The 49,968-nt window shown below is 69.3% G+C and carries 46 protein-coding genes and 1 tRNA gene (1 of these 47 only partly in view); 11 read left to right on the top strand and 36 right to left on the bottom strand.

Annotation, left to right across the window (positions count from 1 at the left end):
* Positions 1-421 precede the first annotated feature (421 nt).
* Positions 422-1,684, bottom strand: a complete 1,263-nt coding sequence (gene murA, locus RR3_RS02780) for a UDP-N-acetylglucosamine 1-carboxyvinyltransferase (RefSeq protein ID WP_010595889.1) — start codon at positions 1,682-1,684, stop codon at positions 422-424.
* A gap of 56 nt (positions 1,685-1,740) precedes the next feature.
* Between murA and RR3_RS02775 the strand changes: the two genes are divergently transcribed.
* On the top strand, positions 1,741-2,313 hold the full coding sequence (locus RR3_RS02775) for a cob(I)yrinic acid a,c-diamide adenosyltransferase (RefSeq protein ID WP_010595888.1): 573 nt from the start codon (positions 1,741-1,743) through the stop codon (positions 2,311-2,313).
* 18 nt (positions 2,314-2,331) lie between these two features.
* Here RR3_RS02775 and RR3_RS02770 read toward each other — a convergent pair whose 3' ends face one another.
* The 13 genes from RR3_RS02770 to prmC all read right to left on the bottom strand — a co-directional run bounded on the left by RR3_RS02770 (position 2,332) and on the right by prmC (position 13,556).
* Positions 2,332-2,754, bottom strand: a complete 423-nt coding sequence (locus RR3_RS02770) for a DUF2550 domain-containing protein (RefSeq protein WP_010595887.1) — start codon at positions 2,752-2,754, stop codon at positions 2,332-2,334.
* 46 nt (positions 2,755-2,800) lie between these two features.
* Positions 2,801-3,166, bottom strand: a complete 366-nt coding sequence (locus RR3_RS02765) for a F0F1 ATP synthase subunit epsilon (RefSeq protein WP_026138061.1) — start codon at positions 3,164-3,166, stop codon at positions 2,801-2,803.
* Between the two features lie 6 nt (positions 3,167-3,172).
* Positions 3,173-4,624, bottom strand: coding sequence for a F0F1 ATP synthase subunit beta (gene atpD / locus RR3_RS02760; RefSeq protein ID WP_010595885.1), 1,452 nt, complete (start codon positions 4,622-4,624; stop codon positions 3,173-3,175).
* 4 nt (positions 4,625-4,628) lie between these two features.
* The gene (locus tag RR3_RS02755; protein ID WP_010595884.1) at positions 4,629-5,612 is read right to left on the bottom strand and encodes a F0F1 ATP synthase subunit gamma; all 984 of its coding nucleotides are present in this window, start codon (positions 5,610-5,612) and stop codon (positions 4,629-4,631) included.
* 48 nt (positions 5,613-5,660) lie between these two features.
* A complete protein-coding gene (gene atpA / locus RR3_RS02750; RefSeq protein WP_017682014.1) occupies positions 5,661-7,304 on the bottom strand; it encodes a F0F1 ATP synthase subunit alpha in 1,644 nt (547 codons plus the stop codon).
* Between the two features lie 64 nt (positions 7,305-7,368).
* Positions 7,369-8,208, bottom strand: coding sequence for a F0F1 ATP synthase subunit delta (locus tag RR3_RS02745; RefSeq protein WP_010595882.1), 840 nt, complete (start codon positions 8,206-8,208; stop codon positions 7,369-7,371).
* 5 nt (positions 8,209-8,213) lie between these two features.
* On the bottom strand, positions 8,214-8,774 hold the full coding sequence (locus tag RR3_RS02740; RefSeq protein ID WP_006944352.1) for a F0F1 ATP synthase subunit B: 561 nt from the start codon (positions 8,772-8,774) through the stop codon (positions 8,214-8,216).
* A gap of 10 nt (positions 8,775-8,784) precedes the next feature.
* A complete protein-coding gene (locus RR3_RS02735) occupies positions 8,785-9,036 on the bottom strand; it encodes an ATP synthase F0 subunit C (RefSeq protein ID WP_003935756.1) in 252 nt (83 codons plus the stop codon).
* An 89-nt stretch (positions 9,037-9,125) separates the two neighbouring features.
* Positions 9,126-9,974, bottom strand: a complete 849-nt coding sequence (atpB, locus tag RR3_RS02730; RefSeq protein WP_172603547.1) for a F0F1 ATP synthase subunit A — start codon at positions 9,972-9,974, stop codon at positions 9,126-9,128.
* Positions 9,975-10,233: 259 nt separating this feature from the next.
* Positions 10,234-10,650, bottom strand: a complete 417-nt coding sequence (locus RR3_RS02725) for a Cg1360 family ATP-synthase-associated protein (RefSeq protein ID WP_010595881.1) — start codon at positions 10,648-10,650, stop codon at positions 10,234-10,236.
* Between the two features lie 62 nt (positions 10,651-10,712).
* Positions 10,713-11,918, bottom strand: a complete 1,206-nt coding sequence (locus tag RR3_RS02720) for an MraY family glycosyltransferase (protein WP_010595880.1) — start codon at positions 11,916-11,918, stop codon at positions 10,713-10,715.
* Positions 11,919-11,936: 18 nt separating this feature from the next.
* Complete coding sequence (locus RR3_RS02715; protein WP_010595879.1) at positions 11,937-12,599, bottom strand: L-threonylcarbamoyladenylate synthase; 663 nt, start codon at positions 12,597-12,599, stop codon at positions 11,937-11,939.
* Between the two features lie 36 nt (positions 12,600-12,635).
* A complete protein-coding gene (gene prmC, locus RR3_RS02710; protein ID WP_026138059.1) occupies positions 12,636-13,556 on the bottom strand; it encodes a peptide chain release factor N(5)-glutamine methyltransferase in 921 nt (306 codons plus the stop codon).
* Positions 13,557-13,681: 125 nt separating this feature from the next.
* Here prmC and RR3_RS02705 point away from each other — a divergent pair, with 125 nt between their 5' ends.
* Positions 13,682-14,152, top strand: coding sequence for a hypothetical protein (locus tag RR3_RS02705; protein ID WP_010595877.1), 471 nt, complete (start codon positions 13,682-13,684; stop codon positions 14,150-14,152).
* Between the two features lie 23 nt (positions 14,153-14,175).
* On the opposite strand, the gene prfA is transcribed toward RR3_RS02705, so the two are convergent.
* The 8 genes from prfA to argS form a co-directional block, all read right to left on the bottom strand.
* Positions 14,176-15,255 carry a peptide chain release factor 1 gene (prfA, locus tag RR3_RS02700; RefSeq protein WP_010595876.1) on the bottom strand — a complete coding sequence of 360 codons (1,080 nt, stop codon included), beginning with the start codon at positions 15,253-15,255 and terminating at the stop codon, positions 14,176-14,178.
* Positions 15,256-15,365: 110 nt separating this feature from the next.
* Complete coding sequence (gene rpmE / locus RR3_RS02695) at positions 15,366-15,599, bottom strand: 50S ribosomal protein L31 (protein WP_010595875.1); 234 nt, start codon at positions 15,597-15,599, stop codon at positions 15,366-15,368.
* 140 nt (positions 15,600-15,739) lie between these two features.
* Positions 15,740-17,758, bottom strand: coding sequence for a transcription termination factor Rho (gene rho, locus RR3_RS02690; protein ID WP_072786324.1), 2,019 nt, complete (start codon positions 17,756-17,758; stop codon positions 15,740-15,742).
* Positions 17,759-18,113: 355 nt separating this feature from the next.
* Complete coding sequence (gene thrB, locus RR3_RS02685; protein WP_064066609.1) at positions 18,114-19,043, bottom strand: homoserine kinase; 930 nt, start codon at positions 19,041-19,043, stop codon at positions 18,114-18,116.
* 35 nt (positions 19,044-19,078) lie between these two features.
* Positions 19,079-20,173, bottom strand: coding sequence for a threonine synthase (gene thrC, locus RR3_RS02680; protein WP_010595872.1), 1,095 nt, complete (start codon positions 20,171-20,173; stop codon positions 19,079-19,081).
* Entirely contained in the window at positions 20,170-21,480 is a 1,311-nt protein-coding gene (locus tag RR3_RS02675; RefSeq protein WP_026138058.1) for a homoserine dehydrogenase, read from the bottom strand. The genes thrC and RR3_RS02675 overlap by 4 nt, the downstream gene beginning before the upstream one ends.
* A gap of 11 nt (positions 21,481-21,491) precedes the next feature.
* Positions 21,492-22,913, bottom strand: coding sequence for a diaminopimelate decarboxylase (gene lysA, locus RR3_RS02670; protein ID WP_017682010.1), 1,422 nt, complete (start codon positions 22,911-22,913; stop codon positions 21,492-21,494).
* The gene (argS, locus tag RR3_RS02665) at positions 22,910-24,562 is read right to left on the bottom strand and encodes an arginine--tRNA ligase (RefSeq protein WP_026138057.1); all 1,653 of its coding nucleotides are present in this window, start codon (positions 24,560-24,562) and stop codon (positions 22,910-22,912) included. Before argS ends, lysA begins: the two co-directional genes overlap by 4 nt.
* A 180-nt stretch (positions 24,563-24,742) precedes the next feature.
* Here argS and RR3_RS02660 point away from each other — a divergent pair, with 180 nt between their 5' ends.
* Positions 24,743-25,576 (top strand): thioredoxin-like domain-containing protein, encoded by an 834-nt coding sequence (locus RR3_RS02660; protein WP_017682008.1) that lies wholly within the window; start codon positions 24,743-24,745, stop codon positions 25,574-25,576.
* A gap of 1 nt (position 25,577) precedes the next feature.
* Positions 25,578-26,282 (top strand): DUF305 domain-containing protein, encoded by a 705-nt coding sequence (locus RR3_RS02655; protein ID WP_010595867.1) that lies wholly within the window; start codon positions 25,578-25,580, stop codon positions 26,280-26,282.
* 53 nt (positions 26,283-26,335) lie between these two features.
* On the opposite strand, the gene RR3_RS02650 is transcribed toward RR3_RS02655, so the two are convergent.
* Positions 26,336-28,726: a phosphoketolase family protein gene (locus RR3_RS02650; protein WP_017682007.1), complete on the bottom strand. Its 2,391-nt coding sequence runs from the start codon at positions 28,724-28,726 to the stop codon at positions 26,336-26,338.
* Positions 28,727-28,967: 241 nt separating this feature from the next.
* On the opposite strand from RR3_RS02650, the gene RR3_RS02645 reads away from it, so the two are divergent.
* Positions 28,968-29,043 (top strand) — tRNA-Arg (locus tag RR3_RS02645).
* A gap of 149 nt (positions 29,044-29,192) precedes the next feature.
* On the opposite strand, the gene RR3_RS02640 is transcribed toward RR3_RS02645, so the two are convergent.
* The 7 genes from RR3_RS02640 to RR3_RS02610 all read right to left on the bottom strand — a co-directional run bounded on the left by RR3_RS02640 (position 29,193) and on the right by RR3_RS02610 (position 36,910).
* Positions 29,193-30,362: an MFS transporter gene (locus RR3_RS02640; RefSeq protein WP_017681714.1), complete on the bottom strand. Its 1,170-nt coding sequence runs from the start codon at positions 30,360-30,362 to the stop codon at positions 29,193-29,195.
* Positions 30,363-30,510: 148 nt separating this feature from the next.
* A complete protein-coding gene (locus RR3_RS02635; protein WP_010595864.1) occupies positions 30,511-30,891 on the bottom strand; it encodes a limonene-1,2-epoxide hydrolase family protein in 381 nt (126 codons plus the stop codon).
* Between the two features lie 13 nt (positions 30,892-30,904).
* Positions 30,905-31,900 carry an MBL fold metallo-hydrolase gene (locus RR3_RS02630; protein ID WP_010595863.1) on the bottom strand — a complete coding sequence of 332 codons (996 nt, stop codon included), beginning with the start codon at positions 31,898-31,900 and terminating at the stop codon, positions 30,905-30,907.
* A gap of 51 nt (positions 31,901-31,951) precedes the next feature.
* The gene (locus RR3_RS02625) at positions 31,952-33,067 is read right to left on the bottom strand and encodes a 3'(2'),5'-bisphosphate nucleotidase CysQ (RefSeq protein ID WP_017681715.1); all 1,116 of its coding nucleotides are present in this window, start codon (positions 33,065-33,067) and stop codon (positions 31,952-31,954) included.
* On the bottom strand, positions 33,064-34,899 hold the full coding sequence (cysC, locus tag RR3_RS02620) for an adenylyl-sulfate kinase (protein ID WP_010595861.1): 1,836 nt from the start codon (positions 34,897-34,899) through the stop codon (positions 33,064-33,066). The genes RR3_RS02625 and cysC overlap by 4 nt, the downstream gene beginning before the upstream one ends.
* The gene (cysD, locus tag RR3_RS02615; RefSeq protein WP_064066608.1) at positions 34,899-35,816 is read right to left on the bottom strand and encodes a sulfate adenylyltransferase subunit CysD; all 918 of its coding nucleotides are present in this window, start codon (positions 35,814-35,816) and stop codon (positions 34,899-34,901) included. Before cysD ends, cysC begins: the two co-directional genes overlap by 1 nt.
* A 179-nt stretch (positions 35,817-35,995) precedes the next feature.
* The gene (locus RR3_RS02610; protein WP_010595859.1) at positions 35,996-36,910 is read right to left on the bottom strand and encodes an IclR family transcriptional regulator; all 915 of its coding nucleotides are present in this window, start codon (positions 36,908-36,910) and stop codon (positions 35,996-35,998) included.
* Positions 36,911-36,993: 83 nt separating this feature from the next.
* Here RR3_RS02610 and RR3_RS02605 point away from each other — a divergent pair, with 83 nt between their 5' ends.
* Genes RR3_RS02605 through RR3_RS02595 form a run of 3 tightly spaced genes read left to right on the top strand, consistent with a single transcriptional unit; the run spans position 36,994 to position 40,165 of the window.
* The gene (locus RR3_RS02605) at positions 36,994-38,160 is read left to right on the top strand and encodes a hypothetical protein (RefSeq protein ID WP_064066607.1); all 1,167 of its coding nucleotides are present in this window, start codon (positions 36,994-36,996) and stop codon (positions 38,158-38,160) included.
* On the top strand, positions 38,157-38,957 hold the full coding sequence (locus RR3_RS02600) for an SDR family oxidoreductase (RefSeq protein ID WP_010595857.1): 801 nt from the start codon (positions 38,157-38,159) through the stop codon (positions 38,955-38,957). The genes RR3_RS02605 and RR3_RS02600 overlap by 4 nt, the downstream gene beginning before the upstream one ends.
* Positions 38,958-39,016: 59 nt before the next feature.
* Positions 39,017-40,165, top strand: a complete 1,149-nt coding sequence (locus tag RR3_RS02595; protein WP_017681719.1) for a sulfotransferase family protein — start codon at positions 39,017-39,019, stop codon at positions 40,163-40,165.
* Here RR3_RS02595 and RR3_RS02590 read toward each other — a convergent pair.
* Entirely contained in the window at positions 40,150-40,695 is a 546-nt protein-coding gene (locus RR3_RS02590) for an arsenate reductase/protein-tyrosine-phosphatase family protein (protein ID WP_010595855.1), read from the bottom strand. The two genes, RR3_RS02595 and RR3_RS02590, sit on opposite strands and share 16 nt — an antisense overlap.
* Before the next feature lie 177 nt (positions 40,696-40,872).
* On the opposite strand from RR3_RS02590, the gene RR3_RS02585 reads away from it, so the two are divergent.
* Positions 40,873-41,400, top strand: coding sequence for a MarR family winged helix-turn-helix transcriptional regulator (locus RR3_RS02585; RefSeq protein WP_010595854.1), 528 nt, complete (start codon positions 40,873-40,875; stop codon positions 41,398-41,400).
* 56 nt (positions 41,401-41,456) lie between these two features.
* Here the strand turns inward: RR3_RS02585 and RR3_RS02580 are convergent, their stop codons facing one another.
* The 5 genes from RR3_RS02580 to RR3_RS02560 are packed head-to-tail and all read right to left on the bottom strand — an operon-like array spanning position 41,457 to position 46,871.
* Positions 41,457-42,233 (bottom strand): enoyl-CoA hydratase, encoded by a 777-nt coding sequence (locus tag RR3_RS02580; RefSeq protein ID WP_017681720.1) that lies wholly within the window; start codon positions 42,231-42,233, stop codon positions 41,457-41,459.
* Entirely contained in the window at positions 42,230-43,138 is a 909-nt protein-coding gene (gene mmsB, locus RR3_RS02575; RefSeq protein WP_017681721.1) for a 3-hydroxyisobutyrate dehydrogenase, read from the bottom strand. The genes RR3_RS02580 and mmsB overlap by 4 nt, the downstream gene beginning before the upstream one ends.
* A 1-nt stretch (position 43,139) precedes the next feature.
* Positions 43,140-44,201: an enoyl-CoA hydratase/isomerase family protein gene (locus RR3_RS02570; RefSeq protein ID WP_017681722.1), complete on the bottom strand. Its 1,062-nt coding sequence runs from the start codon at positions 44,199-44,201 to the stop codon at positions 43,140-43,142.
* A complete protein-coding gene (locus RR3_RS02565; protein WP_010595850.1) occupies positions 44,198-45,352 on the bottom strand; it encodes an isobutyryl-CoA dehydrogenase in 1,155 nt (384 codons plus the stop codon). The genes RR3_RS02570 and RR3_RS02565 overlap by 4 nt, the downstream gene beginning before the upstream one ends.
* Before the next feature lie 13 nt (positions 45,353-45,365).
* Positions 45,366-46,871 (bottom strand): CoA-acylating methylmalonate-semialdehyde dehydrogenase, encoded by a 1,506-nt coding sequence (locus RR3_RS02560; RefSeq protein ID WP_010595849.1) that lies wholly within the window; start codon positions 46,869-46,871, stop codon positions 45,366-45,368.
* 445 nt (positions 46,872-47,316) lie between these two features.
* Here RR3_RS02560 and RR3_RS24805 point away from each other — a divergent pair, with 445 nt between their 5' ends.
* Together RR3_RS24805 and RR3_RS24485 are read left to right on the top strand one after the other, a co-directional pair.
* Positions 47,317-47,538, top strand: coding sequence for a hypothetical protein (locus RR3_RS24805; protein WP_017681723.1), 222 nt, complete (start codon positions 47,317-47,319; stop codon positions 47,536-47,538).
* 767 nt (positions 47,539-48,305) lie between these two features.
* Positions 48,306-49,968, top strand: the 5' portion of a protein-coding gene (locus tag RR3_RS24485; RefSeq protein ID WP_082752460.1) for an NACHT domain-containing protein. Its footprint extends 1,433 nt past the window's final position; the window shows 1,663 of its 3,096 coding nt (coding positions 1-1,663); it begins with the start codon at positions 48,306-48,308; its stop codon lies off the right edge, out of view.

Here is a 49,968-nt window from a genome sequence, read left to right as displayed (position 1 = left end):
ATCACCCCGCGAACCAACGTCCGCGGCGCTCCGGGGCAACCGTTCCAGCCTACCCACACCACCCGCCGGGAACAAACCCGACGCACTCGGTGGGATCGGCAACGGCCCAGAATCCTACCAGAAGATTCCGAACCGAACAATCAGGCGCCTGCGTCCAACCTCGTTGTCCCGAGTCCCTGCGGGCCGGGTCGGTGTCCGTGTCGCTCTGACCTGCAATAAGTTACGGGACGAATAACTGGACACCAAATCCGCTGGTCAAGCTCGTAGGCGGTGCCGTTTCCCCAGGTGGCAGACCGCCTCCGGCACCCTCGCCGCGTTGCCCGTTCCCAGTGATGCGCGGCACACTCGACTCCGGAGGCGGAGCTCGCTCGTTGCGATGCATGAAATGCCTTGGCGCACAACCACTTTCGAGGCATCGAGATCAGGATTCGGAGTTCACCCGTTCGATGACGCCCCCGAGTTCCTCGATGATCTCCACGAACCTCGGGTAGCCGCGATCGATGTGGTACACGTCGTGCACCTCGGTCACGCCGTCGGCGCACAGTCCGGCCAGGACCAATCCGGCGCCGGCCCGGATGTCCGACGACCACACCGGCGCGCTCGACAGTTCCTCGACTCCGCGGACCACGGCGTGATGTCCGTCGGTGCGAGCGTCGGCCCCGAGGCGGATCATCTCCTCGACGAACCGGAACCGCGCCTCGAAGACATTCTCCGTGATCATCGACGTTCCGTCGGCGACTGCCGCGAGACCGATCGCCATGGGCTGGAGGTCGGTGGGGAATCCCGGATACGGCAGGGTCGCGAAGTTGATCGCTCGGGGACGGTCGTGCTGGACGACCCGGAAGCCGTCGACTTCGGGGGTCACCTCCGCACCGGCGGCACGGAGCTTGTCGAGCACGAGGCTCAGGTGCTTCGGGTTGACGCCACGCACGCGCACGTCGCCGCGCGTCATCGCCGCCGCGATCCCCCATGTCGCCGCGACGATGCGATCTCCGATGACACGGTGGGTGGTGGGTTCGAGACGCGGAACGCCCGTGATCGTCAGTGTCGAGGTGCCGGCACCGGAGATGCGGGCCCCCATCTGAACGAGCATGTTGCACAGGTCCACGATCTCCGGCTCGCGGGCCGCGTTGTCGATCGTGGTCTCGCCGTTCGCCAGGACGGCGGCCATCAGGATGTTCTCGGTGGCCCCGACCGACGGAAAGGCCAGCCGGATCGCGTTGCCGTGCAGGGCGTCGGCCTCGGCCACCACGCAGCCGTGCTCGATGGTGCTGTGCGCCCCCAGCAGTCGGAGCCCCGTCTGGTGCATGTCGAGGGGGCGTGAACCGATGGCGTCACCGCCCGGCAGCGCGACGACGGCTTTCCGGCACCGGGCCACCAACGGCCCGAGGACACACACCGACGCCCGGAACTGCCGGACGGCGGCGAAATCGGCCTGATACTTCGGCTGCGCGGGAGTCGTGATGCGCGCCTCGTCGCCCTCGAGCTCGACGTCGCATCCGAGCCCGCGCAGGACCTCGGCCATCAGCGGGACGTCGAGAATGTCGGGGCAGTTGGTGATGACGCTCGTCCCCTCCGCCAACAGAGCGGCCGCCATCAGCTTGAGCACGCTGTTCTTGGCGCCCCCGACGACAACCTCACCGACAAGCCGGTTACCACCGGAGACAAGAAAGCGATCACTCACAACGCCACAGCCTATCGACCACACTGCGGGAATACGGGAGCGGTACCGTGACCTGCATGGCTGTCCATCTCACACGGATCTACACCCGCACCGGCGACGACGGTACGACGGGCCTCAGCGACTTCTCCCGGGTGTCGAAGAACGACCCGAGACTGGTCGCGTACGCGGACTGCGACGAGACGAACGCGGCACTCGGGGTGGCGCTCGCGTCGGCCGAGGTACCGGAGCGGATGGCGCCTGTCCTGCGCCAGATCCAGAACGACCTGTTCGACGCCGGAGCGGACCTGTCGACGCCGGTGGTACCGGAGCCGAAGTACCCGCCGCTGCGGATCACCCAGGCGTACATCGATCGGCTCGAACGCTGGTGCGACGAGTTCAACGAGGGTCTGGCGCCGCTCGATTCCTTCATTCTTCCCGGCGGTACCGTCCTGGCGGCCCAGCTGCACACGGCGCGGACGGTGGCACGGCGGGCGGAGCGCTCGGCGTGGGCGGCGGTGGCCGCTCACCCGGACGATACGAATGTGCTGCCGGCGAAGTACCTCAACCGGCTGTCGGATCTGCTCTTCATCCTCGGCCGGGTCGCGAACCCGGGCGGGGATGTGCTCTGGAAGCCGGGCGCGGGCGCGTGAAGAACGGTCGGCCGGGCGTCAGTTCGGCCGACCGCGCACGGACCGGTCCGACGGACGGGATTCGATCCAGGACAGGAAGGCGGTCAGCGCGCCGCTGTCGAGTGCAATCTCGAAACTGCTTGCGCCATCCTGGACTTCGAGGATCACGATGTCCTCGGTCATGATGTCGTACTCGCTGCCCTCGGGCGCTCGACGATTGCGTACCTCGACGCCCTGCCGGGCCAGCCGCGAGTCCGGACCCGGACGCAGGCTCGAGAGCTTGTAGAAGACGAGCGTGCGCTCGCCGTAACGGATGACGCCGTGCCGCCACCCGGCGCCGGCGCCGTTGGGCAGCCGGCGCAGTATCGCTGCGGTACCCCCGCCCCGCAGGGTGAGGAGGCGATACAGAAAAGCCGCGACGGCAACCGCGAGCAGTATCACCAGAACGATGAGAACAATCATTCCAACTGACACTGCTCGTCGGCTCCGTCGCGGCTTGTCGTATCCGTCAGGCCCGCTCGACGGCCCGGAGTCGGCCCCGGGCTGCCGCGATCTCGGCCTCGTCCTGGCTGTCGCTCAGCACGGCGCGCGCGGACTCGACGTCGATGTTCTCCGTCAGCTCCGCAGCCTCCGCGAGGATCGTCACCGTCGTGGCGGTCACCGAGAGGAAACCGCCGTGCACGGCCGCGACGACCCGATCGCCGTCGGCGGTGGTGATGGAGACGACACCGCCTTCCACGAGCTGGCCGAGGACCGGCTCGTGGCCCGGCATGACACCGATCTCGCCCTCGGTCGTCTGGGCGCTGACCAGCCGGGCGGTGCCCGACCAGAGGCGCTCCTCGACGGCAACGAGGTCCACGGTCATTTCAGCCATCGCGGACTACTTCCCGGCGATCTTCTTGGCAGCGGCCTCGACGTCGTCGAGTCCACCGCAGCTGTTGAACGCCTGCTCGGGCAGGTGGTCGAACTCACCCTTGGTGACGCGGTCGAACGCCTCGATGGTGTCACGCAGCGGCACCACGGAGCCGGGCTCGCCGGTGAACTTCTCGGCGACGATGAAGTTCTGGCCGAGGAACTTCTGGATACGACGGGCGCGGCCGACGAGGACCTTGTCCTCCTCGGAGAGCTCGTCCATGCCGAGGATGGCGATGATGTCCTGCAGCTCCTTGTACTTCTGCAGGATCCGCTTGACCTCGTTGGCGACCCGGAAGTGCTCGGCACCGACGATGCCGGGCTCGAGGATGCGCGAGGTCGACGTCAGCGGGTCCACAGCGGGGTAGATACCCATCTGCGAGATCGGACGCGAGAGCTCGGTGGTCGCATCGAGGTGCGCGAACGTCGTGGCCGGCGCCGGGTCGGTGTAGTCGTCGGCGGGCACGTAGATCGCCTGCAGCGAGGTGATCGAACGACCACGGGTCGAGGTGATGCGCTCCTGGAGCTCACCCATCTCGTCCGCGAGGGTCGGCTGGTAACCCACGGCCGACGGCATGCGGCCGAGCAGCGTCGAGACCTCGGAGCCGGCCTGGGTGAAGCGGAAGATGTTGTCGATGAACAGCAGCACGTCCTGGCCCTGGACATCGCGGAAGTACTCCGCCATGGTCAGCGCGGACAGGGCGACGCGCATACGCGTTCCCGGCGGCTCGTCCATCTGGCCGAAGACGAGGGCGGTGTCCTGGAGGACGCCCATCTCCTCCATCTCGAGGTGGAGGTCGGTGCCCTCACGGGTGCGCTCGCCGACGCCGGCGAACACCGACGTGCCGGAGAACTCACGCGCGATACGGGTGATCATCTCCTGGATCAGAACGGTCTTGCCGACGCCGGCACCACCGAACAGACCGATCTTGCCGCCCTTGACGTACGGGGTCAGCAGGTCGATGACCTTGATGCCGGTCTCGAGGATCTCGGTCTTGCCCTCGAGCTGGTCGAAGGCCGGCGGCTTGCGGTGGATGCCCCACTGCTCGCCGTCGCGTCCGGTGCCCGGGGCGTCCAGGCAGTCACCGAGGGCGTTGAACACGTGGCCCTTGACGACGTCGCCGACCGGCACCGAGATCGGGCGGCCCGTGTCGACGACCGTGGTGCCGCGCACCAGGCCGTCGGTGGGCTGCATGGAGATCGTGCGCACCAGGTTGTCACCCAGGTGCTGCGCGACCTCGAAGGTCAGGGTCTTCGCCACGGACGGCAGAGTGACCTCTGCGTGCAGGGCGTTGAACAGATCGGGAACGGCACCACGCGGGAACTCGACGTCCACGACGGGCCCGATGACCCGAACGACGCGGCCGGCAGTGGCCGAGGCCGCCCCCGCCCCGTAGTTATCGGTTGCTGCTGCGGTCATGTGCTTAGTCACTTCCTGCACTCGAGGCGAGCGCGTTGGCACCGCCGACGATCTCGCTGATTTCCTGGGTGATCTGGGCCTGGCGGGCCTGGTTGGCCTGACGGCTGAGGGTGTTCACCAGTTCCGTGGCGTTGTCGGTGGCCGCCTTCATGGCGGTACGCCGTGCGGCCGACTCCGACGCCGCGGCATCGAGCAGCGACGCGAAGATGCGGGTGCTGATGTACTTCGGCAGCAGGGCCGCGAGCAGCGTCGAGGCCTCCGGCTCGAAGTTGTAGCCGGGCCGCGGACCGCCGTTGCTGCCGACGTGCCGGCCGTCGGTGAGCATGTCCTCACCGAGGTCGATCTCGTCCTCGGTGACGGTCACCTCGAGCGGCGCCATGCGGCGCACCTCGGGGCTCTGGGTCAGCATCGAGACGAAGCGGGTGTAGACGATGTGCAGTTCGTCGACGCCCTCGATCGTGCCCTCACCGTTCGGCGCGGGAACCTCGTTGCCGGAGCCCGCCATGAACAGCTCCACCAGGTGACGGCTCGCCTTGGCCGCATCGGTGTAGCGCGGCTCCTGGGAGAACCCGGTCCACGCCCCCGCGACCGGCCGGCCGCGGAAGGTGTAGTAGCTCAGGCCCTTGGCACCGAGCACGTAGAGCACCGGCTCCTTGCCCTCGCTGACCAGCAGCTGACGCAGTTCCTCGGCCTCCTTGAGGACGTTGGCGTTGTAGCCACCGGCCATACCGCGGTCGCTGGTGACGACCAGGACCGCAGCACGCCTCGGGTTGGGCCGCTCGTTGAGCAGGGGGTGATCCAGCGACGCGGACGCACTCGCCAGCTCGGAGAGCACCTTGGTGATCTCCTCGGCGTACGGCTTGGACGCTGCCACTCGGGCCTGAGCCTTCGTGATCCGCGACGTCGCGATCAGCTCCTGCGCCTTGGTGATCTTCTTGGTCGAGTTGACCGACTTGATCCGCGAGCGGAGCTCGCGCAGGCTTGCCATTCGTCGATCACACTCCCTTCACAGGACGCTGGGTCATGGTCTCCACGCTCACTTGCGAACAGTGGTGCGCTTGACGGAAACCTGCTCCTGCTCGACCTCGTCGGCGCCCAGGGCCTCGGCCTCGGCCTCGTTCACGACGCGGGTTCCGTCGGAGGCGATGAAGCCCTCCTTGAACTTGTTGGTCGCGGCGAGCAGCGCGGAGGCGGACTCGTCGGTCAGCGCCTTGCCGCCGGCGATCTGCTCGTAGACACCCGACGCGCTGTGGTGCAGGTCCTCGAGCAGCTCGGTCTCGAAGCGGCGCACGTCACCGACGGGCACCGAGTCGTAGACACCCTGACCGGCGAGGTAGATCGACACGATCTGGTCCTCGACGGCGACCGGGGCGTACTGGTCCTGCTTGAGGAGCTCGACCAGACGCTGGCCGCGCTCGAGCTGCGCCTTCGACGCCGCGTCGAGGTCGGAGGCGAAGGCGGCGAACGCTTCGAGCTCGCGGAACTGCGCAAGCTCGAGACGCAGCGAGCCGGAGACCTTCTTCATGCCCTTGGTCTGCGCGGCGCCACCGACTCGGGAAACCGAGATACCGACGTTGATGGCGGGACGGATGCCCTTGTTGAACAGGTCGGACTCGAGGAAGACCTGGCCGTCGGTGATGGAGATGACGTTGGTCGGAATGTAGGCCGAGACGTCGTTGGCCTTGGTCTCGATGATCGGCAGGGCGGTCAGAGAACCGCCGCCGAGCTCGTCGGACAGCTTGGCCGAGCGCTCCAGCAGACGCGAGTGCAGGTAGAACACGTCGCCCGGGTAGGCCTCACGTCCCGGCGGGCGGCGCAGCAGCAGGGAGATGGCGCGGTACGCCTCGGCCTGCTTGGTGAGGTCGTCGAACACGATGAGCACGTGCTTGCCCTGGTACATCCAGTGCTGGCCGATGGCCGAACCGGTGTAGGGGGCGAGCCACTTGAAGCCGGCGGAGTCGGACGCGGGGGCCGCGACGATGGTGGTGTACTCCATCGCGCCGTGCTCCTCGAGGGCAGCCTTGACGCCCGCGATGGTGGAGCCCTTCTGGCCGATCGCGACGTAGATGCAGCGGACCTGCTGCTTCGGGTCGCCGGTGGCCCAGTTGGCCTTCTGGTTCAGGATCGCGTCGACGCAGACGGCGGTCTTGCCCGTCTTGCGGTCACCGATGACCAGCTGGCGCTGGCCGCGGCCGATCGGGGTCATCGCGTCGATGGCCTTGATGCCGGTCTGCAGCGGCTCCTCGACCGGCTGGCGCTGCAGCACGGTCGCGGCCTGCAGCTCCAGGGCCCGGTTCTCGGTCGCCTCGATGTCGCCGAGGCCGTCGATCGGCTGACCCAGGGGGTTCACGACGCGGCCGAGGTAGCCGTCGCCGACCGGCACCGACAGAACGTCGCCGGTCCGCTTGACTTCCTGGCCCTCTTCGAGGTCCTGGTAGTCGCCGAGGATGACAGCACCGATCTCGGTGGCGTCGAGGTTCAGGGCCACGCCCAGCACACCGCCGGGGAACTCCAGCAGCTCGTTGGCCATCGCCGACGGCAGACCGCTGATGTGCGCGATGCCGTCACTGGTGTCGGCGACCACGCCGACCTCCTCGCGGGAGGCCTCCGGGGAGTAGCTCGCGGTGTAGTTGTCGATCGCGCTACGGATCTCGTCGGAGGAGATCGTCAGCTCCGCCATGTTCTTCCTGCTCTCGGTATCTGGTCTTCGAAAAGATCGCAATGTGTGTGTGTTCGGTAGTGGACTACGTGAGGCTCTTGCGCACTGCGGCGAGTCGACCCGCGGCGGTGCCGTCGATGACCTCGTCGCCCACCCGGACGACCAATCCACTGAGAAGCTCGGGAACCACCTCGACGTGCACCGTGACCGGCTTGCCGTACGTTCTGGTCAGGATACCGGTGAGCCGTTCGGTCTGCGCCGCGCTGAGGGGTGCCGCACTGCGCACATGGGCGACGGCGCGGTCCCGCTGGGTGGCGGCGAGGTTCGACAGTTCGTCGAACGCATCGGCCGGGGCCTTGCTCTTCAGCCGTCCGACGGCCTGCACGGCCAGGGCCTCGGTGATCGCGGTGGACTTGCCGTAGAGCAACCGCGAGAGGAACTCGCGCTTGGCCGCCAGCGGCTTGGTGCGATCGGAGAGGGCCTGCTCGAGCTCGGCGTTGCCGGCCACGATGCGACCGAGCCGGAACAGCTCGTCCTCGACGGTGTCGAGCTGGTTCTGGTCGGCCGCTGCCGTCAGGAGGGCTTCGCGACCCAGCTGAACGAGGGAGTTGGTCAGGTCGGACTGGGTCGACCAGTCCTGCCCTGCCGCCGCCTTCAGGGTCGCGAGGGTGACGGGCGAGACCTTGCTCCCGAAGACCCGCTCGGCCAGCGCCTGCCGGCCGGCTGCCGGGGCCGAGGCGTCGGCCAGCGCACTCCGCAGGGTGCGCTGATCGTCGAGCACCTCGACCACCGAGAACAGCTCGGAGCCGGCCTGCGCCGCAGCTGCAGTTGCGGCACCCGCGGCAGCGGATGCGGTGCTCGACGCCAACGCGCCCTGCAGCGCGGAACGCGTCTGAGCGAGTGCCTCACGGCTTGCTGCGTACATGGTGCTCACTTTCGGGATGCAGAGTCAGCGCTGAGGGAGTCGAGCTCGCTGAGGAAGCGGTCGATCGAGCCGGCACGCTTGACGTCGTCGGAGAGGGACTCCCCGATGACCTTCTCGGCCAGATCCACGGCGGTGCGGCCGAGATCACCGCGCAGCTCGGTCACGATCTGCTGGCGCTGGGCCTGCAGCTGGTTGTGACCGGCGGCGACGATGCGGTCGCTCTCCTCCTGGGCCTGAGCCTTCATGTCCGCGATGATCTGCTGGCCCTGGGCGCGGGCCTCCTCACGGATCTGCGCCGCCTCGGTGCGGGCCTCGGCGAGCTGCGCGCGGTACTGCTCGAGCGCGGCCTTTGCCTCGGCCTGAGCTTCCTCGGCCTTCTTGATGCCGCCTTCGATCAGCTCCGAACGCTCGTCGAGCACCTTCTGGAACAGCGGAAGCACGTACTTCCAGAAGACGAGCCCGACGATGATCAGGGCGACCAGCGACCAGACGATGTCGTACGTCGCGGGAAGCAGAGGGTTCTGGTCCTCTGCCTCCGCCGCGAGCAACAGGATGCTGTCAGCCATGGTCGTCAGATCAGAAGATGAAGCCGGCGACGATACCGATCAGCGCCAGGGCCTCGGTGAACGCGATACCGAGGAACATGGTGGTGCGCAGCTGGCCGGCCATCTCGGGCTGGCGGGCCATGCCCTCGATCGCCTTGCCGACGACGATGCCGATGCCGATGCCGGGGCCGATGGCCGCGAGGCCGTAGCCGACCGCACCGAGACCGCTGATGGTGCTCTCCGTCTGGGCGAGGACGTCAACTGCCTGAAGCGCAACGCTCATTGGTGTTCCATTCCCTTTCTTGTGGCTCGGCCCCGGGGATCGGCAACCGAGTCAGTCTGTGTGTTGTGTGGGTAGTGCCGGTCGGCGTGCTAGTGCTCTTCGGCGTGCAGCGCGAGGTCGATGTACACCGCAGTCAACAGCGCGAAGATGTACGCCTGCAGGACGATCACCAGCAGCTCGAAGAAGGTGAACGCGATGCCACCGATCAGCGAGCCGATACCGAAGATCTTCATCGCGCCGTCGGCGCTGAAGAAGAAGAACTGGGTTGCGCTGAAGAACAGCACCAGCATGATGTGGCCGGCCAGCATGTTCGCCATGAGACGGATGGTGAGCGTGAACGGGCGCAGCAGGAACGTCGAGATGAACTCGATCGGGATGACCAGCACGTGCAGCGCGGGCGGCAGGTTCGGCACGACGATGCTGCTCTTGACGTAGCGGAAGAACCCGTACTTCTTGATGCCCACGTAGTTGAAGACGACGTAGGCGAGCGCGGCCAGGACGATCGGCATGCCGATACGCGCGTTCGACGAGATGTTCAGGAACGGGATGACCGACGTCAGGTTGAGACCGACCACGAGGAAGAAGATGGTCACGAGAACCGGAAGGAATCGGCGGCCCTGCTGCTTGCCGAGGATGTCCTCGGCGATGTTGATCCGCACGAAGTCGATCATGATCTCGGCGACGTTCTGCACACCGCGGGGCACGATCTTCGGGCTGCGCATCGCGAGCGCGAAGAACAGCGCCACGAGCACGGCCACGACGACGCGGATGAGCATCAGGCGGTCCATTTCGAAGGGGGTGCCTTCGAACAGAACTGCTGGGGGGAAGAAATCGGCTAGTGACGGCGCGTGGAATTCTCCGGCAGCCAAGGTGGTGACGCTCAGCGCTCTCTCCCGTAGTCGGCCGCAGGCATTGCCGTCTGCGGTTCGATCGGACATTGACGATCCAACAAGTCGACCAGGTCGGCTCGCGTATTCGCCAGCTGCTGTCGGCTCCCGATCGGGGCCAGCGTCTGTCGGTGTCGGCGACTCTCGTCGACTCGGCGGCCATTCGAACACGACCGCCTGCGAGGACACAACCGCACTCGACTCCTCGGGAATCGCAGGCAGTCGCACTCGCTTGGGACGACCTTATCAACACTTCTACGACGTTGTGTAGGCGGGTGCCCGTACCGCGAGGTCATTGACAACGACGGTACTACCGTTCGTCGTTGTTCCCCTGCTCAGCGCTACCGGCAGGCTCCACGTAGAGCGCGCGCTGCGACAGCACGCCGTAGGTCTCGGCGCCCAGGACGACGAGCAGCGCGAAGACGATCGTGAGCACGAGCACGCCCTTGTCGTAGAAGTCGAGCGGCCTGAGCAGCATCATCACCACGATCGCGAGGATCAGCTTGAGCAGCCAGGTGCCCAGCAGCACCGCACCCGCCGTCGTCGCCGGAAGACGGGCGGTGAGCAGCACGCCGAGCGCGGTGAAGAGGATGAAGCCGCCGCCCACGGCAGCGCCGATCAGCGCACCCCACACGCCCGGCAGACCGGCGACGAGGCCACCGATCACGGTGGCGACGACCGTCAGCACGATGAGCCCGAGCACGCCGTACCGGACGGCGGCGCGCATCGGCGCGGAGGAATCGGGCAGGGCGGGCAAGGGCTGATCCGGGGAGGTCACGGGAGTCAAGCCTAACGGACCCGTCCCCGGCGCCGGCGTCGCCGGGGACGGCCGGCGTCGTCGTGACGCAGCGACGGCACCGCCGTGACGACCAGCGCGAACACCAGTCCACCCGCCATGAGCAGTACGACGGCCCGCCGGTCGAGCAGCGAGGAACCGACGGCCCCGAACGCGAGCACCCCGACCCACAGGTAGATCAACAGCACCACCCGGCGGTGCGAGTGCCCGATCTGCAGCAGTCGATGGTGCAGGTGCATCTTGTCCGGGCTGAACGGGCTGACCCCGGCCCGGGTGCGCCGGACGACCGCCAGCAGCAGGTCGAGGATGGGGATGAACATGACCGCCCCCACGAGGATCAGCGGGGAGAGCAGGCCGAGCAGGTCGCGGGTGCCGTAGGCCGCCAAGGGGATGCGTCCCGACGCGCTCGTCGAGATCGCCGCCAGCATCAGGCCGATCAGCATCGATCCGGAGTCGCCCATGAAGATCCGGGCCGGCTGGAAGTTGTGCGGCAGGAAGCCGAGGCAGGCTCCCGCGAGGGCCGCGGCGATCAGGGCGGGCGGATACGCCCCCACATCCCCGCCCTGATCGTGCAGCAGCCCGACGGAGAACACACAGATCGCGACGGCCGCGATCAGCCCGAGACCGGCCGCGAGACCGTCGAGACCGTCGACGAAGTTCATCGCGTTGATCATCACCACCGCAACCAGGACGGTGAACAGTCCCGCCTGCAGCTGGTCGAGGATGAGGGTGCTGCCACCGAAGGGCTCGTAGATGACGATCCAGCTCACGCCCATGACGACGAGCACGCCCGCCGCCGTGACCTGCCCGACGAACTTGGTCAGCGCGTCGAGTCCCCAACGGTCGTCGATGATCCCGACGATCACGATGATGGTGCCCGAGACCAGCGCCGCTCCCATGTCGGGGGTGTACTCGAACCCTCGGGTCAGGGCGGGCAGTTGCTGGGCGAACAGCAGGCCCGCCACCAAGCCGAAGTACATTCCGACGCCGCCCAGCCGCGGTGTCGGCTGCACATGCACGTCCCGGTCCCGGGGCACCGCGACGGCGCCGAACCGGATCGCGGCGATCCGCACGGCCCCCGTCGAGAGGAAGGTGACGACCGCGGCGGTGAGGAGCACGAGCAGCAGCTCGCGGATGGGCACGCCGGCGCCGCGGCCCGATTGGGCCAGCACCAGGGATGCCGTGTCGGCGACAGTCACTTCGTCCGGTCCCCGCCGTCACTCCCCGCCGGTACGCAGCTGCGCCGGATCCTCGCCCAGCACCTCCGCGATGTCCTCGACCGCCACGGCCCCCTCGCGCAGCACGCGCGGACGATCGGCGGTCAGGTCGACGATGGTGGAGGCGACGGCGTGTTCGGCCGGGCCGCCGTCGAGGTACACGCTGGCCGATCCGCCGAGCTGGGCGCGCGCCTCGTCCACCGTGGTGGCCGGCGGCCGGCCGGAGACGTTCGCGCTCGACACCGCCAGGGGGCCCACCTCGCGCAGCAGCTCGAGCACCACGGGGTGCAGTGGCATGCGCAGCATCACGGTGCCGCGCGTATCCCCCAGGTCCCACGCGAGCGAGGGAGCTTGGTGCACAACAAGACTCAGACCGCCGGGCCAGAACGCGCGGATCAGTTCCCGCGCCTGCGGGCGGACGGTGTTCACCAGGCCGTCGATCGTGTTCCACGACCCGACGAGCACCGGCACCGGCATGTCCCGGCCCCGGCCCTTGGCACGCAGCAGGCCGGTCACCGCATCGCTGTCGAAGGCATCCGCCGCGAGCCCGTACACCGTGTCGGTGGGGACGACGACGAGCCTGCCGGCCTTCAGCGCGCCCTTGGCGGCCGTCAGGCCGGCGGCCCGGGAATCGGGGCTGTTGCAGTCGTAGACGGTGCTCACGGGTTCATCCTTCCACTGCGGCGAACGAGTCCGGCATCACACACCGGACTCCCCCTGCGCTCGGGCACGTCGCGCCTCCACGTCGGTCGGGACCCGGCGGGCGACGACGAACCGCGGCCGCCCCGCCAGATCCGGGTGCTCGGTCACCTCACCGAACACGCGGCGCTGCGCGAACAGCTCCGCGACCAGGGGCCCGTTGGTGTCGTCGTGCTCGATGCCGACCGCACCGCCGATGCGCAGCCACCGGGCGATGTTCGCGACCATCGGTTTGATCACCGACAGCCCGTCCGGGCCGCCGAACAGCGCCGAGTGCGGATCGTGCTCGATCACCTCGGGCGGGAGGTCGGTGCCCTCGGGGATGTAGGGCGGGTTCGACACCACGACGTCGACCCGGCCCTCGAGGGCGGTGAGCAGGTTGCGGTCCGTCACGTCTCCCTGATGCAGGAGGATCGGCGTGTCTCCTGCCGCCGCGCAGCGTTCCGCGTTCCGCCGCGCCCAGGCGAGGGCATGGGGCTCGAGTTCGACCGCGTGCACGATCGCGTCGGGCCGGGCGTGCGCGATCGCCAGCGCGAGGGCGCCCGAGCCGGTGCACAGGTCGAGCACGACCGGCGGATTTTCCTGCAGGCCCTCGAGGTGCGCCAGGGCCCAGGCCAGCAGTAGTTCGGTTTCGGGTCGCGGGACGAAGACGCCGGGACCCACCTCGATGTCGATCTCCCCCATTCCCGTGCTGCCGGTGATGTACTGCAACGGGATCCGCTTGGCGCGCTGCGCGATCATCGCCCGGTACGCGTCGACCATGGCCGGGTCGACGAGCGGCACGAGCCCGAGACGGGTGCGCTCGATGCCGAGCAGGTGCGCGGCGAGCAGTTCGGCGTCCACACGCGGACTGGGGACACCGGCTTCCTCGAGCACCGACACCGCTTCGAGGATCGCCAGGCGCAGGGGTTGACGAGTCACGGCGTACAGACTGCCATGCCGGTCACGCGACGGAAACGGACAGGTCACTCATCGGGTCGGTGTACGGCATGATCGGAATCGTCCGATTCGGACCAGGACTACGGAACTACGGAGAGGATCTTCCTGTGACGAAGTCGAAATTCACGGTTCGGGCAGCGTCCGTCGTCGCATTCGGTGCCGCCGGCGCCCTCGCGGCACCCGGACTCGCGTCCGCGTCGCCGATCGACGTCCAACCCACCCCGCTGCTCTGCAGCTACGTCGCGCCGGTCCACAGCGTGACCGAGACGGACAGCGAGGCCCTCGAGGAGGGTCAGCTGTTCTTCGCGGTCGGCGAGCAGAAGGCGCAGAACGGGCAGCTCAACTGGGTCAACACGGCCACCTGGCAGACCGGGGGCGCCTCGTTGACCGCGTCGCCGCAGAGCAGCGAGGTTCCGGTCGCGCTCCTGAACACGGGACCCGGCACGGTCGTGTCCGCCGTGTGGGGACCGCACCGGAACGCGAAGGGTGAGAACTGCTTCCTGCTTCCCGGCATCGACATCTCGCAGGTGCCCGGGGACGACGACCCGGGTGACGAGCCCGGCGAGCCCGCTCCGTAACGGACCGGTACCCGGCTCACGCGTCATTCCGCCGTGAGCCGGGCCTCCCGGTCGGCCGTGCCCAGTGCATCGAGCAGGGCGTCCATGTCGCCGTCGAGCACCGCGTCGAGGTTGTGGGCCTTGAAGCCGATGCGGTGATCGGTGATCCGGTTCTCGGGGAAGTTGTAGGTGCGGATGCGTTCGGAGCGGTCCACCGTGCGCACCTGGCTGGCCCGTCCCGCAGACGCCTCCGCCTCGGCGGCCTCCTCCGCCGCCGCCTGCAGCCGCGCGGCGAGGACCTGCATCGCCCGCGCCTTGTTCTGCAGCTGGGACCGCTCGTTCTGGCAGGTGACGACGATGCCCGTGGGCAGGTGCGTGATGCGCACCGCCGAGTCGGTGGTGTTGACGCCCTGACCGCCCTTGCCGGAGGAGCGGTACACGTCGATGCGCAGATCCGACTCGTCGATCTGGACTTGCTCCACCTCGTCCGGCTCGGGATAGATGAACACGCCGGCCGCGGAGGTGTGCACGCGGCCCTGGGACTCGGTGACGGGGACGCGCTGGACACGATGCACCCCGCCCTCGAACTTCAGGCGGGACCAGACACCGTCACGCACATCGCTCTTCGACTTGATCGACAGCGTCGCGTCCTTGTAGCCGCCGAGATCGGAGATGGTCGCGCCGAGGACCTCCACGCGCCAGCCGGCGCGTTCCGCGTACCGGATGTACATGCGGGCGAGGTCGGCGGCGAACAGCGCGGATTCCTCCCCGCCCTCCCCCGACTTGACCTCGAGCACGACGTCGTCCCCGTCGTGCGGGTCGCGGGGGGCGAGCAGGTCGGTGAGGGCCTTGTCGAGCTCGCCGACGCGTTCTTCGAGAGCCGGCACCTCGGCGGCGAACGCGGCGTCGTCCGCGGCCAGTTCCCGCGCGGCCTCGAGATCGTCGCGCGCGGCCCGCAGCTTGGTGTAGGTGGCCATGACGGGAGCGAGCTCGGCGAACCGCTTGCCGACCCTGCGCGCCGCCGCCGGGTCGTTGTGCAGCGCCGGGTCGGACAGCTGCTGCTCGAGTCCGGCGTGTTCGGCCAGGATGTCGTCGATGGCCGACGGCTTGGTCTGCCCCGCCATGTGATTCGCTCCACTCGTCCGTCGTGGCGGCCCGTGCCGCGCACGGATCCGGAGAAAAAAAGCCGACGCCCGGCCTGTGACTGAGACAGAACCGGGCGTCGGCGAGACAGCTACTGGTCGGCAGCGGCCTTCTTGGAGGCGCGCTTGCCGTAGCGAGCCTCGAAGCGGGCGACGCGTCCGCCGGTGTCGAGGATCTTCTGCTTGCCCGTGTAGAACGGGTGGCACTGCGAGCAGACCTCGACGGTGATCCGTCCCGACTCCGCGGTGCTGCGCGTCTCGAACGTGTTCCCGCAACCGCAGACGACCGTGGTCGTCCCGTAGTTGGGGTGGATTCCTGCCTTCATGGTGTCCCTTTCGTGGCCGCCGGGTCGCCTCCGCGGATCGGAGACGTGAACCGGGACCGGACTGAGCTGTTCGATTATGCCAAACGCAGGCCCGGGACGAGAAATTCCGTCCCGGGCATGCGCCGCCGCGGCCGCGGCGATCAGTCGTCGAGTGCTCCCGGCGCCGTCTTCGACACCTGCAGGAGGAACTCGATGTTGCTCTTGCTCTTCTTGAGCCGGTCGATGAGCAGATCGATGGCCTGGTGCGAGTCCAGGCCGGAGAGCACGCGGCGCAGCTTGTGCACCACCGCGAACTCGTCGGGGCTCATCAGCAGCTCGTCCTTGCGCGTGCCGGAGGGGTTGACGTCCACCGCCGGGAACACGCGTCGCTCGGCGATCTTGCGATCGAGCTTGAGCTCGGCGTTGCCGGTGCCCTTGAACTCCTCGAAGATCACCGTGTCGCCCGTCGAACCCGTCTCCACCATGGCCGTGGCGATGATGGTGAGCGAGCCGCCGTTCTCGATGTTGCGAGCCGCGCCCAGGAACCGCTTCGGCGGGTACAGGGCGGTCGAGTCGACACCACCGGAGAGGATGCGGCCCGACGCCGGCGACGAGTTGTTGTACGCGCGGCCGAGGCGGGTGATCGAGTCGAGCAGGACGACGACGTCGCGGCCCTGCTCGACGAGCCGCTTGGCACGCTCGATGGCCAGCTCGGCGACCGACGTGTGGTCCGACGGCGGCCGGTCGAAGGTCGAGGCGATGACCTCGCCCTTGACCGAACGCTGCATGTCGGTGACCTCTTCGGGCCGCTCGTCCACCAGCACGACCATCAGGTAGCACTCGGGGTTGTTGGTCGTGATCGCGTTCGCGATGTCCTGCATCACCGTCGTCTTGCCGGCCTTCGGCGGCGAGACGATCAGGGCACGCTGGCCCTTGCCGATCGGCATGATCAGGTCGATCACGCGGGTGGTGAGGATGTTCGGGGTGGTCTCGAGCCGCAGCCGCTGGTTCGGGTACAGCGGGGTGAGCTTGTTGAACTCCGGGCGGCGCTTGGCGGCCTCGACGTCGCCGCCGTTGACCGTGTCGAGCCGGACCAGCGGGTTGAACTTCTGCCGCTGGTTGCCCTGCTCCCCCTCACGCGGCACGCGGACCGCGCCGGTGATGGCGTCGCCGCGGCGCAGGCCGTTCTTGCGCACCATGTTCATCGAGACGTACACGTCGTTGGGACCGGCCAGGTACCCGGAGGTCCGGACGAACGCGTAGTTGTCCAGGACGTCGAGGATTCCGGCGACCGGCTGCAGGACGTCGTCCTCGCGGATCTCGGGCTCGCGGGTGTCCCCCCCGGCCTCGCCGCGGTCGCGTCCGCGACGACGCTCCCGGAAGCGCCGGCCGCGGCGTCCGCGGCCGTCCTCGTCGTCGTCGCCACCCCGGCCGTCGCGGCCGTCCTGACGGGGACCCTGACCACGGTCCTCGCGGCGGCGTTCGCCCTGGTCACGCTGGCCGTCGCGCTGGTCACGCTGGCCGTCGCGCTGGTCACGCTGGCCGTCGCGCTGACCGCGCTCGCGGCGACCGCCGTCGGACGGTTCGGCCTTCTCCTCGGTCTTCTCCTCGGCGCGCGGCTTCTCGTCGGCTCGTGCCTCGGCGGCGTCCTTGGGGGCCTCGGTGGTGGCCGTCTCGGCGGCCTGGTCGCCACCTCGGCGACCGCGACGCTGACGACCCCGGCGGCCACCCTCGGCCTCGCCCTCGGCGGGCTGTTCCGCCGCGGCAGGCCGTTCGGGCGACGTCGTCGCAGCGGGCTGCGCCTGCGCCGACTCGGCGGCGGGGGCGGCAGTGTCCGCAGAGGCGGCGGTGTCGGCGCCGGCCGCGTCCTGGGCGGCACCACGGGCGCGACGAGTCCGGGCGGTCCGGGCGGGCTGTTCCGGCGCAGGAGCCGGCTCGGCGGCTCCGCCGCTCTGCCGCTCCTTGATCGCGGCGATGAGATCGCCCTTACGCATCCCGGAGGTTCCCTTGATGCCGAGTTCGGCCGCGAGGGTCCGCAGCTCGGCCAGCACCATGCCGGAGAGACCGGCACCACGCCGGCCGGCACGCGGTGCAGTCTGTGCAGGATCGGTGGCCTGCGCTCCCGCGGACGAATCCGTGGTATCGAGAACAGGCGTAGCGATCAGGTCCGTATCTGTCACGGAGATCCTTTCCTTCCCTCACTCGCGCCACGCAGAGTCGAGGGTTCGTTCCGCAGATCTGGCATCGATCTGGGATTGCCGTACGTGTTCACGGATCGAACGGTCGGCACGTCCGCCATCACGCCATCCTCCGGCAGATGCGGTCGGTCCGTCTCCCCGAAACGATGTCAGGAGAGGATCGATCCAGGATCGATCGCCCCGATGAATCTGGAGTGAATGCCCTGGAAAGCCAGCGACGGAAACGCACGACGTGCGGACTAAGCACAGAATAGCGACGAACTGTACGTTGAGCAAGGAGAACCCCCGGCCGTGTCGCCGGGGGTCGGCTCCCGACTCGACAGGCCCTGGGGCTCGGTCATACGACCTGCACGCCGTCCGCGACGTCGAGTTCGAGCACGGTCATGTCGTCCGCCTCCGCGGCCGCCCGCAGGTCCGCGGGGAGCGGCTCGGTCGTCAGGGCGAGCACCGTGGGACCGGCACCGGAGACCGCGGCGGGAATGCCCGCGGCACGCAGGGTGGCGATCCACTTGGTGGTCAGCGGCAGCGCCGGCGCGCGCTGCGCCTGGTGCAGCAGGTCCTCGGTCGCCGGCATCAGCAGGTCCGGCCGATCGGTGAGGGCGACGACGGCGAGTGCCGCGCGACTGACGTTGAACGCCGCGTCGCGGTGCGGCACGAGATCCGGGAGCAGGCCGCGGGTGTGGGCGGTGGACGAGCGCGAGGACGGCACCAGCACGACGACCCGTATCGCCGGGTGGACCGCGAGCGGCACCGCGCGGTAGGTGCGTTGTTCGTCGCCGACGACCGACTCGCTCCACGACACGACCGCGCCCCCGAGAATGCTGGCGGAGGCATTGTCCGGGTGGCCCTCGAATTCGGAGGCGAGCTGGACGAGCTGCGACTCGTCGAGCACGCGCTCGGGCGCCACCTTGCGCACGAGCCCGTTGGCGGCCGCCAGACCCCCGACGGCGGCCGACGCCGACGAGCCCAGCCCCCGCGAATGCGGAATTACGTTGCGGCACAACACATCCAGGCCGTCCGCCCACACGCCGGCGGCTTCGAGGCCACGTTCGACCGCCCGCACCACCAGGTGCGACGGCCCCCACGGCACCTCTTCGGCGCCCTCGCCCTCGACGCGCACCTCGAGGCCCGATGCGGTTGTGGTGACGGTGATCTCGTCGTACAACCCGACGGCCAGCCCGAGCGAATCGAAACCCGGTCCCAGATTCGCACTCGAGGCCGGGACCCGGGCGGTCACGGAGATCCCGACGGGCAACGTCTGCGTCATGTCGTCTTTCCCAACGGAGGAGGGCGAGGCGGTCACTAGGCCAGCTCGAGCGCTGCGGCCACCGCGACCGGATCGACCGGGATCGGCTCCACCTGCGGCATCCCGAGCAGTGCCGTGTCGGGGTCCTTCAGACCGTTGCCGGTGACGGTGCACACCACCTTCAGCCCGGAATCGAGCCAGCCCTCCTTGCGGGCGGCGAGCAGTCCGGCGATCGAGGCGGCGGACGCCGGTTCGACGAACACGCCCTCGGTGGCGGCGACGAGCCGGTACGCCTCGAGGATCTCCTCGTCGGTGGCCGCCCGGAACGCACCCCCCGACTCCTCCTTGGCGGTCACGGCGCCGTTCCACGACGCCGGGGCGCCGATCCGGATGGCGGTGGCGATCGTCTCCGGGTCCTTGACGGGGGCACCGTGCACCAGCGGCGCCGCGCCCGCGGCCTGGACACCGAGCATGCGGGGCTTGCGGGTCGTGAGACCGTCCGCGAAGTACTCGGTGTAGCCACGCCAGTAGGCGGTGATGTTGCCGGCGTTGCCGACCGGCAGCACGTGCACGTCGGGTGCGTCGCCGAGCGCGTCGGCGATCTCGAACGCCGCGGTCTTCTGCCCCTCGATGCGCACGGGGTTGACGGAGTTCACCAGGCCGATCGTGGGGAACTCGGCGGTGGTCTTGCGGGCGAGCTCGAGGCAGTCGTCGAAGTTGCCCTGGACCTGGATGATCTTTGCGCCGTACATGACCGCCTGGGCCAGCTTGCCCATCGCGATCTTGCCGTCCGGGACCAGCACCGCGCAGCCCATGCCGGCCTTGACGGCGTACGCGGCCGCGGACGCGGAGGTGTTGCCGGTGGAGGCACACAGCACGGCCTGCTGGCCGCGGGCGAGGGCGTCGGTGACGGCCATCGTCATGCCGCGGTCCTTGAACGAACCGGTCGGGTTCAGGCCCTCGACCTTCAGATGGACCTCGCACCCGGTCAGTTCCGACAGGTGAGCGGCCGGCAGCAGCGGGGTGCCGCCCTCGCGGAGGGTGACGGTCTTCCAGTTGTCACCGATCGGGAGCCGGTCGCGGTACGCCTCGATCAGACCCGGCCACGGGGTGTGCACGGGGGTGGCGGTGTTCTTCTCGGGCGCGCTCATTCGGCGGATCCCTCCAGTCTCAGGACGCTGGTCACAGCGATCACGGATTCGAGTTGGTCGAGCGCTGCGACGGTGTCCGACAGCGCCTTGTCGGTGGCGCAGTGCGTCAGCACCACGAGGCGGGCCCCCTCGCCGGCGCCCTCCTGGCGCACGGCGGCGATACTCACGTCCCGCTTGGCGAACTCGGCGGCCACCGCCGAGAGCACACCCGCCCGGTCCGCGACCTGCAGGTTGACGTAGTAGCGGGTGACGATGTCGCTCATCGGGGCGATCTCGAGGTCCGCGTACCGTGATTCCCGCGGTCCCCGGCCCCCGTGCACCCGGTTGCGGGCAGCCATCACCAGGTCGCCCATCACGGCGGACGCGGTGGGCGAGCCGCCGGCGCCCTGGCCGTAGAACATCAGGCGGCCCGACGCCTCGGCCTCGACGACGACCGCGTTGAAGGCACCGTTGACGGCGGCGAGGGGATGCTCACGCGGCACCAGCGCCGGGTAGACGCGCGCCGAGACCCGGTCCCGGCCGTCGGTGGTGATCCGCTCACAGATGGCCAGCAGCTTGACGGTGCAGTTCAGTGCCCGCGCGGTGGTCAGGTCGGCGGCGGTGATCTTCGAGATGCCCTCGCGGTAGACGTCGCCGGCGGTGACGCGGGTGTGGAACGCGATCGAGGCCAGGATCGCGGCCTTGGACGCGGCGTCGAAGCCCTCCACGTCCGCGGTCGGGTCTGCCTCGGCGTACCCGAGCCGGACCGCCTCGGCGAGCGTCTCGGCGTAGTCGGCACCGGTCTCGTCCATGGCCGAGAGGATGTAGTTGGTGGTGCCGTTGACGATGCCGAGCACCCGGTTCACCCTGTCACCGGCGAGGGACTGGGTCAGGGGCCGGATGACCGGGATGGCGCCGGCGACGGCCGCCTCGAAGTACAGGTCCACGCGCTTGGCCTCGGCGGCCTCGGCGAGTTCGCCGGTGTACTCCGCGAGCAGCGCCTTGTTGGCGGTGACCACGGACTTGCCCGAGTCGAGAGCCGCGCGCACGAGCTTGCGCGGCAGCTCGATGCCGCCGATGACCTCCACCACGATGTCCACGTCGTCGCGGGTGATCAGACCCTCGGCGTCCGTGGTGAGCAGGTCCTGCGGGATGCCGCGGTCGTCGCGGACGGTGCGCACGGCCACCCCCCGCAGCTCGAGCGGCGCACCGATGCGCGCCTCGAGATCGGTGGCATCGTCGCGGATGATGCGCACGACCTCGGCTCCGACGGTGCCGTGCCCGAGCACAGCCACACCGATCGGGCGCTGCCCCGGTTCGCTGGTCACCGCTTCGGTCGTCACTCCGTAACCTCCAAGCTGAGCAGATCTTCCACGGTTTCCCGACGCAGGACGACGCGAGCGGCGCCGTCCTTGACCGCCACGACGGCGGGACGGGGCAGCAGGTTGTACCTGCTGGACATCGAGTAGCAGTATGCACCGGTCGCGGCGACAGCCAACAGGTCGCCGGCTTCGAGGTCGGCGGGCATCCAGGCATCGCGGATGACGATGTCGCCGCTCTCACAGTGCTTGCCGACGACGCGGGACACGACCGGCTCCCCGTCGCCGGCCCGCGACACCAGGCGGGCCTCGTACTCGGCCTGGTACAGCGAGGTGCGGATGTTGTCGCTCATGCCGCCGTCGACGCTGATGTAGCGGCGCACCTGGTGCGCGCCCACCGCGACGTCCTTGATGGTGCCCACCTCGTAGAGGGTCACGGTGCCGGGGCCGGCGATGGCGCGTCCGGGCTCGACGGCGAGGGTCGGCTCGGGCAGGCCGGCGAGGGTGGACTCGGTCTGCACGATGTGCCGCAGCTTGGCGGCGAGTTCCTCCACGGGCGGCGGGTCGTCGCTGGGCACGTAGGAGATGCCGAGGCCGCCGCCGAGGTCCACGATGTTCATCTGCGCGGTCTTGTCGACGCCGAATTCGTCGACGACGTCGCGCAGCAGGCCGATGACCCGGTGCGCCGCGAGTTCGAATCCGTCGACGTCGAAGATCTGCGAGCCGATGTGGCTGTGCAGGCCGACCAGGCGCAGGTGATCGCTCGCGAACACCTTGCGGACGGCGGCCACGGCCACTCCGCCGGCCAGGGACAGGCCGAACTTCTGGTCCTCGTGCGCGGTGGAGATGAACTCGTGGGTGTGCGCCTCGACGCCGACGGTGACGCGGATCAGCACGTCCTGCACCACGTCGAGTTCGCCGGCGACCGCGTCGAGCAGGTCGATCTCCGACATGGAGTCCAGCACGATGTGCCCGACGCCCGCGGCGACCGCGGTCCGCAGCTCGGCCACGGACTTGTTGTTGCCGTGCATGGCGATCTTTCCGGCCGGGAAGCCGGAGCGCAGCGCGACGGCGAGCTCACCGCCGGTCGAGACGTCGAGCGACAGGCCCTCCTGGTCGACCCAGCGCGCGATCTCGGTGCACAGGAACGCCTTCGACGCGTAGTGGACCTTCGCGCCCGGCCCGAACGCGGCCGCGATCTCCCGGCACCGGGAGCGGAAGTCGTCCTCGTCGACGACGAAGAGCGGGGTGCCGTACCGCTCGGCGAGCTCGGTCACGGGCACACCGGCGATCGTCATGACACCGTCGTCGCCGCGCCGGGCGTTGCGGGGCCACACGTTCGGGTGCAGCAGGTTCAGTTCGGCGGCGTTCGCAGGCCGCTCGGTCAGGCCCGGTGCGTGCGGGATCTCGGCGTGCCGGGGACCGGCGGGGTGCGCGTTCACATCCGCTCCGGGGCGCTGACGCCGAGCAGTCCGAGTCCGTTGGCGAGCACCTGGCGGGTCGCCGCGCACAGCGCGAGCCGCGCCGTGTGCAGCGGTCCCGGCTCCTCGTCGCCCTGCGGCAGGATGCGGCACGAGTCGTAGAAGCGGTGGTAGGCGCCGGCGAGTTCTTCGAGGTACCGCGCGACGCGGTGCGGTTCCCGCAGTTCGGCGGCCTTGGCGAGGATGCGCGGGTACTCGCCGATCGTGCGGATCAGCTCACCCTCGCGCTCGTGGTCGAGCAGCGACAGGTCGGCGCCCTCGGCGCCGAGACCGAGCTCCGCGGCGCCGCGCCCGATGGACGAGAGCCGGGCGTGCGCGTATTGGACGTAGTAGACCGGGTTCTCGTTGGTGGTGCTGGCCCACAGCTCGAGGTCGATGTCGATGCTCTGATCCACCGACGAGCGCACCAGCGCGTAGCGGGCCGCGTCGACGCCGATCGCCTCGACCAGGTCGTCGAGGGTGATGACCGTGCCGGCGCGTTTGCTCATCTTCACGGCGACGCCGCCGCGCACGAGGTTGACCATCTGCCCGATCATCACCTCGACGGTGTCCGGGTCGTCGCCGAATGCGGCGGCGGCGGCCTTGAGGCGGCCGATGTAGCCGTGGTGGTCCGCGCCGAGCATGTAGATGCACAGGTCGAAGCCGCGCGCCCGCTTGTCCTGGAAGTAGGCGATGTCCCCGGCGATGTAGGCGGCGTTGCCGTCGCTCTTGATGACGACGCGGTCCTTGTCGTCGCCGAAGTCGGTGCTCTTGAGCCACCAGGCGCCGTCCTGGTGGTAGAGGCTCCCGGAGGTCTTGAGCGTCTCGACGGCCTTCTCCACGGCACCCGACTCGAACAGGGAGTTCTCGTGGAAGTACACGTCGAAGTCGACACCGAACTCGTGCAGGGTGCGCTTGATGTGGACGAACATCAGGTCCACCCCGATCGAGCGGAACACCTCGTGCCGTTCGGCCTCGGGCAGCGCGAGCGCGTCCGGGCGCTGCTGCAGCACGGCCTGCGCGATGTCGACGATGTACGCACCGGCGTACCCGTCCTCCGGCGCGGGCTGCCCCTGCGCCGCGGCGATGAGCGAGCGGGTGAACCGGTCGATCTGGGCGCCGTGGTCGTTGAAGTAGTACTCGCGGGTGACGTCGCCGCCCTGGGTGGTGAGGATCCGGCCGAGCGCGTCCCCGACCGCGGCCCAGCGGGTGCCGCCGAGGTGGATCGGGCCCGTGGGGTTCGCGGAGACGAACTCGAGGTTGATGCGGGTTCCGGCCAGCGTGTCCGCGTTGCCGTACGCGGCCGCCTGGGTGAGCACCTGGGCGACGATCGCGCCCTGGGCGTCGGCGGCGAGACGGATGTTCAGGAAGCCCGGTCCGGCCACCTCGGCCGACTCGATGCCGTCGGCGGCGGTGAGGGCCTCGGCCAGCCAGCCCGCGAGTTCCCGCGGATTCACGCCGGCCTTCTTCGCGACCTGCATCGCGACGTTGGTCGCGTAGTCGCCGTGCTCCGGGTTGCGGGGCCGCTCGACCGTCAGGGTCGCGGGCAGGACGGACACGTCGAGGTCACGCTCGGCGAGCACCCTCGCAGCGGTTCCGTGGAGCAGTTCGGCAAGGTCGGCAGGAGTCACGGGTCTCTATCCTATTGGCTCCGCCTCCCCCGCCGTGACGCCGGTCCGGCCTGTTGTCGCGGTCACCGCCCGGCCGCCGCGGGGACGTCCGCCCACCGTCCGCCCGTAGAGTTGACAGAGCACGCGCGGACCGAGCGTCGTGCGCCCCTCGTTGTCCATCCGTCGAAAGAGCACCCAACGATGCCCAGCGGTTCGGTAAGTGGCGGTCCCGGCAAGAAGTCCGGTGCCAAGTCTGCGAAGGCGATCAAGGCCGCCCAGAAGAAGAGCGGCGGTCGCGGCCTGCCCAAGCAGCGGCAGATCCCGTGGCTGCTGATCGGTGGGGTGGTCGCGGTGATCGCGCTGGTCGCGGTGATCGCCGCCAGCATCATCCCGAAGTACCAGGACTCCCAGGCGCTGGCGGCGTGGACGCCGTCCGAGTCGAATCAGGATCCGTCGACCGCGATCGAGGGGGTCGTGACGGTCGACTACCCCGCGGGCCAGCACATCGGGTCCACGCAGCGCGTGGCGTACGACCAGACCCCGCCGTTCGGTGGGCCGCACGACGCGATCTGGGCCACGTGCACCGGCACCGTGTACCCGGAGGCGATCCGCACCGAGAACGCCGTGCACTCCCTCGAGCACGGCGCGGTGTGGATCACCTACAACCCCGACCTGGTCGATCAGGCCGGCGTCGATGCGCTCGCGGCGAAGGTGGACGGCAAGTCCTACCTGATGATGTCGCCGTACCCTGGGCTCGACTCCCCCATCGCCCTGCAGTCGTGGGGGCATCAGCTGAAGGTGGACGCCGCCGACGACGAGCGGATCGATCACTTCATCGCGTCGCTGCGGCTCAACCGCTACACCTACCCGGAGGTCGGCGCGAGCTGCTCCACCCTGCCCGGCTCGTTCGACCCGAGCAGCCCCCCGCCGTTCGATCCTTCGGCGCCGGGCCCGGACGCGGTGCCGATGGACGGCGGCACGGTGGACGGCACCGAGCAGCTGCCCGCCGACATGCAGGCCCCGGCGGGGAGCTGACGTGACGAGCGACACCGCCACCGCCGGCACGGGCCGGCGCACGACCGGTTTGATCCTGGGCCTGGTCGCCGCCGTCGCGATCGGGTTCCTGCTCGGATTCCTGGCCCGCATCCCGCTCGAGGACTCGCAGCCGGCGACGCCGGGCGCCGGCTCCGTCGACGTCGGGTTCGCACAGGACATGACCGTCCACCACAACCAGGCCGTCGAGATGTCCGCCGTGGCGCTGACGACGTCGGACGACCAGCGGGTCCGCAACCTGGCGTACGACATTCTCACCACCCAGCAGAACCAGGTCGGCCAGATGCAGGGCTGGCTGTCGCTGTGGGGGCAGCCGCTGCTGCCGGCCGGGGACTACATGACGTGGATGACCGAGGACTCCGGCCACAGCCACGGCGACGTGGGCCACGCGGACGGCGCCGCGCACACGGACGGGGCGGGGACCGCCCGGATGCCCGGTATGGCGACGTCCGAGGACCTGGCGAGCCTGCGTGGCGCCACGGGTCCGGAACTCGACGTGCTGTTCCTGCAGTTGATGCTGCGCCACCACGAGGGCGGGCTGCCGATGATGGAGTACGGCGCGCAGTACGCGGGCCAGCCGGCGGTGCGCACCCTGGCGCAGACGATGGTCGACACCCAGACCAGCGAGTCGGAGCTCATGACGGCGATGCTCGCGGAGCGCGGTGCGCAGCCGCTGCCCGTGAACTGACCGATCGGACCCGCACGAGGGGGACGGCCCGTCCGGGCCGTCCCCCTCCGCGTCTACCGGCCGGACCGGCCCCACTCCCAGTCGCGGATGTCGGGCATGTCCTCACCGTGGGTGCGGATGTACTGGTGATGCTCGACGAGCCGGTTCTTCAGGTACTCGCGCGCATACGCGGAGATCGGGTGCAGGCGCGGCACCCGGTCGACGACGTCCATGGCGAGGTCGAACCGGTCGATCTGGTTGAGCACGCACATGTCGAACGGGGTGGTGGTGGTGCCCTCCTCCTTGTACCCGCGCACGTGGATGTTGTCGTGGTTGGTACGCCGGTAGGTCAGGCGGTGGATCAGCCACGGATAGCCGTGGTAGGCGAAGATCACCGGCTTGTCGGTGGTGAACAGCGAGTCGAATTCGCGGTCGGACAGCCCGTGCGGGTGTTCGGTGTGGTCCTGCAACCGCATCAGGTCGACGACGTTCACGACGCGGATCCTCAGATCGGGGAACCATTCGAGCAGGATCTCGACGGCGGCGAGGGTTTCCATGGTGGGCACGTCGCCCGCGCAGCCGAGCACCACGTCGGGCTCGACCCCCTGGTCGGTGCCGGCCCAGTCCCAGATCCCGATTCCCTTGGTGCAATGGATGATTGCCGCATCCATGTCGAGGTACTGCAGCTGTGGTTGCTTGCCGGCGACGATCACGTTGACGTACTGCCGGGTGCGCAGGCAGTGGTCGGCCACCGACAGCAGGGTGTTCGCGTCCGGCGGCAGGTACACGCGGATCACGTCGGCCTTCTTGTTGACGACGTGGTCGATGAAGCCCGGGTCCTGGTGCGAGAAGCCGTTGTGGTCCTGCCGCCACACGTGCGAGGTGAGCAGGTAGTTCAGCGACGGTATCGGCCGGCGCCAGTCGATGCCGTTGGTGGTGCGCAGCCACTTGGCGTGCTGGTTGAACATCGAGTCGACGATGTGGACGAAGGCCTCGTAGCAGGAGAAGAAGCCGTGCCGGCCGGTGAGCAGATAGCCCTCGAGCCAGCCCTGGCAGGTGTGCTCGGACAGGATCTCCATGACCCGCCCGTCGGGGGCGAGACGGTCGTCGTCGGGCAGGATGCGGGCGTTCCAGGTGCGTGCGGTGGCCTCGAGGACCGGACCGAGCCGGTTGGAGTTGTTCTCGTCCGGGGAGAACACCCGGAAGGTGCTCGTGTTCTCGCGCATGACGTCGCGCAGGAAGGTGCCGAGCACGCGGGTCGATTCGACGCTGCCGGTGCCGGGCGCCGGGACCGGCACGGCGTAGTCGCGGAAGTCCGGTAACGCCAGGTCCCGCACGAGCGGCCCGCCGTTGGCATGGGGGGACGCGCTCATCCGCCGCTCGCCCGCCGGGTGCAGATCGCGGATTGCGGGCACGGGGGCACCGCTGTCGTCGAACAGTTCCTCGGGCCGGTAACTACGCAGCCACTCCTCGAGGATCTTGCGGTGGCCGTCGTCGTCGCGGGCATTGGCGAAGGGCACCTGGTGCGAGCGCCAGTACCCTTCGACCGGCAGACCGTCGACCTCCTTCGGTCCGGTCCAGCCCTTGGGAGAACGCAGCACGATCATCGGCCAGCGCGGTCGCTCGGAGACACCGTCGCGGCGTGCGCGGCGCCGGATCTCGAGGATCGCATCGAGGCAGCGGTCCAGGGCCGCCGCGAACGCCTGGTGCATGTGCTCGGGGTCGGAGCCCTCGACGAACACCGGATCGTGGCCGTAGCCGCGGAGCAGGTGCTCGAGCTCGTCGTGGTCGATGCGGGCGAGGACGGTCGGGTTGGCGATCTTGTACCCGTTCAGGTGCAGGATCGGCAGCACGGCGCCGTCCCGGCGCGGGTCGACGAACTTCGTGGAGTGCCAGCTGGTGGCGAGGGGCCCGGTCTCGGCCTCGCCGTCGCCCACCACGGCAGCGACGATGAGGTCCGGGTTGTCGAAAGCGGCCCCGTAGGCGTGCGACAGGGCGTACCCGAGCTCCCCGCCCTCGTGGATGGATCCGGGTGTCTCGGGGGCGACGTGGCTGGGAATCCCCCCGGGGAACGAGAACTGGGTGAACAGCCGCGCCATGCCGTCCGCATCCCGGGAGATGTCCGGATAGACCTCGCTGTAGGTGCCCTCGAGCCAGGCCGCGGCGACCGGTCCGGGCCCGCCGTGCCCGGGACCCATCACATACATCATCTCGAGGTCGCGGGCGGTGATCGCGCGGTTGAGGTGGGCGTAGACGAAGTTCAGTCCCGGGGTGGTGCCCCAGTGTCCGAGCAGCCGGGGCTTGATGTGCTCGGGACGCAACGGCTCGCGCAAGAGGGGGTTGCCCATCAGGTAGATCTGTCCCACCGACAGGTAGTTCGCGGCTCGCCACCAGGTGTCGAGCGCGGCGAGCTCCTCGCGGCTCAGCGGTCCGGTGCGGGTTGCCGTGTCGGGTCCTGCGTCCACGTACGGTCCTCTCCTGCAGGTGTGTGTCCGGTCTCGTGTCGAGCCTGCCCCGCGCGGATGGCCCGCGCCGGCCGTTCCGGGAAACACTCGCCGAAGAGTTCGTCTCCGGACGGCGCATCCGCGCCTGCCGGATGCCCGGCGAGGCCCCGGAGAAACCCGCTCCGACCAGGCGATGTGGCGTATCGCCGACAATGCGCTACGCTAACTCCCGCCCCACCGCGCAACCGGTGGAGTCCGGAACGCCCTCGTAGCTCAGGGGATAGAGCGCTTGCCTCCGGAGCAAGAAGTCGCAGGTTCGAATCCTGCCGAGGGCACCACGGAACGGCCCCGCGTCGCAGTGCGACGCGGGGCCGTTCCGTTTCCTGCGGTCCGGACTGCCGCAGAGCGGCGTGAGACCATGCGTCACGAAACACAGGCTCCTCACAACGCAGGGTGTGCGCGCCGGCCACGAGCGGAGCTCTCGTGTTCACGGTCCGGTGTCACCGACGGCTGCCCCTCGCGAGGACCCGCACAGCACCAGCGCCGCCGCGCTGAACAGTGACACCGCGGCGGTGACCACGAGCACCGGCCCCAGCCCCAGGCCGGGTATCACGGCACCGGCGAGGGCCGGTGCTGCGACCGAGCTGAGCGCTCCCACGACGAGACAGGCCGTGAACGCCGCGCCCGCGCGCTCGGGTACCAACTCGGCGGTCCAGACCGCGAGCACCGCGGATCCCGTCATGTACCCCATGCCGAAGATGCACGCCGAGGCCGCGGTCGCGGCCACGGAGCCGTCGGCCAGCCCGAGCAGCGCCAGCGCCGCACCGACCGTCGCGAGGCACAGCGCGGCGACCCGGACGCTGCCCACTCGCTGCGCGAGGGCCCCGGTCGCCACCCCCACCATGCCGGTGAGGCCGACGGCCGCGTAGAGAGCCGGGACGGCGGCCGCCGGGAGGGTGCCGCGGTCCAGGACGTCGGCGGCATAGGTGAAGTAGACGACCACGACCGCGAAGTAGACCACGGAGTAGGCTGCCGGGACCCGCAGCGCTGCCACCAGCGAGGAGGCACCGGGTCGTGCCTCCGGGCGCGGGGCCGGCCCGGTCCGCGGCACCAGGCGCAGGTTCGCCAGGGCCGCGGCCACGGCGGCGAGGGCGATGCCGGCCCACACCAGGCGCCACGAGCCCACCGCGGCCAGGACGGCCAGCCCACCGAGCAGTACCAGTCCGCCGCTGGTGCCGGTGGTGATGATCGCCAACGCTCGGGGTTGCTGCCGCGCGGGCACCGATCGGGTCACGATGTCGGAGTAGGGCGCCCAGACCCAGCCGCCGGCGCTGCCGGCCAGGACGACACCGGCGGCGAGCAGCCCCGGGGACTGCGCGAGGGTCACGATCACCGCCCCCGCGGCGCCGCACACCCCGCCCACGGTCGTCGGCGCGCGCGACCCGCGGCGAGCGGCGAGCCGTCCCGCGAGCAACAGGCCGGCCAGGTAGCCCGCAAACGTTGCGCTGGCGATGAGGCCGAGGGCCAGCTCGGAGAGCCGCAGGTCTTCCCGGATGTCGGGCAGCGTCAGGCCGTAGGCGTAGCGGGCCATGCCGAAGGCGACCCCGACCACCGCCGCTCCGGCCAGGCCGATCCGCCCGCCTGGGGAGAGCGTCATGAATTCCCCCGCATGCCGTGGGCCCGGGCTACGTCACGGACCTTCGGCTGACTCCCGGGAGCGTCGACGATCACTGCGTGCATGCACCGACTCTCCCACGGCCGGATCAACCTCAGTCACCTGCGGCCGACGACCGCGAGACCGGGTATCAGCCCGCCGGATCCTGCTGCGCCGCCGCGGTGATCGGCGCCAGGTCGAAGTAGTCGCGCCAGCCGGCGATCTTGCCGTCGACGACCTCGAAGGCCCCCATCACCGGCAGTTCCACGGTCCGCCCCCCGAGCGTGAACACGTCGACCCGCTCGTTGAGCACCACACCGCCGTGGACGGCCTGGTGCCGGATGCGGAAATCGATGCCGCCGAACGAGGCGACGAACCCGGCGATGAACTCCTCGATCGCCGCGCGCCCACGCACCGGTTCCATCGGAATGTTGTGGTACACGGCGTCGTCGGTGAAGTAGGACGCGAGCACGGCCGGGTCGGGATCGGCCCAGCGGCGGCAGAATTCGGTGACGAGCTCGTCGGGGGTCATACGGTTCCTTCCGTCAGGCCCGGGCGAAACGCGCCGGGTCGGTGCCCGGGACCCGGCGCGCGCGGCCTCGCTCGATGAGGTGCCGCACGTGCGCCGACGCCTCGGACAGCGCCATCTGCTTGCCCGTGGGCGGAGTCTGGTCCCAGGGGCGGTACCACGTCATCCGCTCGGCAGCCTGCCACAGCGTCAGCTCCTCGTCGCCGAAGGCGGCGTACAGGTCGTCGAGGCGTCGTTCGTGGTGCTCGACAAGAGCGCCGGTGCGGGCCGCGAGGTCGTCGATCGGTTGCCGGTGCGCGGGCAGGGTGCGCCGCGCCGGGAGCGTGCCGACGGCGCGCAGCGAGTCGATGAACTCGCCGAGGGCGTCGCGTTCGGCAAGCGGGAAGTCGAAGTCGCCCACGTGCGGGGTCGTGGTGGCGAGGACGTGGTCGCCGCTGAAGAGGATGTCGTGCTCCTCGAGGTAGAAGCAGGCGTGGCCGGGCGTGTGCCCGGGGGTGAACACCGTGCGCAGGGTGCGGCCGGCGAGCGCGATCCGCTCGTCGGTGGCGAGCTTGCGGTCGGGGTGGACGTCGGGCTTGCCGGTCGCGCGTTCCCCGCTCGCCCGCTCGAGATAGGTGACGATCTGCTCGTCCGGGGCGCCGGCGCGGCGCCACTGCTCGGCCTCCCACTCGGCGTTGCCGTCGTCGGAGGTCATGAGGGCGAGCTGGCCGAAGTCGTCCTCGTGCATGCCGACCCAGCAGCCCGACGCCTCCCGGATCCGGCCGGTCAGGCCGACGTGGTCGGGGTGGAAGTGCGTGACGACCACTCCCTCGACGTCCGCGACGGAGGCACCGACGGAAGCGAGACCGTCCTGCAGCGCGGTCCAGGATGTGTCGTCGTTCCAGCCGACGTCGACGAGGACCAGTCCGCGCGGCGACTCCATCGCGTACACCTGGGTGTCGCCGACCGGCAGGTCGCCGACCGGCACGGGGATGCGGAAGATGCCGTCGCCGATGTCGCGGGCGTGGTCCATGGGTCCTCCAGGCACTAGATCGTTAGCTCGTCTATGAACACAAACAGTAAACTATTTGTGTTCGTGCGGCTCGATGATCGCCACGATCGAGCGGATCTCCCCCGCGGGGATGGCGAAGTGCTCGGTGACCACCACCGTGAGGGCGGTGTCCCCGGCGTCGAGGTCGAGCAGGAACCGCGCGACGACGTTGTCGTCCCATTCGCGGAACGTCAGCTCCCGCACCCGCCGGATCGGGCGGTACTCGGGGCCGTGCTCGAGACGGTCCCGGATCTCGACGCCGGTGTCGCCGGTGCGCACGCCGTTCTCGACCCGCCACGCGTCGGCCGCAAGCCGGACATGCGACGCGTCGTGACTGACGAGGGAACGGATGTAGGAGCGGGCCATCGCGACCCGGGCACTGTCGGTGGGGGCGCCGGCATGCTCGGCGATCGCCGCCATCAGGGCCGGCGCCCAGTCCGGTCGGCAGATCACCAGATCCGGCATGTAGGGGTGGGGGCGGTTGTACTCGAGTTCGCTGCCGTCGATGCGGGCGCAGTACAGCCCCGCCGCCTGCGCGACCCCCACCGGTGCCGCGGAGTCCCACTCCCACTGCCCGCCGGCGTGCACGTACGCGTCGACGTCGCCGCGCACCACGGCCATGGCCTTGGCCCCGGCGGAACCCATCCGCACCACGTCGGCGCCGAGGGCGCGGGCGACGTCCGCGACGAACACCGGCGGCCGGCTCCCGCTGACGACGATGCGGGGCCGTCGGCCGCCCAGCGGCCGCAGTTCGGCACGCCCGACGTCCGCGGTGCCGTAGACGGCGCCCACCGCCGGCTGCGCGACCGCGGCGGCGGTGATGCCGCGACCGGCCTCCCACAGGGCGATGTGCACGGCCCAGTCCTCGTGGTCCGGCATGCCGTACTCCTTGGATCCGTCGAGGGGGTCGACGATCCACACCCGCTTCGCATGCACCCGAGCCGGGTCGTCGGCGGATTCCTCCGACAGCACCGCGTCGGCGGGGCGTTCGGCGGCGAGCCGGCCGAGGATGAAGGCGTCGGCGGCGCGGTCGCCGTGGCGGCCGAGTTCGCGACCGGTGAGCGCGTCGGCCTCGGCCGCGCGGACGGTCAGCAACAGTTCTCCTGCAGCGGTGGCGATCTCGGTGGCGAGGACGGCGTCATCGGTCATGGGGCCAACAATTCCATGATCAGTCCGGCCTGCGCGACCGGATCGCCGTCCTGGGGCCGCAGCACCAGCTCGGGACCGGTGGGCGGCTCGTAGGGGTCGTCGACGCCGGTGAATCCGGTGATCTCCCCGGCCCGGGCCCGCGCGTACATGCCCTTCGGGTCCCGGGCTTCGCAGTCGGCGAGGGGGGTGTCGACGAACACCTCGAGGAACGGCAGCCCGGCCTGCCGGTGCTGCTCGCGGATCCGGTCGCGGTCGGACCGGTACGGGCTGATGAGCGCGCAGATCGTCACCAGCCCCGCGTCGGCCATCAGCTGTGCCACCGCACCCACCCGACGGACGTTCTCCGCGCGGTCCTGCGGACCGAAACCCAGATCGGAGTTGAGGCCGTGCCGCAGGTTGTCCCCGTCGAGCCGGTAGGCCGGCACTCCGGCCGCGAGCAGACGCCGCTCGAGCGCCGCGGCGACGCTGGACTTGCCCGACGCCGACAGGCCGGTCAGCCACACCGTCGCCCCCCGCGAGAGACGTTCGGCGCGGGTCGCCTCCGCCGCGTGCCACACGACGGGGGCCGCGGCGAGGGTGGGGCCGGTGATCATCCCGGCCGCGACGGTGCTGCCGGTCGCGTCGTCGACGAGCACGAAGCTTCCGGTGGTCCGGTTGCGCCGGTAGGGGTCGAACAGGACGGGGCGGCGAGTCCGCAACTGGACCCGTCCGATCTCGTTGAGCGTCAACGACCGTGCCGTCCCGTCGCGGTGCAGGGTGGTCACGTCGAGCCGGTAGTCGAGCCGGACCACCTGCGCGGCGGTGGCGTTGGTGGTGTGCAGCAGGGTGTAGGTGGCGTCGGGCACGAGGCCGGGGCCCTCGGCGAGCCAGCACACCATCGCGTCGAGCTCGTGCCCGACGAGCGGCCGGTTCCCGGGGCGGCACAGCATGTCGCCGCGTCCCACGTCGAGGTCGTCCTCGAGCTCGAGGCACACGGCGCTGCCCGCGAAGGCGCTCGGCACCGGGTCGCCGCCCGGGCCGTGGACGGCGCGCACCCGCGTGCCGTAGCCCGAGGGCAGCACCAGCACCTCGTCGCCGGGGGCGAACACCCCGCTCGCGACGGTGCCCGCGTAACCACGGAAGTCGCGGTGCTCGCCGTGACCGGGACGGATCACGTACTGGACGGGGAAGCGCGCGTCGATGAGGTTGCGATCGGAGTCGACGTGCACCTGCTCGAGACGGTGCAGCAGCGAGGCGCCCTCGTACCAGGTCATGACGGTGGTGCGGTGGACGACGTTGTCGCCGAGCAGCGCCGAGACCGGCACGAAGGTCAGGTCGTGGATGTCGAGTTTGGCTGCGAACGTGGAGAATTCGGCACAGATCGCGTCGAAGCGCTGTTGCGACCAGTCGACCAGGTCCATCTTGTTGACGCACAGCACCAGATGGGGGACGCCGAGCAGGCTGGCGAGGAAGGCGTGCCTGCGGGTCTGCTCGACGACCCCCTTGCGGGCGTCGACGAGGATGAGGGCGAGGTCGGCGGTCGAGGCGCCGGTGACCATGTTCCGGGTGTACTGCTCGTGGCCGGGAGTGTCGGCGACGACGAAGGCGCGGTGCGGGGTGCAGAAGTAGCGGTGGGCGACGTCGATGGTGATGCCCTGTTCCCGCTCCGCCCGCAGCCCGTCGGTGAGCAGCGCCAGGTCGGGGGTGTCCATGCCGCGCTCGCGGCTGGTGCGGGCGACGGCGTCGAGCTGATCCTCGGGCACGGCCTTGCAGTCGTGGAGCAGCCGGCCGATCAGCGTGGACTTGCCGTCGTCGACGCTGCCGGCGGTGGCGATGCGCAGCAACCGGGTCATCAGAAGTAGCCCTCCTTCTTGCGGTCTTCCATCCCGGCCTCGGAGATGCGGTCGTCGGCGCGGGTGGCGCCGCGCTCGGTGACGCGGCTGACCGCGACCTCGGCGACGACCTCGTCGGGGGTGGCGGCGGTGGATTCGACGCAGCCCGTGCAGGTGGCGTCGCCGACCGTGCGGAACCGCACCAGCGCCTCACGCGGCTCGTCGCCCGACAGGAGGGTGAGGAACTCGTTGAGCGCCAGCAGCATTCCGTCGCGCTCGACGACGGGTCGCCGATGGGCGTAGTAGAGCGGCGGCAGCTCGACGCGTTCGTCGCGGATGTAGTTCCAGACATCGAGCTCGGTCCAGTTGGACAGCGGGAACACGCGGATGTGCTCGCCGCGACGGTGCCGGCCGTTGTACAGCTGCCACAGCTCGGGGCGCTGCGCCTTCGGGTCCCACTGCCCGAACTCGTCGCGGAAGGAGAACACGCGCTCCTTGGCGCGGGCCTTCTCCTCGTCGCGGCGGGCGCCGCCGAACACCGCGTCGAATCCGCCTTCGCGGAGGGCACGCAGCAACGTCCGGGTCTGCAGCCGGTTACGGCTCGCATGCGGACCGACGTCCTCGACGACCCGGCCGGCGTCGATGTCGTCCTGCACCGACGCGACCAGCAGCCGCACCCGGCGCCGGGCCGCCTCGGCGTCGCGGTAGGCGAGGACCTCGGGGAAGTTGTGGCCGGTGTCGATGTGCAGCACGGGGAACGGGATCGGCGCCGGCCAGAACGCCTTGGCCGCCACGTGCAGCATCACCGCCGAGTCCTTGCCGCCGGAGAAGAGCACCACGGGACGCTCGAAGGTGGCCGCGACCTCCCGGAAGATGTGCACGGACTCGGCCTCGAGGGCGCGCAGCAGGGGCAGTTCGTACGACGGCGTGAGGGTCATCGGGGCTCCAGCTCACGAGCGCCGGTCCAAATATGTACCGGCTCGGTCGAAAGGTTCGCCCCGAACGATAGAACGAGTTTCAGTTCCGGGTCAACGCCCCCGCTGGGCGGCTGCGCCGCCGGTGTGTCGTTTGGGCTGCGGGGACAGCCCAAAGGACGCACCGGCGGCGGCCTCGGCCGTCATCGGGGCGGGCGACGCCCGCCGAGTTCGCGCGTGACGGCTTCGGCGGTGGCCACGAGCGCCACCCCGCGCCGGGCGATCTCCCGATTGGTCAGCGTCGCACCCACGTGGAGGGTGAGCACCACCGACTGCCGCCCGTCCGCGTCGTGGACGGGGGCGGCGAGCAGGTTCACCGGGTGCTCGGCATCGTCCGGTTCCGCCCCGGCCAGCAGCACGCGCTCCCCCAAGCTGGACACCATCTCCCCCAGCAGTTCGCGCAGCTCCGCCGGCAGGTCGTGCGCCGCCACCCCCGCCATCAGCGCATGCAACCGCCGGCCACCGGCCGTGAGCGACTCGACCAGGTACCCGGCGGCGCGGCACTCGTCGACCACGTCACGCAGGCGGTCCCGGTCCAGCCGCACCGGAAGCGTCGGTTCCCGTGCGAGCCACTGCTCGAGCCGCTCGTCGGAGTCCCACAGCACGTACATCAACCCGACCGGCGGCGCGAACGGATACACCTCCCCCACCCTCGCCCCGGCGCCGGCCGGATCGGGCCCGGCGACGTCGAGGACGGCGATGCGGTCGCCCACGACGGCCGACGCGGCGCAGGTGGCGCCGAACTCGGCGCCGAGCGCGGCCAGGTGCCGGTGGGTGACGGGACCGACGGCGAAGCCGCGCTGCGCAGCCCGGCCCGCGACGATCAGCGCGGGACCGAGCCCGTACGACCGGTCTGCGGGATGACGCATCAGGTAGCCGGCGTCCGTCAGGGCGGTCAGGATGCCCAGGCACGTCGGCTTGCTCATGCCCAGCCGGCGCGCCAGCTCGGAGAGCCCGAACCGGGCCTCCGGATGCGCCACCAGGTGGTCCAGGACCTGCACGACCCGCTCGGTCGGTGGCGAACGTCGCGCGGTCGACGGCGCGGGGGCCTCGGTCATTGACGCCTCCTTGGAACACGTTCTATCGTCGCTGCACCAGGAGCCTACCGCACCGGTACATATTTGAACCGCAAGGAGATCGTGTGCTCACCGATCCGCTCACGTCCGCCATCACCGAGGCCGAGAAGCTCGTCGCGACGGCGCCGCACATCCGCACCGAGCAGGACCTGATCGAGGGGTACCGCTACCTCGCCGGCGGGATCGCCGCATGCGTGCACTCGGCGTGGGCCGTCGAGGCGCCCCATCCCACGTTCGTCACCGGCACGGGCCCCTACACGAAGATGGGGCTCGACAACCCCGACACCCTCTACTGGGGTGCGCGCATCCGCGACGACGCCGAGTACGTCGTCACCGGCCGTCGCGGCACGACCTGCGACCTGAGCTTCCAGGTGCTCGCCGGCAACTACACCGACGCCCAGGTGCCCGGCAACGTCACCGCATTCGACGACCGCGAACTGCACGTCGCCGACGACGGCACCTTCGAGGCGCGGTTCGGCCCCGGGCCCGCCGACCCCGGGAACAACTACTTCACCCTCACCCCCGGTTCGTCGCAGCTCGTCGTGCGAGAGGTCTACAGCGACTGGTCCCAGCGGCGCGGCACCCTGCGCATCGACCGGGTCGATGCGCTCGGCACCCCGCCGCCCGAACCGACGCACGACGATGCCGCCGCCCGCTACCGGCGCGCCGGGAAAGCGCTGGTGTCGCGGGTGCAGACGTGGCTGCAGTTCCCGCAGTGGTTCTACCTCGACCTGCCGGTCAACACGGTCACCGCTCCGCGGCCGACGCCTGGTGGCCTGGCCACGCAGTACTCGTCCGTCGGGCACTTCGACCTGGGCGACGACGAGGCGATGATCCTCACCGTCCCCGCCTCCGACGCGCCCTACCAGGGCTTCCAGCTGGGCAGCCTCTGGTACATCTCCCTGGACTACGTCCACCACCAGACGTCGCTGAACAACGCGCAGGCCCAAGTGGATCCGGACGGGATGATCCGCATGGTCGTCTCCGCCCGCAACCCCGGCGTCGCCAACTGGGTCGAGACCCTGGGCCGCAGCCGCGGGTTCCTGCAGTTCCGCTGGCAACGGCTCGCCCGCGAACTCACGGCCGCGGACGGCCCCACCGCCGAGGTGGTCCCGTTCGACGACGTGCCGGCCGCACTGCCGTTCCTCGACCACAGCCGCGTCACGCCGGAGCAGTGGTCCGGGCGGATTGCCGCCCGCCAGACCGCGATCGCCGACCGGATGCTCGGGTGAGCGCCGTGACCACCCCGAACCCCCTGCTCGCCGGACAGGTCGTCGTGGTCAGCGGTGTCGGGCCGGGACTCGGCCGCACTCTCGCGGTGCGGTGCGCCGAGCACGGGGCCGACGTCGTCCTCGCCGCCCGAACGACCGCCCGCCTCGAGGACGTCGCGGCCGAGGTCACGGCCCGGGGCCGACGGGCCCTGGCGGTCCCGACCGACATCGCCGACACCGACTCCGCGTCCCGGCTCGTCGAGACGACCCTCCGCGAGTTCGGCCGGGTGGACACGCTGGTCAACAACGCATTCTCGGTGCCCTCGATGAAGCCGCTGGCCCGCACCGACTTCCAGCAGATCCGCGACAGCATCGAACTCACCGTCCTCGGGGCGCTGCGCCTGACGCAGTTGTTCACCGAGGCCCTGGCCGGGACGAAGGGCTCGGTGGTGAACATCAATTCGATGGTGCTGCGGCATTCACAGGAGCGCTACGGCAGTTACAAGCTCGCCAAGTCCGCCCTGCTGGCGATGTCGCAGTCCCTCGCCACCGAACTGGGCCCCCAGGGCATCCGCGTCAATTCCGTTGCCCCCGGTTATATCTGGGGTGAGACGCTGAAGGGCTACTTCGAGCACCAGGCGGACAAGTACGGCACCACCGTCGAGCAGATCTATCAGCACACCGCGGCCGGCACCGATCTCGGGCGTCTGCCCACCACCGAGGAGGTGGCCGACACCGTGATCTTCCTCGCCTCCCCCCTGGCCCGGGCCGTCACCGGCCAGTGCCTGGACGTGAACTGCGGCGAATACCACCACTGAAGCCGTGCGCGGTTTCGGTAGCCACTGCTACTGAAACCGCGCACGGGGATCGGAGATCCATGACCGAGCGCACCAGCGTCGGCACCGTCGAGGACCTGCACGCCTCCGCGACCCGGCTGACCGGCCTGACCGACTTCGGCGACGACGACTACACCGACGCCCTCGGCGTCCTGCTCGACTCGTATGCGCGCGACGAGCAGCTCACCCCGCTGGGCAGCAAGATGTCGCGGGTGTTCCTGCGCGGCGCCCTCGTCGCCCGCCTGCTGAGCGAGGCGGCCTGGCGTGCCCACCCCGAACACGCCGACGTGACGATCGAGCGCCCGATCTTCGTCACCGGGCTGCCCCGCACCGGCACCACTGCCCTGCACCGCCTGCTCACCGCCGACCCCGCCCACCAGGGACTCGAGATGTGGCTGACGGAGATGCCGCAGCCCCGGCCCCCGCGCGAGACGTGGCCCCAGAACCCGGCGTTCGCCGCGCTCGAAGCGGGATTCGCGCAGCATCACGTCGAGCACCCCGAGTTCATGGGCGTGCACTACATGTCCGCGGGCGAGGTCGAGGAGTGCTGGCAGCTGCTGCGACAGTCCTTCCGGTCGGTGTCGTACGAATGCCTCGCGCATCTGCCCACCTACTCGCGGTGGCTCGCGCAGCAGGACTGGACCGGCGCGTACGCCCGGCACCGCAGGAACCTGCAGCTGATCGGGCTGCCGGACGCCGACAAGCGCTGGGTCCTGAAGAACCCGAGCCACCTGTTCGCCCTCGACGAACTGCTCACCGTCTACCCCGACGCGCTGATCGTCGTCACCCACCGCGACCCGCGCACCGTGATCCCGTCGGTGTGCAGCCTGGCCGCGCACGCCACCGACGGCTGGTCGCACACCTTCCGCGGCGAGCGCATCGGGCGCAGCCAGCTCGAGCTGTGGGCGCGCGGGTTCGACACCTTCGAGGCGGCCCGGCGCCGGCACGACCCGGACCGGTTCGTCGACGTGGACTACCGCGACTTCGTCGCCGATCCCCTCGGCACGGTGGGCGCGGTCTACGACCGGCTCGGCATCCGGCTCACCGCCGGCGCCGAGCAGGCGATGGCCGCGCTGCACGCCGAGAGCCGCAGCGGGGATCGCCGGCCGGCGCACCGCTACCGGCTCGAGGACTTCGGGTTGAGCGCGGCCGAGGTGGACGAACGATTCGGGGACTACGCCTGCCGCTGACCGACGGCGACCGCCGCGCCGGCGAGGACGTCGAGCAGCGGGAACAGCGCCGCGGCGATCAGGTCCCCGGTCTCGACGAACACCGGCGCGGACAGGCCGATCGGGTCGGGAATGTTCGGGGTCCGGGCCGCGCCGCTCGGATCCCGGCAGGCATCGAGCCGCGCGACCGTCGCCGCGCCGGTGACGGTCGCGATGCGGTGCGCCTCGGTGAGGGTGAACGACTTCGCCGCGGCGCCGGCGACCAGGCCGGACACGCGGTCGCGCTGCTCCTCGCTCATGGTCAGGACCAGGTCGGCGCCGTCGACCATCGCGGCGGTCACCCGGCGGGCGCGGAAATCGCTCGCATCCGCACCGAGTCCGGCGATGACCGCGGCCGCCCGCGGCTCGACGGGATACCCGACGAGGGCCCGGGTGCCGGCGCTCTCGGCGGTCAGGTCGGCCCACCCGGACTCGCACGCGTACGCCCGCGTCAGCCGCTCCGCGATCACGGACCGGCAGACGTTGCCGCTGCAGACGAACAGGATGTGCACGCGCGCACTCTAGCCGTCGCGAATCGAGCGGCGGGCGGCCACATTTGGATGTCCTCGCGGGTTCATGCGACGTTGTTCCGGCCGTTGCGTGTCGTTCACCCTCGGCGGCCGGCCGCGCGGGGCGCGGAAGCTGTGTCCGCGTCACCTCCACGCGGCACCACGTGGGATGATCGACGTATGCCCGCACCGCTACCGCTCGATCCGATCGCCGAGGCCCACCGCCAGTGGACGGCCCACGGCTGGGGCGAGGTCGCGGACGGCATGGCCGCGGTGACCTCGGTGATGCGCGCGCAGCAGATCATGATGGCGCGGGTCGAGGAGGTCCTCAAACCGTTCGGGCTCACCTTCGCCCGGTACGAGCTGCTGACGCTGCTGCATTTCACCCGGACCGGGGCGCTGCCGATGGCGAAGGCCAGCGCCCGCCTGCAGGTCCACCCGACCAGCGTCACGAACGCCGTGGACCGGCTCGAGACCGCCGGTCTGGTGCGCCGCACCCCGCACCCGAGCGACCGTCGCGCGACGTTGGTGGAACTGACCGACGAGGGACGCGCGCTGGCCGTCGCGACCACCGAGAAGCTCAACGCCGAGGTGTTCGCGCGCCCCGGCGTGCCCGACGATCAGCTCGAGACGCTGCTGCGCATCCTGGCGGGCCTGCGCCACGACGCCGGCGACTTCGACACCGGCGGCGAGCCCAGCCGCTGGTGAAACACACCGGGGCCGTTCCGCACGAGTGCGGAACGGCCCCGGTGTGTTTCGGACGATCAGGCGTGCTCGAACTTCGGTGCACGCTTCTCGACGAACGCGGCCATGCCTTCCTTCTGGTCGGCGGTGGCGAACGTCGAGTGGAACACCCGGCGTTCGAACTTCACGCCCTCGGCGAGGGTGGTCTCGAAGGACCGGTTCACCGCTTCCTTGGCCATCATCGCGACGGGCAGCGACATCGACGCGATCGTGGTCGCGGCCTCGAGCGCCACGTCGAACAGTTCCGCGGCCGGCACGACGCGCGAGACCAGGCCCGCCCGCTCGGCCTCCTCGGCGTCCATGTTCCGGCCGGTCAGGCACATGTCCATCGCCTTGGCCTTGCCCACGGCGCGGGTGAGCCGCTGCGAGCCGCCGATGCCGGGGATGACGCCGAGCTTGATCTCGGGCTGGCCGAACTTGGCGGTGTCCGAGGCGATGATGAAGTCGCACAGCATCGCCAGTTCGCAGCCGCCGCCGAGGGCGTACCCGGAGACGGCGGCGACGATCGGCTTCCGGATCGACGAGAGCCGATCCCACTGGGAGAACAGATCTTCCGCGTACACCTCGGAGAACGTCTTCGGCGCCATCTCCTTGATGTCCGCGCCCGCGGCGAACGCCCTCTCGGATCCGGTGAGCAGGATCGCACCGATGCCGGCGTCGGCGTCGAGTTCCTCGACGGCCGCCACCACCTCGCGCATCAGCTGGCTGTTGAGGGCGTTGAGCGCCTTGGGCCGGTTGAGCGTGATGATGCCGACGCGGTCCTTGCGGTCGAGCAGGATCGTCTCGAAGTCCGTCACTGGGTTTCCTGTTCTGTCGAGCGGTTGCGGATCTCGGTGATGATGGCCGAGAAGTCCAGCCCGCCGCCACCCGAGGTGTTGAACCGGTGGTAGATCTCCGCGGCCCGCAGACCCAGTTCGGCGTCGACGTTGTTGGTGCGCAACGCATTCGCGGCCAGGCCGAGGTCCTTGTCCATGAGCGCGGCGGCGAACCCGGGCTGGTAGTCGTTGTTGGCGGGGGTGGTGGGCACCGGGCCGGGCACCGGGCAGTTGCTGGTCAGCGCCCAGCACTGGCCGGAGGCGTTGGACGCGACGTCGAAGAGGGCCTGGTTGGTCAGGCCGAGCTTCTCACCGAGGACGAAGGCCTCGCTGATCGCGATCATCGACACGCCGAGGATCATGTTGTTGCAGATCTTGGCGGCCTGGCCGACGCCGGACCCGCCGCAGTGCACGACCTTGCGGCCCATGACCTCGAGCAGCGGCTTCGCGGCCTCGAAGTCCTCCTCCGACCCGCCGACCATGAAGGCCAGGGTGCCGGCGGCGGCGCCCGCGACACCGCCGGAGACGGGCGCGTCGATCGCGCGGTGCCCGGCCTGCACCGCCTCCTCGTGGGCGGCGCGGGCGTCGGCGACGTCGATGGTGGAGCTGTCGACGAACAGGGTGTTCGGCCGAGCGGCCGGCAGGACCTCGTCGTACAGCTTCAGCACGAGGGCACCGTTGGGCAGCATGGTGATCACGACGTCGGCGTCGCGGACCGCGTCGGTCGCGGACTCGACGATCGTGAGGCCGTCGGCGCGGCCCTGTTCCTGGGCCGCGGGCACCGGGTCGTAGCCGGTGACCGGGTAGCCGGCCTTGACGAGGTTCGCGGCCATCGGCCCGCCCATGTGGCCGAGACCGAGGAAGGCGACGTTCGGCAGAGTGCTCATGTCAGGCGGTTTCCTTCTCGGGTGCGGCGAGGCCGAGTTCGAGCTCGCCGAGGGGCTGGAAGTACGCGTCGACGTCGGCGTCGGTGACGTCGGCGAGGGTCGCCGGCGACCACGCCGGGTTGCGGTCCTTGTCGACCACCTGCGCGCGGATGCCCTCGACGAGATCGTGCGAGCGCAGTGACGCCAGCGAGACCCGGTACTCCTCGTTCAGCACCTCTTCGAGGCTGCCGAGTTCGCGGGCGTGCCGCACCGAGCGCAGGGTCGCCTTCAGCGCGACGGGCGACTTGCCGAGGATCTGCTCGGCGGCCGCGCGGGCCTCGGGCTCCTCGGCGGCCTGCAGGCGGGCGACGATCTCCTCGACGGTCGGCGCGGAGTAGGCGGCGTCGATCCAGGAGCGCTGCGCGAGCAGCGGCGACTCCGGGGCCGGTCGGGCGAATTCGGCGAGCGCCTCGTCGACCGTGCCGGATTCGAGGGCGGCGACGAATTTGTCGAGCGCCTCGGACGGCACGAAATGGTCGGCGAAACCGAGGGCTATGGCGTCGCCGGCCTTCATGCGACCGGTGGTCAGCGCGAGGTGGGTGCCGAGCTCGCCCGGGGCGCGCGAGAGCAGCCAGGTGCCGCCCACGTCGGGGACGAAGCCGATGCCCACCTCGGGCATCGCGATCGTGGAGCGTTCGGTGACGATCCGGACGTTGCCGTGGGCGGCGATCCCGACGCCGCCGCCCATGACGATGCCGTCCATGATCGCGACGTACGGCTTCGGGTAGCGGCCGATGGCGGCGTTGAGGATGTACTCGTCGCGCCAGAAGTCCTGCGAGCCGGTGCCGCCGTCGCGGGCGTCGTGGTAGATCGAGACGATGTCGCCGCCGGCGCACAGGCCGCGCTCCCCCGCCCCGTCCACGACGACCGCGCGGACCGAGTCGTCCCCGGCCCACTCGTCGAGCGCGGCGGCCATCGCCTTCACCATGTCGTAGTTCAGGGCGTTGATGGCCTTGGGCCGGTTGAGGGTGATCCGGCCGATGCCGCCGGAGACCCGGACGAGGACGTCTTCCGTCTCGGTCATTTCGCTCCGTTCTGCGCCGCGGCCACCACGCTGCGCGCGACGACCACCCGCATGATCTCGTTGGTTCCTTCGAGGATCTGGTGTACGCGCAGATCCCGCACGATCTTCTCGAGTCCGTACTCGGCAAGATAGCCGTAACCACCGTGCAGTTGCAGCGCGTCGTTGGCGACGTCGAAGCAGGCGTCGGTGGCGAACCGCTTCGCCATCGCGCACAGCTCGACGACGTCGTCGGCACCCCGGTCGAGGGCGTCGGCGGCGCGCCAGAGCAGCGTGCGGGAGGCTTCGATGCCGGTGCGCATGTCGGCGAGCCGGAACTGCAGGGCCTGCGAGTCGAGCAGCCGCTCGCCGAACGCCTTGCGCTCGGCGAGATATCCGACGGTCTTGTCGAGCGCGGCCTGGGCGCCACCGACCGAGCACGCGGCGATGTTGAGCCGGCCGCCGTTGAGCCCGTGCATGGCGATACGGAAGCCGCTGCCCTCCTCGCCGAGAAGGTTCTCGGCGGGCACGCGGGCGCCGTCGAAGATCACCTGACGGGTGGGCTGGGCGTTCCAGCCCATCTTCTTCTCGTTGGCACCGAAGGACAGCCCGGGGGTGTCCTTCGGGACGATGATCGCGGAGATGCCGCGCGGGCCGGGCTCACCGGTGCGGGCCATCACCACGTACACGTCCGACGTTCCGGCGCCGGAGATGAACTGCTTACCGCCGGTCAGGACGTACTCGTCGCCGTCGCGGACGGCCCTGGTGCTCAGGGCCGCCGCGTCGGAGCCGGCGCCGGGCTCGGTCAGGCAGTAGCTGGCGAGCTGGTCCATCGTGCACAGTCCGGGGACCCAGCGGCGGCGCTGCTCGTCGTTGCCGAACCGGTCGATCATCCACGTGACCATGTTGTGGATGGAGATGTACGCGGCGATCGACGGGCAGCCCTTGGCGAGTTCCTCGAAGATCCGGACGGAGTCGAGACGGCGCAGGCCCGACCCGCCGACGTCCTCGCGGACGTAGATGCCGCCCATGCCGAGCGCCGCGGCCTTGCGCAGGACGTCGACCGGGAAGTGCTTGTTCTGGTCCCATTCGACCGCGTTCGGGGCGAGGAACTCGGCGGCGAAGTCGCGGGCGGTGTCGCGGATCGCCCGGTCGTCGTCGGTGAGGGTGAACATCTGCTACCTCTGCCTAGTCCATCGTCGGGATGACGAAGTGATCCGCGTGCTCCTTGACGCCGGAGAACCAGCGCTGGGTGACCGTCTTGGTCTTGGTGTAGAAGCGGATCGAGTCCGGTCCGTGCTGGTTGAGGTCGCCGAAGCCGGACCGCTTCCAGCCGCCGAAGGTGTGGTACGCGATCGGCACCGGGATGGGCACGTTCACGCCGACCATGCCGACGTTGACACGGTTGGTGAAGTCGCGGGCGGTGTCGCCGTCGCGGGTGAAGATCGCCACGCCGTTGCCGTACTCGTGCTCCGAGGGCAGTCGCAGGGCCTCCTCGTAGTCGTGCGCGCGGACGACGATCACGACGGGGCCGAAGATCTCCTCGCGGTAGATCTTCATCTCGGGGGTGACGTTGTCGAACAGGGTGGCGCCGGAGAAGAAGCCGTTCTCGTGGCCCTCGAGCACGAAGTCGCGCCCGTCGACGACGAGCTGCGCGCCCTCGTCGATGCCGGACTGGATGTAGTCGTGCACCCGCTGGCGCGCCTCGGCGGTGACCAGCGGGCCGAAGTCGGCGTTCGGGTCGTCACTGCGGCCGACCTTCAGCTTTCCGACGCGTTCGGTGAGCTTGGCGACGAGCGCATCGGCGGCCTCCTCGCCGACCGGCACGGCGACGGAGATCGCCATGCAGCGCTCACCGGCGGAGCCGTAGCCGGCGCCGACGAGGGCGTCCGCCACCTGGTCCATGTCGGCGTCGGGCATGACGATCGCGTGGTTCTTGGCGCCGCCGAAGCACTGGGCGCGCTTGCCGTGGGCGGCGGCGGTCTCGTAGATGTACTGGGCGATCGGGGTGGAGCCGACGAAGCCGACGGCCTTGATGCGCTCGTCGGTGAGCAGCACGTCGACGACGGTCTTGTCGCCGTTGACGACGTTGAACACGCCGGCGGGCAGCCCGGCCTCGATGAACAGCTCGGCCAGGCGCAGCGGCACGGACGGGTCGCGCTCGGAAGGCTTGAGCACGAACGCGTTTCCGCACGCGATGGCCGGGCCGGCCTTCCACAGCGGGATCATCGCGGGGAAGTTGAACGGGGTGATGCCGGCGACGACGCCGAGCGGCTGGCGCATCGAGTAGACGTCGATGCCGGTGCCGGCGGAGTCGGTGAACTCGCCCTTGAGCAGGTGCGGGATGCCGGTGGCGAACTCGATCACCTCGAGGCCGCGCTGGATGTCGCCCTTGGCGTCGGCGACGGTCTTGCCGTGCTCGGAGGACAGCAACCGGGCCAGGTTCTCCATGTCGTCCTGCACGAGCTGCAGGAACTTCATCAGCACCCGGGCGCGCTTCTGCGGGTTGAACGCCGCCCATTCCTTCTGCGCCTCGACGGCGTTCGCGATGACGGCCTCGGTCTCGGCGACGTCGGCGAGGGGAACGCGGGCCTGCACCTCACCGGTGTTGGGGTCGAAGACGTCGGCGAACCGGTCGGAGGCGCCGGGGATGTGCTTGCCCCCGACGAAGTGGGTGAGTTCTCGAACGCTCATGTCCGGATCCGTCCTAACTGGTCGAATTCTCGTGTTTCGGTGGGATGATCGGGGGCAGCGGGCGGCACCCCCAGCAATGTGTGCTCATCCTATAGTTGGAAGTCCATGTATGTCTAGGGTCGAATACCCTTATAGACACCTACCCTTGCGGAGATTCGGGTTTCACCGCAGCTGGCAGCATGATCACCCCATAACCTACGTGTCGTATCTCCGGCAAGGTGTTGCGGACGGCCGCGTCGTCGCACCGCACTCCGCGACCGACCCAGCGATCACGATCAACGGCCACAACGCTGCCCGTTCTTGGCCCGATGGAGTAGTCTCCGCCTCGATGTGTATCAGCCTGGGTCAGGCGCGTTGACGACCTCGTTCGTGTCGGACTTGACGCACGCCGCAGGACTCGCCATCGCCGAGAAGAACGGCTGCGTAGTGCAGGAACCGATCGAGGATGCTGGCGACAGCGTGTTCGAGCACGGCTCGGCCCCTGCTCGAACGGCTTGGAGGCAATCGCCAGGGATCGACCTTCGGAGGCGCCAGCTACGAACCGGAACAGCATTCTGGTGCCGGTCTTGTCCAGCGGCACCAAACCGACCTCATCAACGAGGATCAAGTCAACGTACAGCATCGTGTCGACGATCTCATCGACGGTGAAGTCGGCAAGACCGCGTAGAGGGTTTCGACGAGATTGGCGGTGAAGTGACGGACGTTGTGCCCGGCATGCGCAGCCTCGATCCTTGACCCGATCAGGGTGTGATATGCCGGTCCTGGACAGGCCCCGTGTGCACATGGTGGGACGGCGACAGCGGTGACTGTCTATGCGCCACTCGGCTTTCTCGTCTGCGACCAGGCTGCGGTTTGAGCCGCTGTATCCGGTGGTCGCCGCGATCAGAAGCCGGCCTTCGGCTCAGATCCGGTCCCGCGACTAGGCGGAACATTTGGCAACGATCCGGACGACGGTGACGTAGTTGGGGGACGCGGCGCTCGCAGGGAGGGGATGACGCCAGCCTCGAACCGTCAGATGACCCGGCGAACGGTCTAATGGGTGGTGCCGCACATCTCGACGGCGCCGAGATAGGTGCCGACCTTACGGTAGACGGAAATCGTGTCCATATGGTCCCTCGCAGACATCAATGGAACTCCCTGGGCGGGGACAGGCGACTGGGTGGCACGGTCACCTTCACCGCTCAGACCAACGTTCCAGTGGGAATCACGACGAACACGAGATAGGGATCTCACCTAGCCAACCGTCAGACATTACCGTGTGGACTTCCGCATGACCATGAACACTCGCGCAGCGCATTAACGCCAACTTGAGCTGCACGAAATCCAAGAAGTGCAGTCACAGTCACCGTGATTTCCGGCGCGTTTTGGACATACATTGAGGACCCGCGTGACAAGATTCAGCATCGCTGCGCACCTATACTACGAAGCCGGGCCGTGGAGGCAACCATGCAAGTGTCCATCCCCTACGAGGCTTGCGGGCTGATGCCGGGGCAGGCCATGTCACCGCGAGACTGCCTGAATGCCCTTGAGCTTGCAGTACGCGCCACCTATTGCTTGTTGCTGCCAGCACTCGTAGAGCAGCCGAATGACGACCAGCGGATACCGCGTCAGCAAGGCTACAGCACCTATCTTCGTCTGCTGCAGCAACTACCTGAGGTGACCGAACCTACGTACGACAAGCACCTGGGTCTACTTCAACTCCATCAAAGAACCGCTAACCATACAGTGGGCTCAAAAACTATTAGGGATTGGCGCAACTTCTTCAGCCACGGGGGAATCATTCCACAGGATTCCGATGGCGGCTTCAGAAAAGTCGAAATTGAACAACTCACAATCGAAATTGTTTCAGCGTTCAATGACGCATTCGACGAGTGGGACATCACTCCTTCCGGAAAGGATAAACCCCCCACTGTGCGCTCACCTTGGGGAGCTCGCTGCAACCCCCTAATATTCGCCGATTCGAACGCATGGGGTTTTTGGCATGCATTTGTCGAAGACGACGACGGTGAGCTAGCAGCATACTTCATGCTGGACAGCAGTCGACCTGAAGCCGAAATCGATGTATGCGGCACTGCGTTGCGCGACAGCCTAAGGATTTTTCTATCCCCGAACCGAACCAATGGACCAACAAGTACTGAGATTCGCGCCTTCAAGAACGTCATAACAACAGACCTTGACTCATTCAAGGACTCAAGCGTGCCCCTACGCTTCGACGTCGATTCCGACACACTGCCGTTCGTACTTCGCTGGCGACGAAAGACAAGCGAGGGTTTCGAAGAACGCACAGATGTATTCGACATATCATCCGGCGACAGATCCCGCCGCTGGATGCACACTGACGGATCCCGTCGACTCTATCGAGACTTCATCCGTGAGATCTCCAACTGGACAATCCTGTGTTCGCGGCTACACGACAGGGCAATTCGTTTGGCAAATCGAGAACTAGAGTGGACTCGCATGACCTTGGGGTCCACCGGTGGAGATTTCCCGATAGACCGCAGAGTTGTTGTCAACGAAACAATCGGCAATGGCTTCGACCTCGATCGCGATCATAGGATTCAGGGCGCGTACGGACTTGCCAACCTACTCGACCGATCTGTGGATACCTTAACTGGTATTCCTCAAGTATATTTCCTGACCGGCGAGGCTGGAATTGGGAAAACTCACACTCTATTGTCAATCGCGCGCGACCGCTGCGATGTGATCGCAAACGAACGCGACTCTAACCTTCCGCTATACCTGTACATCGACTGCGCGGGGATCCAGTTGCGATCCCTCGAAGAGGCAATCGATTCGGCCGTAAATGAGACTATGATTCTAAGTGCTGGCCGGGTCTTCACCCTCTGCCGCAATGGGATGATGGTATTGCTAATCGATGGATTTGACGAACTCCTTGGGGGTGCAGGATATCGGGATGCGCTCCAGGTACTTCGTGGGGTTATCAGAAAACTGGAGCAATCGGGGACGATGCTGATCTCGGCCCGGTCATCATATCTTGCGAATCAGTACAGGTCGAGCATGAATTCCGTCGGCGAAGTATCCTCCATTGCCGCGCATCAATTGCTGTCGCTCGAACGATGGACTTCTCTGCAGGTAT

Source organism: Rhodococcus ruber NBRC 15591 (genome assembly GCF_001894945.1).
In the GTDB taxonomy this organism is placed as follows: domain Bacteria; phylum Actinomycetota; class Actinomycetes; order Mycobacteriales; family Mycobacteriaceae; genus Rhodococcus; species Rhodococcus ruber.
This window is presented reverse-complemented; position numbering and strand designations above follow the sequence as displayed.

What these genes read in the sequence shown, in the direction of transcription:
- RR3_RS02775 (WP_010595888.1), top strand. Translation starts at nt 1,741, where the DNA reads ATGGCTGTCCATCTCACACGGATCTACACCCGCACCGGCGACGACGGT.
- RR3_RS02770 (WP_010595887.1), bottom strand. Translation starts at nt 2,754, where the DNA reads ATGATTGTTCTCATCGTTCTGGTGATACTGCTCGCGGTTGCCGTCGCG.
- RR3_RS02765 (WP_026138061.1), bottom strand. Translation starts at nt 3,166, where the DNA reads ATGGCTGAAATGACCGTGGACCTCGTTGCCGTCGAGGAGCGCCTCTGG.
- atpD (WP_010595885.1), bottom strand. Translation starts at nt 4,624, where the DNA reads ATGACCGCAGCAGCAACCGATAACTACGGGGCGGGGGCGGCCTCGGCC.
- RR3_RS02755 (WP_010595884.1), bottom strand. Translation starts at nt 5,612, where the DNA reads ATGGCAAGCCTGCGCGAGCTCCGCTCGCGGATCAAGTCGGTCAACTCG.
- atpA (WP_017682014.1), bottom strand. Translation starts at nt 7,304, where the DNA reads ATGGCGGAGCTGACGATCTCCTCCGACGAGATCCGTAGCGCGATCGAC.
- RR3_RS02745 (WP_010595882.1), bottom strand. Translation starts at nt 8,208, where the DNA reads ATGTACGCAGCAAGCCGTGAGGCACTCGCTCAGACGCGTTCCGCGCTG.
- RR3_RS02740 (WP_006944352.1), bottom strand. Translation starts at nt 8,774, where the DNA reads ATGGCTGACAGCATCCTGTTGCTCGCGGCGGAGGCAGAGGACCAGAAC.
- RR3_RS02735 (WP_003935756.1), bottom strand. Translation starts at nt 9,036, where the DNA reads ATGAGCGTTGCGCTTCAGGCAGTTGACGTCCTCGCCCAGACGGAGAGC.
- atpB (WP_172603547.1), bottom strand. Translation starts at nt 9,974, where the DNA reads ATGTCCGATCGAACCGCAGACGGCAATGCCTGCGGCCGACTACGGGAG.
- RR3_RS02725 (WP_010595881.1), bottom strand. Translation starts at nt 10,650, where the DNA reads ATGCGCGCCGCCGTCCGGTACGGCGTGCTCGGGCTCATCGTGCTGACG.
- prfA (WP_010595876.1), bottom strand. Translation starts at nt 15,255, where the DNA reads ATGGCGGGGCAGACCAAGCCGTCGGCCATCGACGACATCCTGGCCGAA.
- rpmE (WP_010595875.1), bottom strand. Translation starts at nt 15,599, where the DNA reads ATGAAGGCAGGAATCCACCCCAACTACGGGACGACCACGGTCGTCTGC.
- thrB (WP_064066609.1), bottom strand. Translation starts at nt 19,043, where the DNA reads ATGACGCAGACGTTGCCCGTCGGGATCTCCGTGACCGCCCGGGTCCCG.
- thrC (WP_010595872.1), bottom strand. Translation starts at nt 20,173, where the DNA reads ATGAGCGCGCCCGAGAAGAACACCGCCACCCCCGTGCACACCCCGTGG.
- RR3_RS02660 (WP_017682008.1), top strand. Translation starts at nt 24,743, where the DNA reads ATGCCCAGCGGTTCGGTAAGTGGCGGTCCCGGCAAGAAGTCCGGTGCC.
- RR3_RS02640 (WP_017681714.1), bottom strand. Translation starts at nt 30,362, where the DNA reads ATGACGCTCTCCCCAGGCGGGCGGATCGGCCTGGCCGGAGCGGCGGTG.
- RR3_RS02635 (WP_010595864.1), bottom strand. Translation starts at nt 30,891, where the DNA reads ATGACCCCCGACGAGCTCGTCACCGAATTCTGCCGCCGCTGGGCCGAT.
- RR3_RS02630 (WP_010595863.1), bottom strand. Translation starts at nt 31,900, where the DNA reads ATGGACCACGCCCGCGACATCGGCGACGGCATCTTCCGCATCCCCGTG.
- RR3_RS02625 (WP_017681715.1), bottom strand. Translation starts at nt 33,067, where the DNA reads ATGACCGATGACGCCGTCCTCGCCACCGAGATCGCCACCGCTGCAGGA.
- cysC (WP_010595861.1), bottom strand. Translation starts at nt 34,899, where the DNA reads ATGACCCGGTTGCTGCGCATCGCCACCGCCGGCAGCGTCGACGACGGC.
- cysD (WP_064066608.1), bottom strand. Translation starts at nt 35,816, where the DNA reads ATGACCCTCACGCCGTCGTACGAACTGCCCCTGCTGCGCGCCCTCGAG.
- RR3_RS02610 (WP_010595859.1), bottom strand. Translation starts at nt 36,910, where the DNA reads ATGACCGAGGCCCCCGCGCCGTCGACCGCGCGACGTTCGCCACCGACC.
- RR3_RS02595 (WP_017681719.1), top strand. Translation starts at nt 39,017, where the DNA reads ATGACCGAGCGCACCAGCGTCGGCACCGTCGAGGACCTGCACGCCTCC.
- RR3_RS02585 (WP_010595854.1), top strand. Translation starts at nt 40,873, where the DNA reads ATGCCCGCACCGCTACCGCTCGATCCGATCGCCGAGGCCCACCGCCAG.
- mmsB (WP_017681721.1), bottom strand. Translation starts at nt 43,138, where the DNA reads ATGAGCACTCTGCCGAACGTCGCCTTCCTCGGTCTCGGCCACATGGGC.
- RR3_RS02570 (WP_017681722.1), bottom strand. Translation starts at nt 44,201, where the DNA reads ATGACCGAGACGGAAGACGTCCTCGTCCGGGTCTCCGGCGGCATCGGC.
- RR3_RS02565 (WP_010595850.1), bottom strand. Translation starts at nt 45,352, where the DNA reads ATGTTCACCCTCACCGACGACGACCGGGCGATCCGCGACACCGCCCGC.
- RR3_RS02560 (WP_010595849.1), bottom strand. Translation starts at nt 46,871, where the DNA reads ATGAGCGTTCGAGAACTCACCCACTTCGTCGGGGGCAAGCACATCCCC.
- RR3_RS24805 (WP_017681723.1), top strand. Translation starts at nt 47,317, where the DNA reads ATGCTGGCGACAGCGTGTTCGAGCACGGCTCGGCCCCTGCTCGAACGG.